Source organism: Alteromonas sp. S005 (genome assembly GCF_036864475.1).
In the GTDB taxonomy this organism is placed as follows: domain Bacteria; phylum Pseudomonadota; class Gammaproteobacteria; order Enterobacterales; family Alteromonadaceae; genus Alteromonas.
In genome coordinates, this window is the sequence record NZ_JAZETN010000019.1 from 1 (window position 1) to 57,671 (window position 57,671).

The window sequence follows — 57,671 nt, forward strand, 5'->3', positions numbered from 1 at the left end:
ACATTGATGTACCTGATTAGATTCCTTGTTGGAAACACATATGGAATATTCCTTTTGACATTGTTTATCTACTACAGAGCAGATGAGCTGTTCGGTATTTCCCCTTACACCCTTGACCAATTAGCGCTCTGGCTAGTTTCTCAAAGTGAATCAACTAAAACGGCGCTGCTCAGTTCATTCATTACTGTTATAGGATTTATGCTCGCCTACGCTACAGCAACAGCCAACTGGAAAGGGCAGCTTCTAGCTAACCTCAAGCTACAGGCCGCGGGTGAGCTTGATGTATTCTTTTCAGAATATTCTAAATTGGCAACAGACTGTGAAATTTACGCATCGTCTCTAACAGAAGCTGTCGATAAAATACAAAAAAATTGCACTTTAGATAAAGCAGTTTTCCTTGCTAGCTATAATCGAGATCAAGGGCAAATTTTCATACAAAAAAGGCAGAGACTAATAGCAATGGGTGTAGATGTTCATAGTTTCCAGGGGCGTTATAGTACGCTTCTCTTATCTGCACCCAACCTGAAATCTAGTCTAGATGCCGCGATTACAGCAGTTACAAACATCAATGATAAACTCTGGATCAATGTTCCATTCCACATCAAAGGCGATGAGAATGTTGTCCAAACTTTCGTTAATCAGGTAAATGTTGCTGATTGCTTTGCTCTTAAGTCGGCGGTTGACGCTCACCACGACGAGCTTAATTTCTCTTCTGGGGTTGTGAGAGGCAACCTAATGTCAACTGTTATCGGGTTCAATATTTGGACGATGTACAACTTGTATCGTCAAGGTGGTGATTTCTATAAAACAATTAAAGAGCGCTATACTAAGCTGCAAAAATAACCGTAATAAAGACGGGCACATACCATGACCGCAGAGATTAATATCCCGCAAAACTAACTAAAGAAAACTAAAGAAGACAGGCACTATATATTCCGGCACTTTATATTCCGTGAGCTCCCGTCATCTCGTTTCTTATTTTAGTCTACGTGTTATTGCCCCTGCTTTGAGGTGTTAGCTATTTTGGTAAACATGCTATTTTCATTCGCTATTTTCTTACTCTATTTGTCACCAATTGCCTTTGTATTCTTATACTCTAAATATGAATATCAGCATTCATTAGCAGACAGTTTTAAGAGATGGAGAAATTCCAAAATAATCGGCATTGTATATTTCGCTGTGTTGACTTTTTTCATAGTTACGACTGAAGATAGAAGCTGGAGACTATCAACTTATTGGTATTTGCTATGGGAACCGGGTTTAAGTGTCAGCCTTATAGTGTTCTCAAAACCTGCCAGTGAGATTATAGAAGGCTTCTCCTCACTAGATCATTTCGGTGAGGACTTTGGACATATTTTAGGTTGGTTCGGCTTGTTGTACGTATCATATATACTCGGTGTTGAAGTTTTAAGCCATAGCTAACACTCGCTCCGCGGGCTGAGACGCTAATATTTAAGCGACTCGCTTAGTTCGTGGGAGCAAAAAATACGTAGGCGCCTAGCGGTTCACTTGTTATGGTAGTTAATGTATCTCTGCCCGTCCTTTGGGTAAGGCGAGCACTCAGTAAAATTAACCACAAAAAGGGAAATTTATGAAAAACGGAATTCTCACAGCACTTATTTTTATGATATTCAGTTGCTCTGCAAACGCGACTATTTCTCCTCATCTCTCCTCAGAGCCTATTGAAGTTACAAATGACGAGCTTGTTCAATATTGGACAATGAAATTTAATTCGTTTTCTTTTAATTCTGAACCCAAGGGCAAAGTTGCTTCTATGCCAAAAGGCTATGTAAAAATCCGCTATTTGATTGATTCAGATGGAAATACATTCAACGCTAGTGTAGTGGAGTCAAAGCCGGTAGGTGTGTGGGACGAGCAAGGTTTGCTTGCTATTAAGCAAATGCAATTTGCTCCAACCACCGATAACGATGCCCGTGTACCTGTTTATGTGACTACTTTTTTTAAATTTGAGCAGGGCAACTGATGCAAGTTAACTCTATAAGCGCCTAAAAAATTACGATTGTCATTGGTAGGCGCTCACCGGAGTGCAAACACGCGGGCTAAAATATGAGTAGCAGACTAGGTTGTTCAGTTAACTGTAATTCCCCTATTATTTGTGTGTTCGCTATACGGAATCATTATGAAAACTACTGTGTCACTTGCACAATATGTTAAAAAACGAAATGGGGTTCCATTAGGGGCAAGTGGCTCCATGAGAAACATGCTTTTCCGTGCTTTCGGAGCAAGGTCCTTTCAGGTGTTTTGGCGGCACTGGAATCCTATTTGGGGTTACTATTTATCGCGCGATATCATGCGACCGCTTGCGAATTTTCTACCCATTTCTTTAGCTACACTTGTTACATTCCTTGTCAGCGGTGCTCTTCACGATATCGCAGTATCAATTATAAAGTGGAAAATCGTTTTATTTTTCACGCCGTGGTTTGGACTAATGGGCTTGCTAGTTATAGTTTCAAAAGCGGTCGGGATATCGTTCGGCCAGTTTAGTTGGATTGCTCGTGCAATAATTAATGCATCGCTAGTATTTGTCTCGTTAGGTGTAACGTACTTCTTGGAGTCATTGTATGCTTAGCAACATACAACTGATAAGACATAAACAGTGATATGTGGTTTAAAGACCTAGAATTAGAATCTGAAAATATAACGCTTACTCCCTTAACAATGGCACATGCTGACGCCTTAGTGAATGCAGCGACGGACGGTGAGCTGTGGAAGCTATGGTTCACATCAGTACCAAACGCTGAAACTATTAGTGAATATATTGCGACGGCACTAGAGCAGAAAAGCAAAGGGCTATCGTTACCCTTTGTCTTGATACAAAAAGCGAGTGGAAAGGTTATTGGCTCAACGCGCTTTTGTAATGCTGACTTTATTAATCAGAGAGTGGAAATTGGCTATGCGGTAGGCTTTTGTAATCCTGGGTGTAGCAGCGATTTTGCTCAAAACTTCCAAGCAAGCCCGAACGATACCCAGTATTTTGATGTGCTAATAAAAGAAAAGTTTGGGAAATAAACACTTGCTAACTTACTTCTATCAAGTGTTAAAGTGCTTTAAGAAGGGACAAAGATTTGACTAAAATTTTAATATTTGGAAATTCCGGTTCTGGCAAATCTACGCTAGCGCGCCGTTTATGTGAAACACACGGTTTAGCACATTTGGATCTCGATACTCTGGCATGGAAACCCACTAGCCCGCCCGAAAGAAAGCCCATTGAAGAGTCGGACCAAGAGATAAAGGCGTTTACCGCTTCAAATGAAACCTGGGTTATCGAAGGGTGTTACACAGATCTGCTTAAGCTTGTAGAGGCGCAGTCTACAGAAATAGTATTTATGAATTTACCCATTGAGTTGTGTATTGCTAACGCGAAAGCAAGACCGTGGGAGCCCCATAAGTACAAGACCAAACAAGCGCAAGATGATAATTTATCCATGTTGATAGACTGGATTGGCCAATATACAAAAAGAGACGATACGTTCTCTTATACTGCTCATCAGCAGTTTTATGAAAACTATAGCGGTAGTAAAAGAATGATAACGAAAAATATTCCGTACTAAGCTAAGTGCGTTGTCATTTTTGCCTATTAATTACGAATTCAGACTTAAACTTAGAGGTTTTCATGAAATGCGTTTTTCTTACATCGCTTATTTATTTATGGTCGATACAAGCATTTGCACAAACTGATTTAAAGGAACTTGGCAGGCAATACTTTACGGCGTGGTCAGCAACGCAATCTCCAAATGCTACAGAGCATGATTTAGATAAATATCTATTGCTTCTTAGTAGTGATGTTGCTCATCAGCATTTACCGTACGATTCTGACGATTCCCGCATGCCCGATGGTAAAGCGCGCATTCGCGAGGGGATGCTTTATTACTTAGGTGCACACGTCTTTTATACCGCCCAACTTAATCACATTATACCTGCGCACAATGCGGTAGCTATTTCATACACTACAACGAGTAAGGGCATTCATCCACAAACTAAAGAACTTATTGAACTAGAGTATCAAACATTAGAAGTGCTAGAGATTGAAGATGGTAAAGTAGCTGTGATAAGAAAATACGAAGAGTAATGGTAAGGCATCAATCATAGTGTTATTTTTTACTTTATCGAGATGTTGGCCTAGTAAGCATTCATGCGGAGGTTAGGCTTTGCGCTAATCCTCGCAACTTTGTTGGTTAATTGCGAACCTTTGATGTTTAGGCTATTCAATACAGTGCTTTATACGGAAAATTATGTTTAAGAAAATTTTAAAGGGATTTGGAATCGCGATACTCTCCTTTGTCGTTTTGTTTACCCTAGTCGCTGTATGGTCAGGCTATAAATCCTCTCAGTATGAAGAAACTGCAATTCCCTTTATGAATACTGCAATAGTAGATATTTCCACGTGGGAATTAGAAACGTTTAAAAGATATCTTACTGAATCTGAGCTTGAAAATATTAATGAAAGCGATCTAGAGAGGCTCATAAGGGCTTTATCAAAAATGGGTAAGTTAGTTGAAATTGGTGAGTATCAGTTCAACACGGTGACATCACGAGCGCTTGTAGGCGGAGGTTCGGGCACGTTTGTTACCTATACAGTACCTGCTGTGTATGAGAATGGAGACGCTATGCTAACTATTACTCTAAAAGAAGAAGATACTTCCTTTTCTGTTTATCACTTTAAATTAGATTCGTTGGCGCTGTTTGACTAACGAATATGTGTAGCGCATTAATATGTCAAGTTTAATACTTCCACTATTTACGCATGTACTTCTTTGTACTGCACTTTACGCATTACTCACTTTAGCTCGCGCACCGGTTGTGTGGGGAGTGGGGCAGACCAAAGATGGTTCAAATCCCTTCGGCAGTATTCAGCCTAAAATCAGCGCGAACCTAAGCAATCAATTTGAGTGGCCACTATTTTTTTACATTGCCATTGTATTGCTTATCGCAAAGGATGAGCCAATAGACATTGAGCAAATCTACTTGGCTTGGGTATTTGTGATTGGCAGAGTGCTACACAGCATTGTTCAAATATTTACCGACAATATCAGATTGCGTGGTATGGTTTTTACCGTCAATTTTGTTGCTGTTTTGGCAATGTGGGTTTTGCTTGTTATCGAGCATATATAAGAATCAAGAGCATTAAAGTTATGGAAGACGTTTTAGAACCGCTGGGCCGTTTTGTACTTCGAATACTTAAGTGGATAGTGGTAGAAGCTATCATTGAACTAGTTATAAAAGGTACAGGCCATGTGGTGCTTAAGCTTTTAACCTTTGGCAAATACCCGCGAGCGGGTAGAGACGAAGGAAGGACCTTTGCGGTTGGTGTAGTTAGCCTAATCATTGTTTTTGTTTGCCTTGTACTTATTGCTTAATATCTAAAAAGGATATTTTCATGAATATGAATAAGTGGGCGAAAATACGAGAAAAAGGCAAACAGCGCTTCGTTTTAGTAAACGGTGTTTTGGGGTGGGGCCTACCCACCGCCATCCTCTGGGTCTTTTTGATGGAATTTCTTGAACCATCGGAAAATATTTGGGTACGCCCAATTATCGCTTTAATCATCTTCCCCATTGCAGGTATCGCTTTCGGCCACTTAATGTGGAACAAATCTGAGAAGGCTTACGAAAAAGCGACGAGTAATACTCTGTAACTTCTCTAGGCTGGCTTTTTACTTATAACCCAGTAAAGTAAAAGTTCTAATTTCTACAAGCTAATTCAGAGAAGTACATGGAAGTATCCAAAACAAGTATTCAAAAAGCAGTCGCGAAGAATATTATCTCTGAACAGCAGGGCGTTGACCTCTACAACTTCTTTCAGGCAGAAAGCCAGCATGCTCCCGCTTTCACCTTTACCCATATTCTTTATTATCTGGGCGGCCTTATCGCTATTGGCGCCATGACTTTGTTTATGAATTTAGGGTGGGAACAGTTTGGGGGGCTGGGGATAATTTTCATAACATTGCTCTACGCTGGTGTAGGGTTAAAGATGGCGAACTCTTTAGCAAATAAAAATCTTATTATCCCAGCTGGTATTTGCGCAACCTTTGTCGTATGTCTAACGCCGCTTGCTATTTATGGTTTTCAGCAATGGCTTGGCCTTTGGCCCGAGAGCGATACAGTCTATCGTCAGTTTCATAAACGCGTTAAATGGCTGTGGTTGTACATGGAACTAGGCACATTGGTGACCGGCATGATAGTAGCTTGGCGCTACAAGTATCCGTTTTTGATAATGCCTATAGCAATAACACTGTGGTACATCAGTATGGATGCTGTCATGCTTCTCATCGACCAAGACGATATGTGGAATTCCTACACATGGGAATTTCGCGCACAAGTATCTATGTACTTCGGCATACTTTTGACCTCATTAGCGTTTTGGGTTGATTTACGGTCAAGGCACACTGCCGACTACGCATTTTGGTTATATTTATTCGGCGTTATTGCGTTTTGGGGTGGGCTTACCAGCCAAAGCTCAGAGAGCGAACTTTCAAAGTTTTTCTATTTCTGTATAAACCTAGTCCTAGTAGGGCTAGGCGCATTATTGGTTCGAAAAGTATTTGTGATATTTGGCGCGTTAGGCTGCTGTTTCTATTTAGGGCACTTGGCCTCAAATGTGTTTAGAGACAGTTGGCTTTTTCCTGTTGCCTTAACGGCTATTGGTTTAGGCGTGGTATATGCGGGAATATTATGGCAAAAAAATGAAGTTAGGATCACTGGTAAAGCCCGTAAAGTTCTGCCAAAGCCCTTTCAAGAACTCCTAGAGAGCAAACTAAAATGAAAAACTGTATTAAACGCTAGAGAGTAAATAAACGCTCTTAAGTTCTGATAGCAGTAGGTATCGAATAATAAACATAAACAATAGCCTCGGCGAAAGCAGATAAATTATCTTAGAAAAGTGGCAAAGACGAAAGGTAGCAAACAGAAATGTCAGATAAAAAAGAAGAATTCAAAGACCCTACAAACCTTATAGCGTGGATTAAATACTTTCTATGCTTTCAAGTTGTTCTCGCTTTTGTAGCTATCGGCTCAAATTTAATGGAGTACCAGCTTTTAACAGACTTCCAAAACGGCGTTTATTTTAGCCAAGAAATGGCGGTTGCCGATGCAGAAGCTAATGACAAGAGGCAAGCCGTTATTGCTTTTTCTTACCTTGGCGTGTTTATCGTTTCTGGCGTTTTAATTTTAAGATGGATTTATCAAGCAAATCAAAATGCACGTCAATTTGGTGCGAAAGATATGGCGTTTTCGCCAGGCTGGTCGATAGGTTTTTATTTCATTCCCATTGTTTCTCTTTGGAAGCCCTATCAAGCGATGAAAGAAATCTGGCAGGCAAGTCAAAACCCAGCTAATTGGCCAGTAGAAAAAGTAAGCTCTATCTTGGGAATCTGGTGGTTTTTCTGGATTGCTAACAGCATAGTGGGACAGGCAGTATTTCGATTGTCTAGAAGAGCGGAAGAAATCTCTGAAATTATGAATGTGAACTTGGTGTCACAGACCTCAGAAGTTATTTCAATTCCTTTAGCATTAGTTACTTGGTTAATGGTTAAAAACGTTTCTAATGCTCAGTTAGCAATGCAGGAGCGAAGTAATGAACAGCCAGAAATTGACGACGTATCAAACCTAGAACCAGCAAAGTGAAGTTGACCAGCTTTTAATTTCGTTAGAATAACGCAATGCCCGCAGACAACGGGTGTTTTCTCATTAAGGTGTTTTAAAATACTTTTTATTGATTAAGTTGAAACGTTCTTGCCTACTAGTGCGTTATTTTCCAATGAGTTTCTATATATGTCGTTTAAGAAGAAAGCGTTAGCCAGTGTTCTTGTTTCCCTCTGTTCTGCGTTAAGCCTTAATGCTAACGCAAATGAACCTTATGAATTGATGGGCGTGACTACCCAAACGGGTGAGAAAGCGTCCTATCTTGCTAATGAGAAAAATATAACCCTGCCGGTAACGGTTATTAACGGAAAAGAAGACGGTCCCATACTGCTACTTACAGCCGGTATTCATGGTGACGAGTTCCCGTCAATGTATGCCTTGCAACAACTTCAACAAAACCTTAATCCTAATGAGATGAGCGGTGTGTTGGTTGTGCTGCACTTGGCAAACTTAGACGGGTTTCATGGAAATAGAATAGCGTTAAACCCTAAAGATGAGAAAAACCTCAATAGGGAGTTTCCAGGGAGCGCAGACGGCACACCAACAGAGCAAATTGCGGAATTGCTAACCAGAGAGTTTATTGGCAAAGCTGACTTTTTAATAGACATGCATTCTGGCAGTGCAAACCAAACGTTACTGAATCATGTGTATTCTCCTTTTGTGGGCGACGAAGAACTTGACGCTTTAACATTTGAATTCGCGAAAGCAACCGGCATGCAGCATATTGTTATGTATGGTGACCGCCCAAGAGATCCTAACAATTCAATTTCATACCCTAACACAGCGATGACGAGGGGGAAGCCTGGCCTTACTACCGAAATAGGGCACTTAGCGCAGACAGATGAAGAGTCTGTAGCAGAAGCGCTAGAGGTGGCTAAAAACGCTATGTACTTTCTAAAAATGTTGCCAGAAAAACCAAAGCCGCACCCCGAGCCAATTATTTACGAAACCATTAAATACCCTAAAAGCTCGAAAACCGGGTTTTTTAAGGCCTCAGTGGTGATAGGGGATAAAGTGGTAACTGGGCAGGACATAGGTGCGGTCACCGACTATTTTGGTAATCTTGTTGAAACCCTCAAATCGCCTGTTGACGGCACGGTTATGATGGTTAATCAAATGCCAGCCATTAAAGATGGTCAGTCTGTAATGGCGATTGGTGTAGTAAAATCTGAATAATATTGTTTATGAAGTAAATAGGCTGGGTGATCTAATTCGCCTACTCAATCAAATAAATGATAAGGTTGAATCACAAAACTGTGATTAGGGAATAAGATGGACTTTCTTTTTAACGTATTGATTTGGGTAGGCGTGGTTATCTTCGCCATTTTTATTATCGGCTTTATGGCAGCAGCGAAGCTAAATAAGCGCCAAGATGAAAATAATGATTAAAGGTCTGCCAAGCTTGCTTTAAAAGCTGTAAGGCCAATTTCAGGAAAGTAATAAATATTTTCACCCCTTTTCTTTAGTTCCTCCGTTTAGTGAAAAAAGGGGGAACAATATGCAAACAACAATTCTACCACGCGCTAATTCACAAGATCTGGTACAACCTAGCCTAGTATCTTTCGCAAAAGCGTCTTTCCACAAGCGGGCTATCAACGCAACCACTATTGCTCTTGCAGGGGGAGTGGTTACTGCCGGTCTATTTGTTTTAATGGCAGAGCTGATAAGGCAAGATAAGGTGCATATAAGTGAAGCGCCGCCGGTGTTTTTTGAACCCATCATCTATCAGCCTGAAGATGAACGAACTATTACCAAAAAGCCCATTGCGCCTATTGAGCAAGTCATCAAAACGCCGCCGCAAAAAAAGGTCGAGATCGATCCTGAGCCAAATGACGGCCCAGGTAATTTCGAAATAAACACACAGGTTCCTAATACGGCGTTAGATTTATCAATAAATCTGAATAGTGTTCAAAGTGATATGCAGGCTACGCCTCAGTTCAGGGTTGATCCTACGTACCCGCCAGAGGCGAGTCGAGACGGTGTTGAGGGTTGGGTAAAGCTTGGGTTTACGGTAAGTGCTAGCGGTGCTGTATCTGATATAAAGGTATTAGATTCCGAGCCCAAGCGTATGTTCGATAGAGCAGCACGCCGCGCGCTTAAAAAGTGGAAGTACAAGCCCAAGTTGAACGGCGGTAAACCTGTTAGTCAACCAGGTATGGTTGTAGTATTAGATTTCAAACTAGAACAATAAGGATAGCCTATGAGTATAGGCGCAAGTTTGCAAAGCCTGTTTCAAGGTAAGCGCGAAAGAGCGCTGGGAGTGAGTGAAAGGCTAATGCTGCAATATAGCGCAAAAGGTGATGAAGCATCGTTAGCCGCACTTTTTGATTTACACAGTACCAAGCTATTTTATTTTCTTAAGGTATTAAGCGACAGCTCCATAGCTGAAGATATATGTCAGCGTACATGGATAAAAGTTATTGAGCACCGCCATTTATTTAAAAGCGGCGATAATTTTCAAGCTTGGCTGTTCACCATTGGAAGGCGAGCCCTTATTGATGAATTCCGTAAAAACGCCAAGCTTGAATATAGTAACGAAGCTGTAGAGGAATTTACTCTTTCTGAGCTGGTTAAGCACGCTCAGTCTTCGGTAGAAGATGATGTAGCTAAAGGATTAGAAAAAGACGTGTTTAAAGCTTGTTTAGCACAATTACCTTACAAGCAGAAAGAGGCGCTTTCACTGCAGTTTGAAGGTTTTAGTTTATCGCAAATAGCTGATATGTGCGGCGCTGAAAAAGAAACGGTTAAAACACGAATTCGATATGCCAAAGAAAGTCTTAAATCTATGCTGGAGAAATTGTAATCATGTCTATCTCAGATAAAGAGCTACAAGAAGCGTTCAGACGCAGCCAGCAGGTACAAAAGCAAAGCGATTTAACAACTCAAAAGACAAATGCGCGAGTACGTGCCAAAGTGCTTGGACATAACAAAGCTAGAGCAAACGGAAGTGACACAGAACGTATGTTCGCTGCGGCGTTTTCGCATCTTCGCGCCTATTTCGCGTCATCAACTCTTCGATTTACCGCTGTGGCTTTCGCTATTGTTGCCATGCTAGGGGTGTACAACATTGGAGTATTCCAAAGTCGTCACTCGCCGAATATGCAAACCGCAGCACACCGTGTAGATATTGTGCATTACCACGGTTTTGCAGGTGAAGATAAAATAATGGCTAATAATTTCAATGACGACTATCAAGCCCGCTTTAATGCCTATACCCGCCAATATGTCGAGAGTAGTTTGGTTGCTAGAGCTGTTTCCCAGCAGCCAGCTACATTGAAATCGCAAGATGGTTATTGGCTATTGGTGAATTGTAAAAATCAACAAGTTATCGTTTCTGAGAGTCTTATTGCATCGTTGAATATTAATGGCCGTATAGAAGGGGATATCAACGTAGGGACTCAGGTTGCGCTAGCATTCGATGATCAGGGAAGAATATTGTCTATTAAACAGTCCACCAAGCCGTTAATGTGCTGATATATAAGTGCGTCATACTGACAAATAGAAACGCAAAAACGAGGCTGGCTGGTTTGGAAACGGCCTGAGCCTCGTTAATTGCAGAATATGATTATTTAAAATTACTTGTCTAAATCGTGCGCCCTAAAGGCATTGGGAAGCAATTCGCCGATGGTGGTTTCAAACTTCTCTCCACTTTGACTAACCATGGTTACCGGAGTTTCATCTGGCGCGAACTCTGCAATTTTTTGTCTGCAACCGCCGCATGGAAAACAAAATTCCTCGTTCGGGCTGGCAATAACGATGTGTGAAATGCGCTTTTGGCCTTGCGCAACCATATTGCCAATAGCAGTGGCTTCTGCACATTGCCCTAAAGGGAAGGCCGCGCTTTCTACGTTACACCCAGCAAAGGTTTCCCCACTCGGGGTAAGCACTGCAGCACCAACTTTAAAATTGGAATAGGGTGAATGAGAGTTTTTCTGTGCGTTAAAAGCAAGTTGTGATAGTTGTTCTAAATTATTTTTCTTCATAGCTACCTGTGTTAACCACCCAATACGCTTTACTTTTATCATCAAATGCGAGAAGGTTGGCGGCATTAGCGCCGCAGACATGCGTATATTAAATACTCAGGCGGTTTTTTCTTTTTTTATAGAATGCTTTTTTACCATGTGCAGAAACGTTAGTCTCATCTTTTTTTCTCTATTCGCTGCTATTTTAACCGGTTGTGCGCAAACAGCCTCAGTTTCAGAAAGGCCACAGATGGGAAATCTGCTTTTAGCTGAGCCTGCTCCTATAAATCCGCGTTCTGAGATGGCAATTGCACGCTACAATCAGGTATTAACTAGCCCGGCGCTTTCAGATGAAGACAAAGCCGAACTGCATTTTCAACGAGGCATGCTTTACGACAGTGTAGGTCTTGCAGGTCTAGCTCAGTTCGATTACACACAAGCAATTAACTTAAAGCCCGATTTAGCTGAAGCTTATAACTCTATGGGTATTCATTACATTCAACAGAGTGACTTCCTTCAAGCTTATGATGCATTTGACTCTACGTTAGAAATTAACCCAGAGTATGATTTCGCGTTCTTAAACCGTGGTATCGCGCTTTATTATGGCGGTAGAGCAGTGCTTGCCATTGAAGATTTAAATCGCTTTTTTAACAAAGATGACAGCGATCCGTTTCGTGCGCTGTGGGCTTACTTTGCGCATCACGATGTGTCAGAACTTGAAGGGCAAGCTTACTTAGCGTCGATTCGTCCTACGCTCGACAATGAACATTGGGCAACCACGCTGGTGGATTTATTCCTAGGTAGTGTCGGTGAAAATGATGTGCTTAACTCACTGCTAGACGGTGTTAAAAGCCAAAAAGCACTCACTGATCGATTATGTGAAGCGTATTTCTACTTAGGTAAATTTCATTCTCTGCGCGGAAATAGTGGAATCGCATCGAATTACTTTAAGCTTGCGTTAAGTACAAACGTATTCGATTACGTAGAGCATCGTTACGCAAGAATGGAGCTTAACCGTTTGCGTGATAAAGCTAGCAACAAAGTAGTTAGCGAAGAGTAAGCGAAAAGCATTATGCGAGGCTTATTTTTAGCAGTCTTCGCACTGCTCATCGTTGCGGGCGATAGCGGGCGTTACGCCCCTCAACTTATCTCGAACGCGATTAGTGTGCTATCACCCTCACATCAAAATGTAGGTGGAACTTCGTTAGAAAGTGAGGAAACAGTCGAGTCCGATAGCGCTCAGCCTGATGCTATTGCCCCAGATAGCACTGATACTACCCTTGAAAATAATCCACGAGATAACGCGCTAGCGCTGCTATGGCTGGCTGCAAAGCAGGGGAGTGACACTGCCCAAGTCCACATGCTCGAAATATTTGAGAGCGCATATAACGATGGCTTTTCTTCTACGGTTTCTGTTGACCAAGAGACAGCCACTTATTTTCTGGAAAAGCTTGTTAACCTAGAAAATGCGGATGCTGCGTGGTTGTTGTACCAAATCTTAGGTGAAGAGGGTGCTTCAGAGCGTTTTATGCGCCTAGCAGCACTCGGCGATGTAGCTGAAGCACAACTCGCCTTTGCAATGTCTACCGATTCGCCAGAAAAGCGAGAAAAGTGGCTGATACGCGCAGCGTCACAAGAATATTTGCCTGCACAGGCTGCACTGGCCGATTGGTACCTACTTCATGGGCAACAGCAGTTAGCCAAACCACTGCTGGAAGCTACAGCAACGCTAGATATGCAAAGTGCGTTCAAGTACGCAATGCTTTTATGGGACGAGGGCAAATTTTCACAAGCTAAGCCGCATTTTAAATTCGCGGCGCAAAAAGGCCATCAACAAGCGAAAAAAGCCCTAAACGTTATTAAGCTTTATTCTCCGTATTCAGTAGCGCAAGCAATAAAGCAATCTGGTGCGCTTCATTGGGACGATAAAGCAAATTGCCTGCAGCGTGTTCAACCTTTTGCTACAAGCTTAGCGACCATCATGCGAGCGCATGAACATTATCAATCATTTAACAATGATACGCGTCTTAAAGAACTTTCTATTTGCTTAGCGCCGCCTATTTGGCTTAATTCCGATGTGTTGGAGTGCGATGCCAACTACAGAAGGGCTGGCATCTTGGGTTGTGATATTTCTCCGTTAGCAAGTATTGCCAAAAAGCGTAAGTTTAGTCATGCAGTTGTAGTGGCCGAGCAGGGAAAAGCGAATGTTCAAAATGGTGTAATGTATTTAGATATTAGTGACGCTTATACAGTTTTCGTGCACGAACTAGCGCATTTTGCTGGCTTCGCTGACGAATACCCTATTGGCAAGGGTATGGCAAACAAACTGTGTGATGAAGATGGAATTGAAGACTTCAGACCGCCCAACGTTGTTGTAGATACTGAGTATTGGTATGCACCGCATGAAACGGTAGAGAATTGGCTGGCGATAGACCCCGCAACGATTATCGCTCGCGCTAAGACATGTACAGTGTTGGGGCTTAATAGCTACAAACCTAGCCGACGAATCACCTTTATGGAACACCACGATAGTGGCGTGATCCCGCCTTTATATATGGTACTTTGGCAGCAACAGCTAGAAAAGCAAAATTCGCAGCGGCCCATCTCAATGAACTTCTTCCAAGCTTTTCACAATAGCGGTAATCGAAAAGAGGCGGCCCACTGGCTAGCTGAGTACGAAGCATTTACCGGCACTAAATAAGCAGCCGCACACTCTTTTTCGATACCGCCATAGTCCTATTCAACAACCACCTTCACAGGTACTGCAACGGGTTATTTCTCGCTACCCTCGAAGCGTAGGCTTTAGCTCTCTTACCCACATAGATGTTGCACCACAAATTGCTACCGGCATAACAATGAAGTTCACCACGGGAATGAGCGAGAACACGTTTACCATCATACCAAAGGTCATTGCTTTTCCTTTGTGTTCGCCCAGGTGCAAGCGCATTCTAGTGAAATCCACCTTGTGGTTATCATAAGGGTAGTCACAATACTGGATAGCCATCATCCAGGCGTTAAATAAGAACCAAAGTACTTGCCCGATAATAGGTAAGAAAAAGAACAGCAATAAAAAACCGATAGCGCGAGGTAAATACCAAATAAGTTTAGTCAGTTCGCGACCTACAGTGCGTGGAATGTCTTTTACCAACGACATAACGCCTTCATCACCCAGGTCTTGACCCGTTAAATGACGCTCAACCTTTTCTGATAACACGCCGTTGAAAGGCGCTGCAATCCAGTTAGCTAGGGTGCCAAAAATAAGTGCGAAAATAAGTAACACACTGATTACCGCTAAAGGCCATAAGAAGAAGCTGATAGCCGTTTTTATCCAGCCTAACCATTCAGGTACAAGGTCGATAACATAGGCTATACCCATTTCTATTTGACCGAACAAGAAATAAAAAGCAACGGAAAACAGAACAAGGTTTATAGTCAGGGGCACAAACACGAAACGCTTTAGCCCTTTCGTTTTGATAAGCGAAAAGCCTTCAAAGAAATAATGCACACCACCTGAACTCATTCGTACTCCTTCGCGTTATTTTAAACGCTTTGTTTATTAACTATATTCTCTATCATACGCCCTTGGCGCGTTCTGTTCCCAACTCACTGAAATGGTAATTGTTACAAGCTGTTAGTTTTGGTAGAGTCAAAACATAATAACAAAAGAACCTTCTGTGTGATTACATCATTTCCATATCATCCGCTAATTCAGCATCCCGCCAAGGGATATTGGGCTGAAGCTATGACGATTTCGTCAGTCCACTCTGCATATCAGAGGGATGATGCGTGAGGCTTAAGAAGATAAAGCTAGCGGGCTTCAAGTCCTTTGTTGAGCCTACTTCTATTCCATTTCCTGGGGAAATGACTGCCATTGTTGGCCCAAACGGCTGTGGTAAATCCAATGTTATTGATGCTGTTCGCTGGGTATTAGGTGAAAGTTCAGCGAAGAATCTACGCGGCGATGCGATGACAGACGTGATCTTCAATGGTTCATCTTCACGAAAACCCGTGGGGCAGTGTAGCGTTGAACTTGTTTTCGATAACAGTGCAGGGCGGATCGCGGGCGAATTTGCCAACTACAACGAACTGTCTGTTAAACGATTAGTCACCCGAGATGCCACGTCGACTTACTTCCTCAACGGTACCAAATGTCGCAGGCGAGACGTTACCGATCTGTTTTTAGGAACAGGGCTAGGGCCACGCTCTTACGCCATTATCGAGCAAGGTATGATCTCAAGGCTTATCGAATCTAAGCCACAAGAGCTGCGCGTGTTTATTGAAGAAGCTGCGGGAATATCAAAGTACAAGGAGCGTCGCAGAGAAACAGAAAATCGCATAAGGCATACGCAAGACAACCTTGAACGCTTAAGCGATGTGCGCGATGAACTTGGCAAGCAGTTAGAAAAATTACAGCGACAAGCCGCGGCAGCAACCCGCTATAAAACTTTACGCGCGCAGGCCAGAGAGTTAAAAGGCCAGCTTGCGGCGATTAGATTTCTTAAAAATAGCGAACATATTGAGGCGCTGCAAAAGCAGCAGCAAACACTGCAACTAGAAGTCGACGATTTAAATGCTAGGTTACAAGGTGACGAAGCCGGGCTTGAGTCGTATAAAACTAGGCAAGTCGAAACCAAGCAAGCCATCGATGATCTGCAGCAGCAATTATTCACCACAAGCAATGCAATAACGCGTTTAGAGCAAAACGCTCTGCATGCGAAACAGCGAAAAGGGCAAATAGAGCAAGAGCTTGCGCGAATAGCAGAACAGCATGGGTTGCTCAACCACTCAATTGATGAGGCACAGGAAGCACTTGCCGTGTCAAATGAAGCGCTTGAAAACATTGAGCCAGAGCTTGCACTTAAAGAAGCTGAACTAGAACATGCAAAAACACGTTTTGAAGACGTTGAGCAGGCATTAAGAGAATTTAACGCGAAAGCACGTGAACAAGAGCAAACGTACAACCAGCTTCGACAAAACGTGCAGCAGTGCCATAGCCAAATACAGTCCACAATGAGCATGCAGCTTCGCACATCTCAGCGCATTAGCGAACTGCAAGACGAGTTAAAACAACTCGATGACGAAGATTATTCAAGTCAAATTGCACTTTTAAATGAGCAGGGTAACGAGTTAGATTTCGATATTGATGAAGGTAAACAGGCGGTTCAAGCAGCTAGCGAGACAGTACAAAAGCAACATGCTGAAGTGCAAGTCATTGAAGCGAAACGTCGTCAGGCGCTGGGTCAGCTGCAAACCGCGCAATCAACAAAATCTGCCCTAGAAGCTCTTCAGCAAGATGCCTCTAACTCCGAAAATGTGCAGCTAGAAGGAATTGAAAAGCTTTGGCAGCAATTTAGTTCAAGCCAAGCGTTAGCACCCTGTATTGAGGCCATTTTGCAGCACGCTAAGGACCCTGTGGTTGCCAAAAGCTACCCCGTAAAAGAGCTTCTTAAAAACAAATCGCGTCTACCCACAGGCATAAAGGTATACACCGAAAGCGTGTTAACAGGTTCGGCAAACGTCGGCTCTTTAGCCCATGCCTTATTAACCGAGCTTGGCGGAAGTAACACCTCACCGGCACAGGTTCCCGCATTTTTTGATGATATATACCTTTGCGAAGACGATGAGGACTTGGCAAGTAGGGTGAAACGCTTAAGTGATACCGAAACGAAAAGAAATGGTAAAGACTTTTCTAGCGTAATCTCACCCTCAGGTTTATGGGCCAGCTCCCATTGGGTCGTTAAACCGGGTGAGGTGAATGACGGTGCTTTACAGCGTGCCAACAAAATTAAAGTGCTTACAGACGATATCGTAGCCATTGAAAGTCTCATAGAAGAAGTTGAATATTCGATTGAGGAAGCGAAGCAGAGCCTTGAAGTAAGCGAAGCCCATAAGCATTCGGCTCAAAACGCCTTGGCTGAAAAAGAAAACCAACGAGCTCAAATCAAAAACAAGCTTTCTCTTCTCGAAATGCAGCAAGAACAGCAGTCTAGTCGCAGCGCCAAACTTAATGATGAATTAGCAAAACAAGAGTTAATGCTTGCTAAAGAAGAAGAGCAATTAGCGCAACTTTCCGAAAAATTAGAACTTCAAGAAGCGCAGATTCTTGAATACGAAGTGCATATTGATGAGGTTAATGCGAAACGTGAAGAAAATGAACGAACTACATCAGAATTACGCGCCTCAGTGGATTCATTAACGTCTCAAAATCATGAGCTTGCACTAAAAAAACAGCAGCTTGAAAATCATCAAAACTTATATAGTCAACAGGTTACGCGTAACCTTGAGCAGCGTGAAGAATACATAAAAAATAAAGAAAGACTGCAAAAAGAGCTAGCGCACCTAACGTCTCCTGAAGAAATTCAGGAAGCAGAGCTTCAGTCTCTGCTAGAGAACAAAGCTGAGTTAGAGCAACTGAAAAGTGCTAAGCAACGTAGCCTTGAAGATATTGAACAATGGCTGCAAGAAGCCGAAAAAGGACATCAGGCTCTTGGTAAAGACATTCAAACCCGACAGACAAACATCGATAAACTTAATATTGATATTGAAGGGTATCGAGTTCGCGCGAATACGATTTTAGAGCAGCTTGACGAAACACAGCAGTCACTGAAGAGCATTCTAGAAACCTTACCAGAAAATGCTGAAGAGAAGCGCTGGCAAGAAGACCTTGAAAAAACGCAAGCCAGTCTTCAGCGTTTGGGAGCGGTTAATTTAGCTGCGGTTGAAGAGTATGAAGCTCAGTCACAAAGAAAGTCTCATTTAGATACACAGCACAACGATCTTACCGACGCGTTGGAAACTCTGCAGTCTGCCATTCGAAAAATCGATAAAGAGACACGCACGCGCTTTTCAAATACATTTGAGCAGGTTAACGAAGACCTTAAAATGTTATTTCCCAAGGTTTTCGGCGGTGGGTCAGCATACCTTGCGCTTACCGACGACGACCTACTGGAAACTGGGGTAACGATAATGGCTCGCCCTCCTGGAAAGAAAAATAGTACGATTCACCTCTTAAGCGGTGGAGAAAAAGCACTAACCGCTTTATCATTGGTGTTTGCTATTTTCAGATTAAATCCAGCACCATTTTGTTTGCTGGATGAAGTAGATGCACCATTGGATGATGCAAATGTAGGGCGCTTTTGTAACTTAGTGTCAGAAATGTCACAAACAGTGCAGTTTATTTATATCACCCACAATAAAATAGCGATGGAAATGGCGAGTCACTTAACCGGTGTTACTATGGCGGAACCTGGGGTTTCACGTATGGTAGCGGTAGACGTTGACGAAGCTGTAGCCTTCGCAGAAGCATAACAAAGGGCGAAAGAAATTAAATGGAAGATCAATTACGTCTATTTTTACTCCTTGGAGGCACAGTTTTTATTCTTGCAGTGCTTGCCCACGGTATTTGGAAAATTCGTAAAAACGGTAAGCCTTCGGAAAAAGAGCGCTTAGAGCCCCGACAGTGGCAAGACGACGATAGCGATATAGAAGCTGAACAACAGGAAGGCTTTGACGAACTCGGCATTGGTGCGGTTCGAGTGGTTAGCAATTCGCAAAACTCACCTAATAGAACAGACGAGAGCAGCACAGCAGAAGCCGCAGCTTTGAGCCAGTCGTTTGATGATAGCCCGAACAACCCGCTAAGCGACAGCGAACCTCAACAATTCGGTGGTGGCGAGAGCAATCCCTCTCGTCAATCTACTCCATCTAGTCACATCCATAGCAGTAAAGACGACGCTGCCAAAGAGCACAATGGTGGTAGCAGCAATGATGATTCTTCGGTGTCACCAGTCGTAAAAGAGGGTGGAAGCGACGGCGAAAAAGAAGACGCTCAAGAAGCGCCTAAGCTGTATGGTTCTGTGGTAACGAACCCCAAACCACACATGAAAGGTCAGGCTCGTTCGTTTGATACCGCAGCAAATAAAAGCGATGACAACGTTGCAGCTTTCCCTGAGCCTCCAGGTTTTCTACTTCGGGAAGGCGATGAAGAGGCTCAATCGGCGCCACAAACGCAGAGCGAAGAAAACGCACAAGGCGCGTCTTATTCAGCGCTATCCAACGCTAATGACGCAGATGACGGGTACTCCGATAATCAAACCACGGCGCAACCCCAACAGGCGCCCGCAGCACCGGTTCGCCCTGCACAAAAGTTTTATGTGGACCCTACGCTTGAAGAAGAACCAGTACCAAGTAAAGCGCCAGCTAAGAACGAGCGAGAAGTGGCTACCTTTAGTTTAGACGCGCAAGAGGAAGTAACTTCTTCACGGGGTACTCAGGAAGAGAATGAACAGCCGCGACGTTTTGCACGTAGTAAGCGAAACAAAACACCAGTTAGAAAGCGGGAAGAGCCTAATTTTGGTGATGACCAAATGCGTATCGACTTCGACACCAGTGAGCAGAGTAACCCTAATTTAGGTGAAGAGAGCTTCAGCGCTAATGACACACACAGTGACGGTGCGACCAGCTCATCTGAGCGTGCAAAACCGTCAAGTGTTGAACCTGAAGTATTGGTGTTGAACGTAAGAACGCCAGAAGGTGAGCCCATTTCTGGTGCTGCGCTTTTGCCTATGCTTCTTACGCTAGGGTTGAAGTTCGGTGACCAAGACATCTTCCACCGTCACGTTAACTCCAATGGCAAGGGGCCAGTACTGTTTAGCCTAGCTAACATGTTTAAGCCGGGTGTTTTTGATATTGATAACTTGGAAAATTTTGAGACCCAAGGTGTATCTTTGTTTATGATATTGCCCATTGAAGGCGATCCTCACCAAGTATTTAATATGATGCACAACGCTGCACGTAAGCTGGCAGACGAGTTCGGCGCTCAGGTACTAGATGGTCGTCGCAGCGTGTTAACTAAACAGGGCTTACAGCAATACGTTGAAAAAATTCGTGAATTTGAACGCAAGCGTATGATTGCTCGCAGCTAATGCACGTTATTTAACTGTCGATATCGCACGCTTTATAAGTGTTTGCGTGATAGCGTAATAAAAAGGACTTGGCTTATACCCAGGTCCTTTTCTATTGAGGAGCGCTATAGCTTGGCTGCATAGTATACCAGCCGATGAAAAGCGACGCTTAGCAGCTCCATTTAAAACATAAGCCAGTTTGGGTTAAGTAGCCTAAGCAACAAATTGTAAAACTTTTTAATTATTTATACGGCGTGAAAACAACTCCATGTCAGACTCTTTAGAACAAGCAAAGCAACAAGTTGCACAACTTCGCAACACGTTAAATGAGTACAACTATCAGTACTATGTACTAGACGATCCATCGGTTCCCGACGCCGTTTATGATAGAGATATGCAGGCGCTAATAGCGCTTGAAAAACAATATCCTGAATTGCATAGCCCCAATTCTCCAAGCCAGAAGGTGGGAGGCGCAGCGCTGTCGGCATTTGAGCAAGTTACTCACGATGTGCCTATGCTGTCGCTAGATAACGCCTTCGATGAAGAGTCTCTACTAGCGTTTGAGAAGCGCTTAAAAGACAGGCTTAAAGATACTGCTACTTTGGAATTTAGCTGTGAGCCTAAGTTAGATGGCTTAGCGGTGAGTATTTTGTACGAAAACGGTGAGTTAGTTCGCGCTGCAACGCGGGGCGATGGTCAAGTAGGCGAAAACATCACCGCTAACGTGCGGACTATTTCAAACGTACCTTTAACCCTTCGAGGGGATCACTATCCAGACCGCGTCGAGGTACGTGGTGAAGTGTTTATGCCACGAGATGGCTTTGCAAAATTAAACGAATATCAAAAAGAAACAGGCGGTAAGGTCTTTGCTAATCCGCGCAATGCCGCAGCCGGAAGTTTGCGTCAGTTAGACTCGAAAATTACCGCTAAACGCCCGCTGATGTTTTATGCCTATTCCCTAGGCGTAGTACAACCAGACAGCTTTGATTTACCTTCTACCCACAGCGCGCGCCTTGCACAATTGGGTAAATGGGGGCTGCCGTTGTGCCCAGATATCGACACAGCTGAAGGCGGTAAAGGTTGTCTAAATTATTACAACCACATCTTGGAAAAGCGTGATGACTTGCCTTATGACATTGATGGCGTTGTCTTTAAGGTAGACCGTATTGAATTGCAGACCACCCTTGGTTTTGTAGCCCGAGCACCACGTTGGGCGATTGCGCAGAAGTTTCCCGCGCAAGAGGAAGTGACTAAGTTGGTTGACGTTGAGTTTCAAGTGGGCAGAACTGGGGCAATCACACCGGTAGCGCGTTTAGAGCCTGTTTTTGTTGGTGGCGTAACCGTATCTAATGCCACATTACATAATCAGGATGAAATTTCCCGATTGGGCGTTAAAGTTGGCGATACTGTTGTTATTCGTCGCGCCGGTGATGTTATCCCTCAGGTAGTTTCTGTAGTTGAAGCAAATCGCACGGGTAGTGAGACTGACATTAGCTTCCCAAGTCAGTGCCCAGTGTGTGACTCACACGTTGAGAAGCTTGAAGATGAAGCAGTCGCTCGCTGTACCGGAGGGTTAATTTGTGCAGCGCAACGTAAACAGGCGCTTAAACACTTCGCCTCGCGTAAAGCGTTTGATATAGATGGTCTGGGCGATAAGCTCGTTGACCAACTAGTAGATGCCGATCTCGTGCACAGCCCCGCAGATTTCTTTACCCTGTCTTTGGGTGATGTTGTTGGCTTAGAGCGTATGGCTGAAAAGTCAGCAAGCAAGCTTTTGGCATCTCTTGAAGCATCAAAGCAAACTACCTTAGCCAAGTTCCTATACGCGTTAGGGATCCGCGAGGTTGGTGAAGCAACGGCGGCAAACTTGGCTTCGTACTTTGAAACCTTGGAAGCCATTCGTGAAGCTTCATTAGAGGCTTTAGTGGAAGTGCAGGATGTGGGCGAAGTGGTCGCTACCCATATATTTAACTTTTTTAACGAGTCGCATAACACCGATGTGATTGATGCACTTCTTAAAGAAGGAATCAATTGGCCTGCCATTGAAAAACCAGATTCGGATAACTTGCCTCTTGAAGGTAAGACTTGCGTTATCACAGGTACGCTAAGTGAAATGGGCCGTTCTGATGCTAAAGCGCGGCTTCAGTTACTTGGTGCTAAGGTGGCGGGTTCGGTGAGTAAGAACACTGACTTTTTAGTGGCCGGAGAGAAAGCAGGTTCTAAACTGACCAAAGCGCAAGAACTTGATGTAGATGTGTGGGATGAAGCTGCATTGGTTGCCTTCCTCGCTGAGCATGAAAAATAGTCCTGTGAAATAAACGCTAAAAATGCAATTAGGCCGACGTCTCTTTGATAGCACTTTTCGGTCTAACGCAGTTCAACTGCGAAACACAGGCACTGTCAATTCTCACCTCCGATAAAAACAAAAAACGCCACTTCGAAATGTGGCGTTTTTTAGATCGTATCGAAAGCAAATGCTGCTATTTACTCTTGCTGCTAATTACTCTTCGGAGCTTTGTTATTGAGCTGTCTGGTTACGCATTTGTCTACGTCTTTCCCACGCTTTTTTCACTTGAAAGCGCCATACCCAGTTTAACGAAAAGTAACCCGCCAACCCGAAGACCACAGAACAAATACCACAACCAACCAGAAAAGCGGGCCCAATGGTGTTAATGCTTTCTACCACCCACTGCCAGCTGAATTGGAATTCAAAATGCTCAGGTTTGGTCCCAAGTACAGTAGTACCGACTTTGTAAGCCCCATAAAATATGGGGGGAATGGTAAATGGATTTGTCACCCAGACTGTTGCGACAGACAAGGGAAGGTTTGCTCGAAAGGGGATAGCTAAACCTGCGGAAAGCCACATTTGAAACGGCACAGGCCAAAACGCAAAAAATAAGCCTATGCCAAACGCGCCAGATGCAGAGCGACGGTTCAGGTGCCATAAATTAGGTTCGTGCAATACGCTACCAAATATTTTTAACGCTTTGTTTTGCTTGATGCTTTGGTGATCTGGCAAAAAACGTCGAATAAATTTCTTAGGCATAAATATCAATGCATCTCGAAAATAAAATCAAAAAAGACAGAAAAAATAACAGCAAATGGGATTGCGCAGCACGGTTTTTCACTAGCAACGTTCACTTACTGTCAATTGCTACGTGAAAACATGGTCAATCGTATCACAATTTGCCTAAGCTGTTTTTGCGTTGGCGCAACTAGTGCGGTTTTATGGCAAAAACTTCCAAGTACCGACACCATGGCGTTGATGATTGCCATATTGGTGATAGCTATTGTTGTCATCTTACTGTTTTCTCTGCAAAAACCTAGGTCCAATAAGACCATTTTTGATGTACAGCTATGTTGTGCAGTGAGTGGCTTGTTACTCGGCTTACTGTGGGTGGCGAGTGTAGGGCATTTTTACTACGCTTGGCAACTGCCCAAGGGTAAAATTCAACAAGATGTCACAATATCGGGGCGAGTTTTATCGGGGGGATGTGTTCCTGGAAAATATAACAATGAAGGCGCTGGGTTTCATTATGTGGTTAGCATTGCGACGGTAAACGATGAAAGCACCGCGACATTTTTAAATAAAGGCATAGCACCGACCCCCTTGGCTGCTGTTTTGCCTTACGCTTTCAACCTTAGTGCTCGCCTTGCTCACAAGCAATACAAGTTTTCGATTAACAGTGTTGAATTAGTAAAAAGTTCACAGCGTAGTTTAGGTAGTGTAATGCAGCTCATAAGATCCCAAGCGTCAGAAAAGCCTGCTGGACTTCAATGTTTGCACAATGGCGACATGTTTACAGCGGTTGTTAAACTTAAACCTGCATACGGTACAGCCAACCCCGTTGGCGCAAGCCGCCAGCAGCAGCTGGTCAGTCAGTTTATTCATGCCACTGGATATATAAAATCTATAGAGCACGATAAAACCGCGCATGAGCATTCATTGCGCTATGACCTTGCGACAACGCTAGAAGCGCAGAATCTCAATAATCTCAACTGGTGGCGGGCGCTACTGCTTGGCGATAAGGCTGGGTTTGCGAAAGACAACTGGGTACTGTTACAACGCACAGGTACTGGGCACATATTTAGTATATCGGGTATGCACTTATCACTTATTGCCGGAATATGCCTACTAGCTTTTACCCCGATAATTTTCATACTCAGACAGGTTTTCGATATATTCGGCAGTGTGCAGTACTTCTTAGCCAGCATAATTAGCCTAAGATTAAAGACAGGTGATGGTAAGAGCAAAACTACTCGACGTTCAAAGCTATTAACTATTAAAGCGCCGATTAGAACCATAGTGCTCTGCTTGCTTGTGGTTATTTGTTTTTTTTACGCGCTGTTAAGCGGAAGTGCCTTGCCCGTTGTGCGAGCGTGGGTTCTTATAGCTATTGGTTGCGCGTTGTCGCTTTCACGTAATGCATGGAGGCCAATAAATATTGCGTTAGCTATGCTGGCGCTAAGCTTGCTGCTTTTCCCGCTTTCAATGTTAAGTGCAAGCTTTTACTTAAGCGTAGGTGCGGTGGTCTGTATTTGGTTCTTGGTAACCACATGGGGGCTACAGCGCTCACCTTGGTATGCGTCGCTAATAAAATTGCAAATAGCGTTAACGCTGATAATGATGCCGCTAACACTCATTTGGTTTGATAGTGCAAGTATTATCGCGCTAGTAGCAAACTTAATTACCTTACCTGTTATAACTTTGCTGCTGCCTGTTTGTTTACTCTCTCTATTGCTGCTTCATTTTATTCATTTCGGGCCAGTCCAAGAATTGGCAAGCGCACTATTTCAAACAAGTGATACCTGTTTGGGATATTTATTGTCATTCTTGAACCAGCTTAGTGGTTTTTCAATAAGCGCATTTGATGCTCACCTAGGTAATGGTGCTACGCTCTGTTTGATTGCTGCTTTTGTTATATTTCTTTTGCCTGCATGGCGCTACAAGAAAGTATGTGTCCTAATTCTGTCCATACCGTTTTTTAGTTTCATTCAAAAATGGTTACCCGTTAATAACGAGCAATGGACGCTTCACGTTTTTGATGCCGGTCAGGCTAGCGCGATTGCTGTAACGAAAGGGAGTAGAGTAATCATTATAGATTCCGGTGCTCAGTTTAACGGTATTGCCCATACAGCGACCGCACATTTGCTGCCTTTTCTTGAAAGTACATATGTCTCAAGCATTGATGTTGTTATTCATACACACGGTGATAATGATCACGCGGGAGGTTTATCTGCGGTTAAGCAGCACAGATTGGCAACACAAGCCAGCTTTCATTCGCCTACCGCGGGATGCGAACGAGGAAAGCGCATCCAATGGCAGAATTTGACCATTGAGTTTTTATGGCCTCCAAAGGGTAATAAACAGGACAATAATGCCATGTCCTGTGTGGTAAAAATTTCTAGTCAGTCTGGCAGCGTATTAATACCTGGTGATATTGAAAAGGCGAGTGAGTACGCCCTGCTCACACGTGAAATAAACACCACTCGCAAAATAACTGGTAATCGTGAAAAAGAAAATAATTCGGCAACAGCAAGAGTGTCATTACCGAACTTTTCACATTTGCGTGCTGACATTCTTATCGCGCCCCATCATGGTAGCAAGACTTCATCTACAGATATCTTTATTGAGCATGTTGCACCTGAGGCTGTGATCTTTACCCAAGGTTTCGAGAATCGCTGGCAGTTTCCGGCAAGTGAAGTGGTTACGCGATACAAGCATCATAAAGTAAAGCAGTATTTAACCAGTTATCACGGCTATGTAAGGGCAACGTTTACTCGAGGCGGTTATCATATAGATACCCATCGAGAAACCTTGCATAAGCGCTGGTATTTACGAGGGATAAGCCCGCGACATTTAGAAGCGCAACCTTTGCTCATCGATAACTAGCACATCAAAAGCCGGCACCTTAAAAGCTAGCTCCGAGCCTCCGAGAATACTAAGCAACAAAGCTAATTGGCTAAAACACGTATATTCAGCAAAACCTTTAAATAATCGTTAAGTGGCCACACATTGTTCAGTTAGTTGGCAGACTAACCAATTTTGCCTCTATATTAGTGAATTAGAGTGAGAACGAGTACAATACTCTTAACGCGTTTTCGTAAACGTTTTAAACAGGTTAAAAAAACTACATGCAACAAGCCGACAACTCGGATTATCAAATTAAGCGCTTTTTACAGTATTTGAAAGCGTATAAAGTGCCTTTCGTATTTGCCATTATCGGTATGATTGGTTATTCCGCGGTAGATACTTTTGTATTTTCTCAGCTTCAGCCAATGATTGATGAATCACTAGGTAATAACGATAAAGACTATCTTCGGATGGCTGCATATGCCATCGTTCCATTGTTTTTATTGCGCGGGGTCTTTAATTTCTTAGGCAGCTACACATTAAACTGGATTGGTGCCCAGGTTGTTATGCGCATGCGCCAACAGCTGTTTGATAAATACATCCATTTACCCGTGTCATTCCACGACAATCACGCGGTTGGCGGGCTTATCAGTAAGGTCACTTATGATACAGAGCAAGTAGCTAACGCATCTGGAAAGGCGTTGTTAACGCTTGTCAGAGAAGGCGCGCTGGTTATTGGTTTGCTGTGCGTCATGTTCTATTACTCTTGGCAGCTTTCGCTTATTTTTCTCTTGATTGGTCCTATCGTGGCGGTCATTGTATCTATTGTCAGTAAACGTTTTCGCATCGTAAGCAAAAGCATACAAAAATCAATGGGCAACCTTACGTCTTCAGTAGAACAGGCGGTTAAAGGTCACAAAGTTGTGATCATGTTTGGCGGCCAAGAAATAGAACAAAAGCGCTTCAAACAAAAAAACAACCACAATCGCCAGCAGTCGATGAAGCTTCATGTGACCTCTATATTAAGCGTATCGTCCATTCAAGTTATTGCGTCAATAGCACTTGCTGTTGTTCTGTTTATAGCCAGTACGCCGGGCATGCTAGAAAAGCTTACGGCTGGTGTATTTATCAACGTGGTATTTTGTATGGTAATGCTGTTAAAACCTCTAAAACAGCTCACTACCATTAACAACCAATTCCAAAAAGGCATGGCAGCGTGTGCCAGTATATTTGAGATTCTTGATGAAGATGATGAAGAAGACAAAGGTAAAGCAAAGGTTGAACGGGCCACAGGTAAGATTGAATTCGACGATGTAACCTTTTCTTACCCGGGCAAACAGACACCTGCATTGTCAAACGTGAGTTTTAAAGCTAACCCCGGCCAATCAATTGCTCTAGTAGGGCGTTCGGGAAGTGGTAAATCGACAATCTCATCGTTACTTACGCGTTTTTATGTACCGCAAGAAGGTGAAATACGCCTAGACGACAAGCCGCTTAACGATATTGACCTAAAAAATCTGCGAGCCCAGTTTGCCGTCGTTTCACAAAATGTAACGCTATTTAACGATTCTATTGCGAACAACATTGCTTATGGTGCGCGAGAGAACGTAACGCGAAAAGATATTGAGAATGCCGCTAAGATGGCCCATGTTGAAGAGTTCTTATCGAACCTACCAGATGGTTTAGACACGGTTATCGGTGAAAATGGCCTTATGCTTTCGGGTGGGCAGCGACAGCGTATTGCTATTGCTCGGGCCATCCTTGCCGAAGCGCCCATTCTGATTTTGGACGAGGCGACTTCTGCCCTTGATACTGAGTCTGAGCGCTTAATTCAAGATGCGCTGGAAACGCTGCAAAAACGTTGTACCAGTATTGTTGTGGCGCACCGCTTATCTACCATCGAAAATGCAGACTGCATTATGGTGGTTGAGCAGGGCCGAATCCTGGAGAAAGGTAAACATAATGAGCTGCTTGAAAAGGGCGGCCATTACGCACAACTACACGCACTGCAATTTGGTGAAGCTAAGTGAGTCAAGTGCAAAGTAAAACCAAGCACGATCAGTGGTATTTTGGCCATCCGTTAGTGTGGCTTCTCTCACCGCTTGCGCTAATGTTTTACTTTGTCTCAGCAACCCGACGTTTATTATTCAAAGTAGGCCTTAAAAAAGCTTACAAAGCGAGTGCGCCTGTCATCGTAGTTGGCAACATTTCGGTAGGTGGAAACGGTAAAACTCCGGTTGTGTTGGCGTTAGCCGATTACTATCAAAAACAAGGTGTAAAGGTTGGTATTTTAAGTCGAGGATATGGCGCTAAGTCGCCGTTTTATCCGCGATTAGTTAACGGCGAGGACGATGCTTCTGAGGTAGGTGATGAGCCCCGCTTGTTAGCTATAAGGAGCCAATGTGACGTAGTTATTGACCCTGTACGCGCACGCGGAGCCGCTTACTTAAGTGACGAGCTGCAGTGTGATTTAATTATCTGTGATGACGGTCTTCAGCATTATGCACTTCATCGAGATGTTGAAGTTGTGGTAATGGATGACAGAAAAGTGGGCAGCGGTTTTTTGTTACCAATGGGGCCATTACGTGAAGGACAATGGCGTTTAAATACTGTTGATGCGTTAATCCATAACAGCCGTTCAATGCCAACATTCAATAATGCCGTAGCGCCTCAATATTTGGTGACGTTAGTCGCAGGGGATTTTACCTGTGTTGCTAACAGAGTGAAAACCACAACGCTTGAAGAGATTAAAAAAGTGCCGTGCAGCGCAATTGCTGGAATCGGTTCTCCGCAACGCTTTTTCTCTCAGCTTAAAGAAATTGGTATTCAACTTTCTTCTGCCACTCCATTGGCTGATCATCATGCTATAACGCCTTCAGATATACCCAATGGCAGAGTGTTAATGACGGAAAAAGATGCGGTAAAAGCGGCACCTTTCGCTCACGACGATTGCTGGTTTTTACCCGTTACCGCTCATTTGGCGCCAGATTTTTTTAATTTAGTAAACGTAAAACTTGCCAAAGCAGGTTTAAAGATTCACCAAAACGGACAGGAATAATAACAATGGCCTTTGATAAGAAGCTTTTAGAAGTTTTGGCTTGCCCAGTGTGTAAGGGAAAATTAGTACTTAGTGAAGACAACACCCAGTTAATTTGCCGATTCGACCGGTTGGCTTTTGATATAAAAGATGGCATCCCTGTACTTATTGAAAGTAAAGCAACTGCAATGTCGTTAGACGAAGTAGACGCAACGCGCTAACAAAACGTTTAATTAAGTGGTAAGTAGGGGGCAAATAAAAGTTATGTCATTTACAGTTGTGATACCCGCTCGGTATGGCTCAAGCCGGTTTCCAGGCAAACCTTTAGCGTTAATTGGCAAAAAGCCAATGATTCAACACGTCGTTGAGCGTGCTAAGGAGGCTGGCGCCGATAACATCATAGTGGCAACCGACGATGAGCGTATTCAAAACGTTGTGGCCGGTTTTGCCAAGGTCTGTATGACGTCTGTTAATCATCAGTCAGGAACTGAGCGTATTGCCGAGGTAGTGGAAAAAGAAGGCATTGACAGCGCTACTATTGTGGTTAATGTTCAGGGCGATGAACCTTTTATACCTGCAGAAAATATCAGACAGGTTGCCGACAACCTTGCTAATGCGCCTCAGTGTCAAATGGCTACACTGTCTACGCCAATCGAAAGTGTTGAAGACGTCTTTAATCCTAATATCGTAAAGGTATTGGTGAATGAAAAGGGTGAGTCAATCTACTTCTCGCGTTCTCCCATTCCCTTTGAGCGGGATCACATGATGGCGAACCCACAATCTGCAAACACGTCGTTGTACAAACGCCACATAGGTATTTATGCCTACCGCGCTCAATACATTAAGCAATATGTGGCGTATGCACCTAGTTCGCTAGAACAAATAGAGTCATTAGAGCAGCTACGTGCTATATGGTATGGCGATAAAATTCACTGTGAAGTTGCGATAGCGCCGCCTCCCGTTGGAATTGATACTCCAGAAGATCTAGAACGCCTTTTGAAGACTATAAAATAGCAAGAAATGAGTGCTGAAATAGGGCTTGGTGCTTAACTTTACTAAGCGATAGGTCTTAACGAATCAGCCACTTCTTGTAAAAGGTTAGTGAAACCTTTTTAGAGCATATACATTATAACAAGGGAACCGTTATGAACGTAGTAATTACCGGTGGCAATAGAGGCATAGGCCTTGCGCTTACCAAGCAATATAAAGCACGCGGCGCTAAGGTTTATGCCACATGTCGTAATAGCTGTGATGAGCTAAACAGTGCAGGTGTGAACATCATTAAAGGTGTAGATGTATCTCAACCTGAGACATTGGCTGAAAAGCTTACCCCTTTGATGGACATCGACATTGATTTGCTTATTAACAATGCTGGTGTACTTGGACGTGAAAGCCTTGATGACTGGGACCCAAACACTATCGACTACCAGTTTCGTGTTAACGCGATGGGGCCACTTCTAGTTACGCAAACACTGCTGCCTGCAATGGCGCAGGAAAGCAAAATCGCGTTAATCACCAGCCGCATGGGGTCAATGGCTGACAATGGTTCAGGCGGTTATTACGGCTATCGAATGTCCAAAGCTGCGCTAAATGCAGCGGGTGTTTCTATGGCCAATGACTTAAAGCCTCAAGGAATTGCCGTAGGTATCTTCCACCCTGGGTTCGTGCAGACTGAAATGGTAAATGGAGCAGGGGATATCGACGCTGATACGTGCGCCGAACGCTTATCGCAAAGAATAGATGAGCTAAATGTATCTAACGCCGGTCGCTTTATTCATTCAAATGGTGAAGTATTGCCTTGGTAAGCTCATTGCTAGCTTGCCACGAACTTAAACGTAAACGAACTATAATAAAAGAGTGCTTATAACTAAGTGCTCTTTTACCTTTCAACTACGTCTTCGTATTGAGTCTTAGATCGCTAGCGCGTTAGATTATATCTGTCAATAATCTGCTCAATAGACCCGTCCTTTAAACGAGCGCTAAGGGCATCATTAAACTCTGGGAATAGCGACGCACATTTTGATTTGGCAGAGATAGCGAAATGCACTTTGTTTGATGATATAGCCGACTGACTTAATTGCATGCCATCGTTCTCTCGCGCGTTCAAGTGGCTGAGTGCTGCGCTTTGTGGTGAAACAGCGTAGTCAGCACGATGTCGACGTATCATTTCATACATCTTATCGTGGTCTTTAACTTCGATAATTTTCAAGTTTAATCTAATGCTATCGAACTTTTCACCTAAGCTTATACCTCGTGGCACTACACCAATATATTGCGTAAGTGCGTTAAGCGAAATCTCAGTACCTCGTGTTTGCACCAATGAGGGCGAGAGCACAAGGTATACCTCATCTGTTGCGAACGATGAGGTGATAAGCCACTTTCGACTTCGGGTTTCGTTCCAATAGTTGCCCGCCAGAATATCAAGTTCACCCGCGTCGAGTTTAGATTCAATGCGTTTCCAAGGTAATCCGGTTTCTATTTTTAGTGTGACGCCCAAATCCTGCGATAATAGCGTTAAGACGTCAAAGGCTATCCCCGTGGCTTTTAATTTTCCATCAAACTCGTTAAAGGCGTATGGAAACCACTGCTGTGCTCCCGCGGTTCGTAAAGCTTTACACTCTGTGCTGGCAAGTGCATGAAGACTGAACACACTAGTTAAAATGAGTAATATGCCAAACGACAAGATGTAGTGAGATAAATGCTTCGGTTTGGAGTAGGGGAACATTGCCATATTTTATTTGCGTCCACAGAAGACGGCGTTGATTGTGCTACTTCTTTAGTTATGTATAGGGTCTGTTATACATAAAACCCTATCGACTGGCAATTAGCCGATAGGGTAACAAAAGTAACGAATAAATGAGTTGTTAGTAGAGACCGCTTTTAATTCGAAAGTTACAGTGCGGGATCTGCGTCTTCTTCTTCATCCTGATCTTCAGACAGTACGGCCCATACATCGTGTTCGTTGGCGTGAATAACTTCAGCCCATACACGATCGCCCGGTTTTACGTCATAAACGCCGTTTAAATGAACTAGGCCGTCAACTTCTGGCGCATCTGCGTAAGTACGACCAACTGCACCTTCTGCATCAACACTGTCAATGACTACTTGATATTCGTTGCCAATTCTAGCTTGTAAACGAGCTTTGCTGATTTCGCCCTGAACTTCCATAAAGCGCGCAAGGCGTGCTTGTTTGATATCTTCTGGTACTGGGTCAGGTAAGTCGTTTGCTTTTGCACCTTCAACGGGGGAATAGGCAAAAGCGCCAACGCGATCAAGCTGGGCCTCACGAAGGAAATCCAATAGTTCTTCAAACTCTTCTTCTGTTTCGCCCGGAAAGCCAACAATAAATGTTGAGCGAATGACAAGCGACGGGCACTGCTCGCGCCATTTCTTAACGCGTTCAAGCACGCGCTCGGCACTGCCTGGGCGCTTCATTAATTTAAGGATGCGTTTATTGGCGTGTTGGAAGGGGATATCTAAGTACGGAAGAATTTTACCTTCGTTCATTAGCGGAATAAGATCATCAACGTGTGGGTAGGGATATACATAATGTAAACGGACCCAAATACCCATTTCACCAAGCTTCTCACACAGTTGCTGCATATGTGCTTTAACTGGCATGCCGTTCCAGAAACCCGTTCTGTGCTTAACATCAACACCATAGGCGCTGGTATCTTGTGAAATAACCAATAGCTCTTTCACGCCGGCTTCTTTTAGACGCTTGGCTTCATCAAGCACGTTGCCCACTGGGCGGCTGACTAAGTCACCGCGCATAGAAGGTATGATGCAGAACGTACAACGGTGGTTACAACCTTCTGAAATCTTCAGATAAGCATAGTGACGCGGCGTTAATTTTACGCCGTGGTCAGGAATAAGGTCTTCAAATGGATTATGCTGTGGCTTTGGAAGATGATCGTGTACTTGTTCAACTACCGTTTCGTAGGCGTGAGGACCAGTGATCGCTAACACGTTCGGGTGTAGCTCTCTTATTTCGTCTTCTTTAACACCTAAGCAGCCAGTTACGATGACTTTACCGTTTTCTTTAAGCGCTTCACCAATGGTATCTAGCGACTCTTCAACCGCAGCATCAATAAAGCCACAGGTGTTAACGATAACCAAATCGGCATCGTTGTAGGTAGGCACCACGTCATAACCCTCGGTGCGAAGTTGAGTAAGAATACGCTCAGAATCAACTAAGTTCTTAGGGCAACCTAAGCTAACAAAACCAATTCTGCTGCCACTGCTCTGTTGCGAAGGTTTGTTGTCACTTAATACCTTCACTGGCGTTTCTAGCGTGGTGGTTTTATTTACTACTTTGTTTGGATTAAACGTTTCTACTGTCATCTAAAATATCACCTGGAAAATGACTGAGCTTAAAATGGCCGCGGATTATACAGGAAAACATGCGTTTTCGCAGTATATATGTTTAGCGTTGACGATATAAGTCGTTAGCGCATGCTTAAAATAGCGCTTTGAAAAAAGTTCTAAGAGAGCAAGAAACGCAAAAGGGATAGGTAAAAGCGTTAAAGCGACAATTATAAGGTTTAAAAAAGCGTTGTTTACCCCCACGTTAGACACGTCTCGGAAATTAACACCATCAGAACTCACTCTTTTTTGAAGATTTAAAGTTGAAAACATAAAAGTGAAAATATGCTTAAATTACCGCTAGCTTTTTATGATGAGTCAGGGAGAATTCTGCCGCCCCGTTGGCTCTATAGCGTGCTAATCCTCCTTTGCATCGATTGGTTAGCGTTTATATTTTCGCTTGCTTCACGTACCCAAACCAGTGAATTACTCGCATTTTTTTACCCGCAAAAAGAAACATTAGGGTTAGGGCTTGCAGCTAGTCTACCTGTGTTAATTGCTTTATCTCTAGTTAGTCAGCGGGATCGCTTGTGGAAAAAAGGGTACCTTGCATGGCGTAAATGGGTTGTTCCATTGGCACAATTAGGTGTGCTGGCACTCTTGAGCGTGCAACTATACTACGCTATGCATCACCACTGGGGTTTTGAATTTATTACAGGTGTGAAAATTGTTTATTACAGTATTGCTTTATACGCTATTTCCAAGAGTCGCCATTTGAAGTGGATGGTTGAGGATTGGGAAACGCCCAATCCTTGAAAGTATGGTTTCTAAGAGCCAATAACCGATAGCAACAACCTAGAGAGGAGCTAATCGAGAGAGCCACCAACCATGTAGCTCAATCACGCTGGGGTTAAATTAAGTACAAGGCCAATAAATATTTAGTGGCTACCTAAGTGATTACCCAGCGCTTGTTCATAATAAGAATTAACGCTTATTTGACTATCGTTGACCAGCCTTTCGTAGCAAATACCTGCTAATGCATAGGTATTTTCACCAACCTTCAGAAATACGGATGGCGCTTTTGGATTAGATTGGTCGTAAATCCACTGTCCATCTAGCTGCGCCTTTAAAATTTCACCGACATAAGCGCCGAAAATATTGCAAATGGTGAAGACAGCTTCGTCTTCTAACGCTAAATCATGATATTTATCCACAAAGCTAAGTAAAATATCATCTACCAATGTGACGCTATCAGGTGAGTTGTCGAGTACAATTTCGAACTCATCAGCTGCAGTAGCTACAGCGTCCTTCGCGCAATCGGCCATTAATTTATTGAGTTCATCAGGTGACATTTTGTTCTCCTTCTCACCAGTGCTTTTAATACACCAAGTTAACGCTTAAAAAGCCCTTAGGACAAGGTGTTATATGTTTTTAACTATTGTGCGTAAGTTATCGGCTAAAGTCTATTTTTGTCCAGTTAATCTATTAATTACACTTGCAGCAGCGAACATACCAAATGTGGCGGTTACCGTCACTACAGCACCAAATCCGCCAGCACAGTCAAGTCGTGTGCCGCCTTCCATCGCAGATTTGTTGTAGCAAACCGAACCGTCTGGCTGTGGATAGCGCAATTGCTCTGTAGAATAAATACACTCGACCCCGAAGCGGCGTTTTGGATTTTTACTGAAATTATAGTTACGCCGAAGTTCGCTGCGCAGCTTTGCAGCCAGTGGATCTTGCGTTGTTTTAGCTAAGTCGCCCTTAGTCACTTGTGTGGGATCGATCTGACCGCCAGCACCGCCAACGGTAACAATGGGAATTTTATTTCGTTTACAGTGCGCAATCATCGCCGCTTTAGCACGAATACTGTCGGTAGCATCGACCACAGCGTGCATTTCTTTCGTTAGCAGGGTAGCTGTATTTTCAGGCGTAACGAAATCTTCAACACATATCACCTTACAAGCTGGGTTTATCAAGCTAATCCGAGCTGCAATTGCGTCGACTTTTGCTTCTCCGATGGTGTCTGAAAGCGCATGTATTTGTCGGTTAGTGTTCGTCACGCACACATCGTCCAAATCAATGAGCGTAATAGTGCCAACGCCTGAACGGGCAAGTGCTTCGGCAGTCCAACTTCCTACACCGCCAATACCAACTACGGCCACGTGACTATTGGCTAAATTATTAGTTTGCTGCGCGCCATACAAGCGCACGATACCACCTAAACGAGGGTCATCAGACATGCTTCACTTCACTTAAAAATAAACTAACACAGGCGTGTGCTAACGTAAGAAATATGCAAACACGCTAGCAGGGCGCGCATCATCTCAAAAATGAACACTAAAGATCAATACACTCCAGTTTTTTCGAATAATAAATCCGATTTTAAGCAACATACGTTCTACCCTTTACATGTTTAAATGAATTCACCGTTGAGTGATAAATTGAAAAGGCAGAAGCATATGGGCTTACTCGTTGATGGAAAATGGCAAGACAAGTGGTACGACACCAGTAAGAACGGTGGCAAATTTGAGCGTCAGGCATCTAAGTTTCGTGACTCTATTAGCAATAGCGAAGACGCAACCTTTCCCGTTGAGTCAGGCCGCTATCACCTTTACGTTTCTCTTGCCTGTCCATGGGCGCACAGAGCGCTTATATTTAGAAAGCTAAAGGAATTAGAGGCGCATATTGATGTTTCCGTAGTTCATCCTGAAATGCTGAATGAAGGGTGGGAGTTTAAAGATTATCCGGGGTCGACGGGAGATAAGCTTTACGGTTTTGATTACGCGCACCAAATTTATACTAAAGCAAAGCCCGAAATAACAACTCGCGTTACGGTTCCAATTCTGTGGGATAAACAAACTGAAACCATCGTCAATAACGAATCAGCTGAGATTATTCGTATTTTTAATAGTGGGTTTAACTCACTAACTAATAATGACGACGATTACTATCCCGAGGCACTACGCGAAGAAATTGATACCATCAATAACATGGTGTATCACGACATTAACAACGGTGTGTATAAAGCCGGGTTTGCAACAACGCAAGAGGCTTATGAAGAGGCAGTCACTGTATTGTTTGACTCGCTGGACCGAGTCGAAGAAAGGTTAAGTAAACAACGCTATTTAGTTGGTGAACAAATTACGGAAGCTGACTGGCGATTATTTACTACGCTCATTCGGTTTGACGCTGTCTACCACGGTCACTTTAAATGCAATAAAAAGCAAATTTCAGACTATCCAAATATTTACGGGTACATGAGAGAGCTTTATCAAGTTTCGGGTATTGCTGAGACAGTCAACTTTGACCATATCAAACGACACTATTACTACAGCCATACAATGATTAACCCTACGCAAGTCATTCCTGTTGGGCCAGAGCAAGATCTTATGGCGCCTCATGGACGCGATAAAATGAAAAGTTAAAAGACCAAAACGCGAAACTCGAAGTAGAGATTGAAGGTCGAAGATTAAGGTATATACACATAATGTCAGTTGAAGTGAACGAACAAAAGACGATAGAAAAAGTGGTAACAGGTATGCCAACCAGTGATGGAGCGGGCGTGTCTCTAACCCGTATTATTGGGCAACCTGATCTACCTCGGCTCGACCCCTTTCTCATGTTAGATTTTTTTGGTTCAGATAATCCGGGTGAATACATTGCTGGTTTTCCTCCACATCCTCACCGAGGCTTCCAGACAGTAACCTACATGCTCGCAGGTAAAATGCGTCATAAAGACTCTGTTGGCAATGAAGGGGTCATTGAAGCTGGTGGAATACAATGGATGAATGCAGGGCGTGGCATCATTCACGAAGAAATGCCCGAACAGGAAAAGGGTTTGTTACAAGGCTTCCAGCTTTGGGTAAACCTTCCGGCTTCAGAAAAGATGTCGGCGCCAAACTACCAAGACATACAGCCAGATAATGTCCCTACTGTCCGCGTACAAGACGCCGAAGTGAAAGTGTTAGCCGGTGAAGTTAATGGCGTTGAAGGGCCAGTTAGGACGACAGCGGTTGCGCCCACCTTTTTAGACGTTTCGATAAAAAGCGGAAGTGCAGATATTGCCATGAGCCCGGATGAAGCTGCTTTCATCTATGTATATGAGGGTAGAGTGGTCGTTAACGAAGGCACTCAAAGCACAGGAACTATTGTTTCACAGGGAGAACTAGGCGTGTTGTCACATCATGGTGAGCAGCTTTTCGTATCTTCTGAAGCGAAATGCAAGTTTATAGTGGTCTCAGGTAAACCTATTAACGAGCCTGTGGTCCAATATGGACCTTTTGTAATGAATACTCAGCAGGAAATTATTCAGGCATTTAATGATTACCAAAGCGGTTCATTAGCGAAGTAGATACAGGGTTTGTCTGTCTTAATTCGACTATCGGTGATTGTCTGCGCAAACTGGTATTGCGCTGATATTTTAACCAATGCCGCTATATTAGTTTCAGCAAGGAGCTGCACTGCCAATGCACTTTGAAAGCGTCGCTGAAAAAACAACCCCGCTTCTGAAAAAGTCCTTATCAAGAGTGGTTTTAATCCTACGCTGTGCTTTCGCCAAAAGTATCAACATCAAGGCACTCTTCATAACAGTATCTACTTCGAACTCGCGCTATAAGCTCATTGATGCTACACCGGGATAGCCAAATCCTGGGCTATTTAAATTGAAATAGTAATTCACTCCCTCAAGTGATTTAATATCAGTAATTCTAATACCAGTCCGCGCCTTCTGAGTGGGGAATGATATATACGGGTTGGTATAATCACATATTTTTCTCTCTTACGGCAAAAACAAAGGTGCGATGTGCGCTTTTAAGTCGTAAAAGAAGGTAATGTAATCATAAATAGTTAAAACACAGGGAATTTCGATCTAGATGGCAACCCCAATTACCTGCTTTAAAGCATACGATATTCGTGGCGAATTAAACTCACAGCTAACCGAAGATGTAGCGTATCGAATTGGCTATGCTTTTGCGCAAGAATTAAATGCAAAGACTGTTGTTGTTGGTAGTGATGTGCGTCTTACGTCAACACCATTAAAATTAGCGCTAAGCGCGGGCCTTATCGATGCCGGTGCAACCGTGACTGATATTGGCATGGCAGGGACAGAAGAAATTTACTTCGCTACCAAACACCTTGGCGTTGATGGTGGTATTGAAGTAACGGCAAGTCATAACCCCATTAATTACAATGGCATGAAACTGGTGAAGTCAGGCTCTGTGCCAATTAGCGGTGACACAGGGCTCAACGCAATCAAAGAAAAAGCGGAAGCCTTAGAAGAGAGTTTTGTGTCAGAGCGATTAGCACACTACACGGAGGGGGCGATAATCGACGCTGACGCGTTCTTTAATGGTACGGCTCACGTAAAAGAAAACAAGCTTACTGAAACCGAACAATATGCGGTTAAGTCGTGCATGTCTGACTACGTGTCTCACATGCTATCTTATGTCAATCTAAGCAATTTCACGCCGCTAAAAGTGGTGGTTAATGCTGGTAACGGCGCGGCAGGCCCTGCGCTTGACGCCATTGAAAAAGCAATGAAAGTGCAGGGTGTACCGATTGAGTTTGTAAAAGTGCATCACAATGCAGATGGTACATTTCCAAACGGCATACCTAACCCGTTGCTACCTGAAAACCGTGCTGACACCGCTGACGCTGTTAAAGCGTCAGGTGCTGACTTCGGTATTGCTTGGGATGGTGATTTTGATCGCTGCTTCTTGTTTGACGCAGACGGAGAATTTATTGAAGGGTATTACATTGTTGGCTTGTTAGCTGAAGCCTTTATCGAGAAAAATACCGACAGCAAAATCATTTATGACCCACGCGTGTACTGGAATACTGAAGATATCGTAACGAATGCAGGCGGTACACCTATCAAATCTAAAACAGGCCATGCGTTCATTAAAGAACGTATGCGTAAAGAAGATGCTGTTTATGGTGGAGAAATGAGCGCACATCACTATTTTAGAGATTTTGCTTACTGTGATTCAGGTATGATCCCCTGGTTATTGATTGCCGAATTGGTATGCGTGAAAAAGCAAACACTCGCAAGCATGGTTAAAGAGCGTATTCAGGCTTTCCCTTCGTCAGGCGAAATTAACAGCAAACTAAAAGATGCTGACGCTGCACTTGAGCGCGTTACGAGTAAGTACCAGCCCCTCGCTAGCGTCATCGATACAACTGATGGGTTAGGGTTAGAATTCGACACATGGCGCTTTAACTTGCGTAAATCGAATACCGAACCAGTAATTCGATTAAATGTTGAAAGTAAAGGCAACATTGCGCTAATGGAGCAGAAAACAGAAGAGTTACTTTCGCTTATTCGCGCTGAATAGTAGTTACATTGTTCTTAACAAGAAACTTAATAAGTGAAGGCGGTAATGTTAAAAGTTACCGCCTTTCTTATTTTTATTAGAGGTGCGCTAAAAAACAATTAGATCAATAGCTTGGTGTGGTTATGCGTAACTTTAAAGTGGGCGCACAGACAACCTGCTACCCAATGCACCTGATACACAATTGGTTTTTAGCACTTCACTAGAGCTGAGATAAGAGTTGTAAGCGACATACACTTCTAGCTAGGTTTAGTGCTAAACGAGCAAATAAATCATCCATGCGTGACAGATAACGACTACGCTAGTCAATCCCATTCGCAGACTGACATAGCTCACAATCTGCTCTTTAGGAAGGCTGAGGGTAAACTTGTCATAAATGAGTACAGCGACATAGCTTAGTGATAAAACACCAAACACCTTAACATCGTGTGAGAACACCAAACATAGCCACCCAATAATGGTAGGCAACATTGCTATAAGCATTTGCTTATCATATCGCTGGCTGCTTACAGAGTCCCACCAATGAATACCGCCAAAGAAAGATAACAGCACAGCAGAGTATTGAACAAAGTAAACAGCACTTTGTGTTAGTGATAACAAGTTAAGCTGATAAGCCAGTGGCATAGCAACAAAAGGAATAAGACCGGCGATACCTAAAAAAACCGCAGAGTAGGGCATGGTTGTTCCTTAACGGTGGTTTGTATAAACAAAAATAGCGCCATGAAGGCGCTATTTTTACTATTAAGCGTAATACTTAGTTCAGTGTTACCTGAATTATTACTTAATTGGCGTGTACTTACGCTGATTGTGACCAGTGTATAGCTGACGAGGACGACCAATCTTTTGTTTAGGGTCGCTCATCATTTCATGCCAGTGTGAAATCCAGCCTACTGTACGAGATAGGGCAAAGATACACGTAAACATGTTGGTAGGAATACCAATTGCCTTAAGCACGATACCTGAGTAGAAGTCTACGTTCGGGAACAGTTTCTTCTCTGCAAAGTATGGGTCGCTCAACGCAATCTTTTCAAGTTCCATTGCTACTTCTAGTAGTGGATCTTTAACGTTAAGCTCGCTTAGTACTTCGTGACAGCTTTCACGCATTACCGTAGCACGAGGGTCGTGATTTTTGTAAACGCGGTGACCAAAGCCCATAAGACGGAACGGGTCGCTCTTGTCTTTTGCACGAGCAATAAACTCTGGAATGCGGTCTACAGTACCGATTTCTTCTAGCATGTTAAGACATGCTTCGTTCGCGCCGCCGTGAGCAGGGCCCCAAAGTGATGCAACACCTGCAGAAATACATGCATATGGGTTTGCACCAGAAGAACCAGCTAGACGTACGGTAGACGTTGACGCATTCTGTTCGTGGTCAGCGTGAAGCGTAAAGATACGGTCCATTGCGCGCTCAACAGCTGGGCTGATTTGATATTCTTCTGCTGGTACAGAGAACATCATGTTCAGGAAGTTAGCTGCGTAGCTTAGGTCATTGCGTGGATAAACGAATGGCTGGCCAATATTGTACTTGTAACACATCGCCACAAGCGTTGGCATCTTAGCGATTAGACGATGCGCGCTGCGAATGCGCTGCTCTTCATTAGAAACGTCTAAATCACTGTGGTAGAACGAAGACATAGCGCCTACGGTACCGCATAGCATTGCCATTGGGTGTGCGTCGTTGCGGAAACCGTGGAAGAACATGTTAATTTGTTCGTGTACCATGGTGTGACGAGTAATCGTCTCTTTAAACTCTTCGTACTGTTCTTTTGTTGGTGCATCACCGTGAAGAAGCATGTGACAAACTTCTAAGTAGTCTGCATCACGCGCTAATTCTTCGATAGGGAAACCGCGGTGTAATAAAACACCTTGAGCGCCATCAATGTAGGTAATTGAAGACTCGCAAGATCCTGTCGCCATAAAACCTGGGTCGTACGTGAAGTAACCGTGTTGGCCTAACGTACGGACATCGATTACATCTTGTCCTTCGGTGCCAGACAAGATAGGAAGCTCGATTTCCTTACCGCCGGCTTTAAGAATGGCTTTCTGATCTGCCATAAAATGCTCTCCTCAGAATGGTTCTGTTTGCAGCGAAAACGGACGAAAATGTCCGCTTCGTTGGGAAAAGTGGGCGTATTTGTACTTTATTATGTACCAACAAGTCAATTTAATTGCATATTTGAACAATAAATATTCTGAATTGCGTAAAAAAATACTAGCAATAAAGTCACATTCGATTAACTCGTTGGGAAATCACTTTGCCCGATACAGTGCAATTATCGATGGCTTTTAGCTAAAGGTAAACCACCGATTAATAAATATATTAACAGGTCAGATTAAAAAGTAACCTTTTCATGGGGAATAATTACGCATACAGATTAAAAGTGCTTAATTTCTTATTGATATGCATAGTTATTCCAATTAGCTACTGATAAACTTTTAAAAACTGTAATTGCACTCGTCATAACGGGTTGCGCCCAATTTTGATCTTTTTTTTAGCAAAATAATTATCATTAAAGTGCATATAGCGACTAAAGTCTTACTACGGCACAAAAAATTGTAATTATATACTACGCTGGATATACTCAGCGGTGCTTGAGAAACAGAATATTTATTCTGTTACAGGCATTAAAGAATAATTCACAAATTGTTAACAACTCAGTGGATGAGGCAATTAACAGGTTAAAAATCGAATTTACTTACTCAGGACATAATAAAGGTGAGGAATTCATTATCCCCTACGGATTAAACAGGCATACATTGTGAAAAAGCAAAGACCAGTAAATTTAGAACTCAATACTATTAAATTTCCGCCCTCTGCTATTTCGTCAATTCTCCACCGTGTAACCGGTGTTGCAATGTTCTTCGCGCTACTTTTCGTTATTTGGGCGTGGGCAGTATCTGTTCACTCGCCAGAAGGTTTCGCGAACGTACAAGCAATCATGGACGGTTTCCTTGGAAAATTTGTCGCAATTGGCACAGCTTCAGCGCTGACATATCACATTCTAGGCGGCCTAAGACACGTTGTTATGGATTTAGGTCACTGGGAAGAATTAGAGTCGGGTAACACAAGTGCAAAAGCAGTAATCGCACTTTGGGTTGTACTGACCGTAGTATTGGGAGTTGCATTATGGTAACCAACCAAGCAAGCATTAAGCGTGACGGCGTACAAGATTACGTTTCACTTCGCGCTACAGCAGCAATTATTTTCGCGTACTCGGTTTTCATGGCGTGGTTTTTCATCACCACAGATAACCTGACGTTTATCGAATGGCGAGGTTTGTTCTCTGGCCTAGCTATGAAAGTTTTCACATTGGCAGCACTAGTAGCAGTGATGATCCACGTGCGCATCGGCCTATGGCAGGTGCTAACAGACTATGTTAAAGCAACAGGTCTGCGCGCAGGACTACAATATATACTAAATATCATCGCGTTCGGCTATGTAGCTGTTGGCCTATTCGTACTGTGGGGAGTGTAAAATGAGTTTACCCGTTCACGAGTTTGATGCAGTTGTAATTGGTGCAGGCGGTGCAGGTATGCGCGCGGCGCTACAGATTTCAGAATCTGGTAAATCATGCGCACTGTTGTCTAAAGTATTTCCAACCCGTTCTCATACTGTGTCTGCACAGGGTGGTATTACCGTAGCATTAGGTAATTCACACGAAGATAACTGGGAATGGCACATGTATGACACCGTAAAGGGGTCAGATTACATCGGTGACCAAGACGCTATCGAGTACATGTGTAAAACTGGCCCAGAAGCCATCATTGAGATGGAGAATATGGGCCTACCTTTCTCTCGCTTTGAGAATGGCAAAATCTATCAACGTCCTTTTGGTGGTCAGTCAAAGAACTTTGGCGGCGAGCAGGGCGCACGTACAGCAGCAGCAGCTGACCGTACCGGTCATGCGCTACTTCACCTTCTTTACCAACAAAACGTAAAGAATAAGACTAAAGTATTCTCTGAGTGGTATGCACTAGACTTAGTTAAAAACCAAGACGGTGACGTAGTTGGTTGTACGGCAATCGACATTGAAACCGGTGAAGTAGTTTACTTTAAGTCTCGCGCTGTTGTTTTAGCAACAGGCGGTGCTGGCCGAATCTACGCATCTACTACAAACGCACACATCAATACCGGTGACGGTGTTGGTATGGCACTACGTGCAGGCGTTGCGGTTCAAGATATGGAAATGTGGCAGTTCCACCCAACGGGTATCGCTGGCGCAGGCACATTGGTAACAGAAGGTTGTCGTGGTGAAGGTGGTTACCTTCTAAACAAAGACGGCGAGCGCTTCATGGAACGTTATGCACCTAACGCGAAAGACCTAGCTGGTCGTGATGTTGTTGCACGTTCAATGATGACAGAAATCCGTGAAGGTCGTGGTTGTGAAGGCCCGTGGGGTACACACATTAAGCTTAAGCTTGACCACCTTGGTAAGGACGTTCTTGAATCTCGTCTACCAGGTATCCTCGAACTTTCACGTACATTCGCACACGTCGACCCAGTGAAAGAGCCGATTCCGGTAATTCCTACCTGTCACTACATGATGGGTGGTATTCCTACAAACGTAGACGGCCAGTGCTTAACAGTTGACGAAAATGGCAACGACAAAGTGGTAAACGGTTTATTTGCTTGTGGTGAAATTGCCTGTGTATCAGTACACGGTGCGAACCGTCTTGGCGGTAACTCACTACTTGACCTTGTTGTATTCGGTCGTGCAACTGGTTTACACCTTGGTAAGACATTATCTGAAATGGCACCAACACGCGATGCGTCTGAGTCTGACCTAGAAGCCTCAATGACACGTTTCAACCGTTGGGAAAATTCAGAGAAAGGAAAGGGCGAAGACCCTGTTCAAATTAAGAAAGACTTGCAAGAATGCATGCAGCTTAACTTCTCAGTATTCCGTGAAGGTGAAGCCATGGCGGAAGGTCTTAAGGAACTTGGCGAAATTCGCGAGCGTCTTAAGCATGCACGCCTTGACGATAAGAGCTCAGACTTCAATACTCAACGTATTGAGTGCCTAGAGCTTGATAACCTAATGGAAACCGCGTACAGCACTGCAGTGGCAGCGAACTTCAGAACGGAAAGCCGTGGTGCACACAGCCGCTTCGACTTCCCGGACCGTGACGATGACAACTGGTTATGCCACAGCATCTACGATCCGAATACTGATAAAATGATTAAACGTGAAGTGAATATGGCGCCTAAGCTTAGGGAAGCATTCCCGCCTAAAGTGCGTTCATATTAAGAGAGGCAACGATCATGCAATTAACTTTTTCGATTTATCGTTACAACCCTGAAGTAGATGCGAAGCCTCGCATGCAAGACTACACTCTAGAAGTAGAGGAAGGTCAAGACATGATGGTGCTAGACGCGCTACTTGCACTTAAAGAGCAGGATCCGACGCTTTCTTTCCGTCGTTCTTGTCGTGAAGGTGTATGTGGTTCAGACGGTGTAAACATGAATGGCAAGAATGGCCTTGCATGTATTACTCCGTTATCAGCCCTAGGCAAAGGTAAAATTGTTGTACGTCCACTTCCTGGTCTACCAGTAGTACGTGACCTTGTAGTAGACATGACTCAGTTCTACACTCAATACGAGAAGATTAAGCCATTCTTAATCAACGACAGCAAGCAGCCGCCTGCGCGCGAGCACTTACAGTCGCCTGAAGAGCGTGCGAAGCTTGATGGTCTATACGAGTGTATTCTTTGTGCTTGTTGTTCAACATCATGCCCATCATTCTGGTGGAATCCAGATAAGTTCATTGGTCCTGCGGGTCTTCTTCACGCATATCGCTTCCTTATTGATAGTCGCGATACTGCAACTGAAGAACGTCTTAACGACCTTGATGATGCATTCAGCGTATTCCGCTGTCACGGTATCATGAACTGTGTGAGTGTATGTCCTAAAGGCTTAAACCCAACAAAAGCAATAGGCCAAATCAAGTCTATGCTTTTACAACGGGCTGTTTAGTACTATATTCTGATAACTTCTTTTAGTTACAGAAAGTGATGCTCTAAATAGCCATCCCAAAAGGATGGCTATTTTTTTATATATTAGCTGTTATAACACTTGGTTATGCCGAGAATAACCTTATAATACTCATTGATTGTTAACTAGATTTTATAAAACGTAGCAAGGCAAATTAAATGCAAGAAAGCGTGATGAAAGCGTGGTGGGATTCCTCGCACATGGCAGGTGCCAACGCTGCCTATGTTGAAGAGTTGTATGAAACCTATTTAGAAGACCCTCAAAGCGTCTCTGAAAATTGGCGACAAATCTTCGATAACCTCCCCAAAGTCGATGGCGTAGAGTTAGAAACCAATCATACAACTATCAAAAATCAGTTTAGGCAACTTGCTGCGTTAGGGCCCACAGCCCGCATGTCTAGCCCGTCTGTGCCTTCGGCGAATGTTTCAGACGATAGGCAAGTTAAAGTTCTCCAGTTAATCAACGCATATCGTTTCCGCGGTCATCAGCACGCTAATTTAGACCCACTTGGTCTTTGGAAGCAGGCTCGTGTACGCGACTTAGAATTGTCTCACCACAGCCTTTCTGAACAGGATTTTGATTCAGTATTCAATGTAGGTTCTTATGCCATTGGTAAAGAGTCTATGCCGCTAGGTGAGCTGTTTAAATCTCTTAACCGCACATACTGTGGTTCTATCGGTGCAGAGTACATGCACATCACCGATACCGAACAGAAGCGTTGGTTACAGCAAAAGATTGAATCAGTTCAAGCCAAACCAGAAATCTCACGCGATGAAAAATTAGGCATTCTTAAAGGTCTAACCGCAGCTGATGGTATGGAAAAATACTTGGGCTCTAAATTCCCAGGTGCGAAGCGTTTCTCGCTAGAAGGTGGTGACGCGCTTATTCCTATGCTGAAAGGTCTTATCACTAAAGCCGGTACAGCAGGTACTAAAGAAGTTGTTATCGGTATGGCCCACCGCGGTCGTTTGAACGTGTTGGTTAACGTTCTTGGTAAAAACCCGTCTGTTCTGTTTGATGAATTCTCAGGTAAGCACGATGACTCGCTAGGTGCGGGTGATGTTAAATATCACGCAGGTTTCTCTTCAGACTTTGCGACTCCAGGCGGCAATGTTCACTTAGCACTAGCGTTTAACCCATCTCACCTTGAGATTGTAAATCCTGTAGTTATGGGTTCTGTACGTGCACGTCTTGCGCGTCGCAATGATGACACGAATACAGTACTGCCTATCACTATTCACGGTGACTCAGCAATTGCTGGTCAGGGTGTAGTACAAGAAACCTTCAACATGTCGCAAACTCGCGGCTTTGCTGTAGGCGGTACGGTTCGTATTGTGGTAAATAACCAAGTTGGTTTCACCACCTCTAAGACTGAAGATACACGCTCTACGCAATACTGTACTGATATCGCGAAGATGGTACAGGCACCGATTTTCCACGTGAACTCAGACGATCCAGAAGCGGTTGCCTTTGTTACACAGCTTGCGCTTGAATATCGCAATAAGTTTAAGAAAGACGTAGTAATTGACCTAGTTTGTTACCGTCGTCATGGACACAACGAAGCGGACGAGCCAAATGCTACGCAGCCGTTGATGTACCAAAAAATTAAAAAGCACCCAGTTCCACGAGCGCTTTATGCTGATCAGCTAATTGCTGAAGGCGTTATTGAGCAACGTGATGCTGATCGCTACCTTGAAGAATATCGCGAAGCGCTAGATCACGGTGCATGCGTTGTTGAAGAATGGCGTCCGATGACAGAGCACAGTGTAGACTGGTCTCCGTATCTAGGTCACGACTGGGATACACCATACGACGGCGCGCTTTCAGTTGAGAAGCTTAAAGAGTTGGGTGAATCAATCACCACTATTCCTGAAGATCACAAGCTTCAGTCTCGTGTTAACAAGCTTTACCAAGACCGTAAAGCTATGGTAGCGGGTGAGAAAAAGCTTGATTGGGGTATGGCTGAAAACTTAGCTTACGCTACTCTTGTTGATGCAGGCGAAGATATTCGTATTACAGGTCAAGATTCTGGCCGTGGTACTTTCTTCCACCGCCACGCGGTATTACACAATCAAAAAGACGCATCTACGTACATGCCTCTACAACATATTCGCGAAGGTCAGGGTGAGATTGAAATTTACGACTCTGTGCTTTCGGAAGAAGCAGTAATGGCATTTGAGTATGGTTATGCGACAGCAGAGCCTACATGTCTGACTATTTGGGAAGCCCAGTTTGGTGACTTCGCTAACGGTGCGCAGGTTGTTTTTGATCAGTTCTTAAGTTCAGGTGAAGCTAAGTGGGGTCGCCTATGCGGCTTAACAGTGTTACTTCCACACGGCTATGAAGGTCAAGGCCCTGAGCATAGTTCTGCACGTCTTGAGCGTTTTCTTCAAATGTGTGCTGACCATAACTGGCAGGTGTGCGTACCATCGACACCAGCACAGGTATACAACATGCTTCGTCGTCAAGTTGTTCGCCCAATGCGTAAACCTCTTATTGTTATGTCGCCTAAGTCATTGTTGCGTCATCCAATGGCGGTATCATCGTTAGAGGAATTAGCAGAAGGTAAATTCCATAACGTCATCGGTGAAATTGACGATATCGATCCCAAGAACGTCAAGCGCGTTGTTATGTGCTCTGGCAAGGTTTACTACGATTTGTTAGACCAGCGCCGTAAAAATGAGCAAACAGACGTTGCAATCATTCGTTTGGAGCAACTTTATCCATTCCCACAAGAAGAATGCGCTAAAGTTGTGGCACAATACAGCCATGTAAAAGATTGGGTTTGGTGTCAAGAAGAGCCTCAAAACCAAGGCGCTTGGTACTGTAGCCAACACCACTTCTGGCAAGCAATTCCAGATGGTGCAAAATTAACATATGCAGGTCGTGATGCATCCTCGTCACCTGCAGTAGGTTATGTATCCGTTCACAACCAGCAACAGAAAGCCCTGGTTGAAAACGCACTCACAATTAAATAAGGAACAGTAATGACAATTGAGATAAAAGTTCCGGTTCTACCTGAGTCAGTTGCCGATGCCACCATTGCAACCTGGCACGTAAAGGCCGGTGACGCAGTTAAACGAGACCAGAACCTGGTTGATATTGAAACTGATAAAGTGGTTTTAGAAGTTGTGGCGCCAGCGGACGGTACAATTGGTGAGATCCTAAACGAAGAGGGTGCAACTGTTTTAGGCGAGCAAGTTATTGCTAAACTAGAAAAGGGTGGTGCTGCTGCACCAGCTGAAGCTAAAACAGAAAGTAAAGCGAAAGACGATTCTAAATCAGATGCGGCTCCAGCGGCCTCTGGAAAAACATCTGATGTTAAAGTACCAGTACTTCCAGAGTCTGTAGCTGACGCGACAATCGCAACGTGGCATGTGGCTGTGGGCGAGTCTGTTTCTCGTGACCAAAACTTGGTTGATATCGAAACTGACAAAGTAGTACTTGAAGTTGTGGCTCCTGCAGACGGTTCACTTGCTGAAATCATCGCAGAAGAAGGTGCGACTGTTACAGCTGAAGAAGTTATTGCGAAGTTTGTAGAAGGTGCGGCAAGCGGTGCTTCTGCTCCAGCAGCATCTAGCGAAAGCGATGACAGTGAAGACAGCAGCGATGCGCTTAGTCCGTCTGTACGTCGTCTACTTGCTGAAAAAGGCGTAGACGCGGCTAAAGTGAAGGGCACGGGTAAAAATGGCCGTATCACTAAAGAAGACGTAGAAAAGTATCTTAAAGGTGGTGATAGTTCAGCTAAGGCAGCGCCTGCGGCAGCTGAAGCACCAGTGGCAGATTTACCAACGGGTAACCGTACTGAGAAACGTGTTCCAATGACACGTCTTCGTAAGACTATTGCGAATCGCCTACTTGAAGCGAAGAACTCTACAGCAATGCTAACTACGTTTAACGAAGTTAACATGAAGCCTATCATGGACCTTCGTAAACAGTATCAAGAGAGCTTCGAAAAACGTCACGGCATTCGTTTAGGCTTTATGTCGTTCTACGTTAAAGCAGTTACTGAAGCACTTAAGCGCTTCCCAGAAGTTAACGCGTCAATCGACGGTGATGACATTGTTTATCACAACTATTTCGATGTATCGATTGCCGTATCTACACCTCGTGGCCTTGTAACGCCAGTACTTAAAGATACTGACACACTAGGTATGGCTGGTGTTGAGAAAGGAATTAAGGAACTAGCACTTAAAGGTCGTGACGGAAAGCTGTCATTGGATGAACTACAAGGTGGTAACTTCACAATCACCAACGGTGGTGTGTTTGGTTCACTAATGTCTACACCAATCATTAACCCGCCGCAAAGCGCAATCTTGGGCATGCACAAAATCCAAGACCGCCCAATGGCAGTTAATGGCAAAGTAGAAATTCTACCAATGATGTACCTAGCACTTTCTTATGACCACCGTATCATCGATGGTAAAGAATCAGTTGGGTTCTTGGTAACAGTTAAAGAGATGCTAGAAGATCCAACGCGTCTACTTCTAGACGTATAAGACTTTCGTCTCACTTAATTGTGGTTGGGCGCTTTGCTTGTGTTATCTTGCTTAGCGCCTAACGCAACGCTGATATTTACCCTATAATATCAGTCTAAATAATCAAGTCGCATATGCGGCTTTTGTCTTACTAAAAATCGGATAGAAACACCATGAATTTGCATGAATACCAAGGTAAGCAGCTATTCAAAGAATACGGTTTGCCTGTTTCTGAAGGATACGCAGCAGACACTGCTCAAGGTGCTGTAGAAGCCGCTGACCGAATTGGCGGAGAAGAGTGGGTAGTTAAGTGTCAGGTACACGCGGGCGGTCGCGGTAAAGCTGGCGGTGTAAAGCTAGTTAAAAACAAAGACGACATTCGCGCTTTCGCTGAAAACTGGCTTGGCAAAAATTTGGTGACTTTCCAGACTGACGAAAATGGTCAGCCTGTGAGCAAAATCCTAGTTGAATCTTGCACAGATATCGCTAACGAGCTTTACCTTGGTGCAGTAGTTGACCGTACAACCCGTCGCGTTGTATTTATGGCATCTACTGAAGGTGGCGTTGAGATTGAAACTGTTGCAGAAGAGACTCCAGAGAAAATCCTTAAAGCTGAAATCGACCCAATTGTAGGTCCTCAGCCTTACCAAGCACGTGAAATGGCGTTTGCTCTTGGTCTTTCTGGCGTTCAAATTAAGCAATTCACTCAAATCTTCCTTGGCCTAGCTAAGATGTTTGAAGAGCTTGACGTTGCACTTATCGAGATTAACCCGCTAGTTATCAAAACTGACGGTAACCTACACTGCCTTGACGCAAAAGTAGGTATCGACGGTAACGCACTATATCGTCAGCCTAAGCTTAAAGACATGCAAGATCCTTCACAAGAAGACGCGCGTGAAGCTCACGCGGCTCAGTGGGAACTTAACTATGTTGCACTAGACGGTAACGTAGGTTGTATGGTTAACGGTGCAGGCCTAGCAATGGGTACCATGGACATCGTAAACCTACACGGCGGCAAGCCAGCTAACTTCCTAGATGTTGGTGGCGGCGCGACTAAAGAGCGTGTAGCTGAAGCATTTAAAATCATCCTTTCTGATGACAATGTTAAAGCGGTATTGGTTAACATCTTCGGTGGTATCGTACGCTGTGACATGATTGCAGAAGGTATTATCGGTGCGGTTAAAGAAGTTGGCGTAGAAGTACCAGTAGTTGTACGTCTTGAAGGTACCAATGCAGAGCTTGGCCGTGACGTTCTAGCGAACTCTGGTCTTGATATCATTGCTGCTGAATCGCTAACTGATGCAGCGCAGAAAGTTGTTGCTGCAGCGGAGGGCAAATAATGTCTGTATTAATTAATAAAGATACTAAAGTAATTTGTCAGGGTTTCACTGGCGGTCAGGGTACATTCCACTCTGAACAAGCAATTGCTTACGGTACGCAAATGGTTGGTGGTGTAACACCAGGCAAAGGCGGTACTGAGCACCTAGGTCTTCCAGTATTTAATACTGTTCGCGAAGCGGTAGAAGCAACTGGCGCAACTGCGACAGTTATCTACGTACCAGCGCCATTCTGTAAAGATTCAATCGTTGAAGCTGCAGATGCGGGTATCGAGCTAATCGTATGTATTACTGAAGGTATTCCAACGCTAGATATGCTTTACGTTAAAGAATACGTAGAAGCAAAAGGCGTTCGCATGATTGGTCCAAACTGCCCAGGTGTTATCACTCCTGGAGAGTGTAAAATTGGTATCATGCCTGGTCACATCCACAAGCCTGGTAAAGTAGGTATTGTTTCTCGCTCTGGTACGCTTACGTACGAAGCGGTTAAGCAAACTACTGACGAAGGTTTCGGCCAGTCTACTTGTGTTGGTATCGGTGGCGACCCAATCCCTGGTTCAAACTTCATCGACATCCTTCAGATGTTCCAAGACGACCCACAAACTGAAGCTATCGTAATGATCGGTGAGATCGGCGGTACGGCAGAAGAAGAAGCGGCTGCGTTCATTAAAGAGAACGTAACTAAGCCAGTTGTTTCTTACATTGCTGGTGTTACTGCTCCTCCGGGTAAGCGTATGGGTCACGCTGGTGCAATCATCGCAGGCGGTAAAGGTACTGCTGATGAGAAATTTAAAGCACTAGAAGACGCAGGCGTTAAGACAGTACGCTCACTTGCTGAAATCGGCAAGGCGCTTCGCGAGACTACTGGTTGGTAAGCTAACGCTTAACAGTCGAATTGAAAGCCCGCTTTAAGCGGGCTTTTTTGTGCGCGCTTATTAACAACTCTGCAGAAATGAATGTAACAAAATTACAACTATCTGCCGTAAAAGCCCCGTATAACCCATATTGTGTTGTTAAATTACATAAAGGTCTGCGTATCCTTTGTTAACGGCGTGTTGCATAAATTTTATTGAATACGTATGCAGACAATTGTGCAAAACCTAGGGCATCTATAGCATTGTCCCCGTGAGATGTATTGTCATTTATTTGTCATAAGAACAACAAAAAGACAACAACTATAACCGTATGGGACACCCGTTTTATGAAACAATTTAAACCCAACCTAATCAAAGCTGCGCTTATTTCAGGCGGTATGGCATTTGGTAGTGCACCTGCACTAGCACAAGAAGCAAACACTGATGCTGTTGATGAAGCTAATCTAGAAGTTATTCAAGTAAGCGGTATTCGCGGCAGTCTACAGCGTGCACAAGCCATTAAAATGGACAACACGTCAATTGTTGAAGCGTTATCTGCTGAAGATATCGGTAAACTTCCAGACACCAGTATTGCAGAGTCAATTGCACGTCTTCCTGGCTTAGCGGGTGAACGCCGCAACGGTCGTACTAGCGGTATATCTGTTCGTGGTTTTAACGAGAACTACGTAGGTACTACGCTTAACGGTCGTGAACTTCTAGGTATGGGCGATAACCGTGGGGTAGAGTTCGATCTTTACCCAACAGAAATTGTTTCAAATATCCTTGTTTACAAAACGCCTGAAGCTGGGCTAATGACACAAGGTATTGGTGGTACAGTCGATATTCAGACTGTAAGGCCATTAAGTGCTGAACGAACTTTTGCGTTTAACGGTACTTATGAAGCGAACGAATATGACGCTGGTAACCCTGACTTCGATAACGATGGGCATCGCTTGTCGTTTAACTATGTTGACCAGTTTGCTGATGACAAGTTAGGTGTAGCGTTAGCCGTAGCTGATATGGAATCGCCTCGTCAGGAGGAGTACTTCAGAGGCTGGGGTTACGCAACAGCAAATGCTGAGAACGCGGTTGAGGGTGTTGATGTTCCAGAAGGCACAGTAATTCTTGGTGGCCACGATTCTTTCACGCGTTCAGCGATGCTTGAACGTACCTCAATAGCTGGTGTTATTGAATACGCTCCTACAGACGACCTTAGAATTCAATTCGATGCGCTTTACATTGATTTTGAAGAGAATGATGCCCGTCGCGGTGTTGAGGAAGGCGGTGCCGAATGGGGTACCAGTGCGTACACTATTACTGGCGTAGAAGATGGTTTGGTTACATCGGGTTTTTATGACGGCTTCCTTTCGGTAATTCGTAATGATTCGCGTCAACAGAAAGCTGAGCTAACTACATTTGGCTTGAACGTAGAATATGCGTTAAACGATAACTGGACAGCTACGCTTGATCTTTCAATGGGTGAAGTTGATAAGACGATCACTGATGTTGAGAGTTATTCGGGTGTTGGTCGAGCAGGCGTGGACGGTAGACCCGTTACACCACGTTCATGGCAGATGACTTCTTCAGGCGCAGTATACAGCGCGCATCCAACGCTAGATAGCGTAGACCTTACTGATCCAAATGCAATCTTCCTTGCAGGCCCACAGGCTTGGGGGGGCTCGTTAGCGCCAGTGGAGCGTTTCCAAGGGGTTGAAGGTTTCGGACCTGAAACGGCACAGGATGGTTTTGTTAACGAACCTGATTTTGATGAGACGCTTGATGCAGTTCGTATTGATATCGAAGGTTTTGTTGAGTGGGGCATTTTTTCGAAGTTCAGTGCAGGTGTGAACTACCAAGATCGTGAAAAGACGAAAGATAATAATGGTGCGTTCTTAACAGCGCCAACATGGCCTAATGCAGAGTTAGTACCAGATCCAATTGGTGTAGCCGATCTAAGCCACATTGGCATAGATGGTGTTCTTGCCTACGATTCACTGGGTTTATACCGTAGCGGCTTCTATATCGAAACAGAAGCTGAACTATTTGAAAATGGCCGTTTCGGTGATTCATACACAATCAGTGAAGAGCTATTAACCATTTACACCAAGCTTGATATTGATACAGAAATTAACGGCGTTTACATTTTAGGTAATGTTGGTGTTCAGGTTGTTGACGTTGACCAGCAAGGCAGTGGGTTTAATACGGTTACTGGACCAACCGGCTTTACAGAAATCGCGCCTGTTTCTGACGGTACTTCATATCACGATATTTTGCCAACAATCAATTTAAGCTTTGAGTTTGCAGAAAATCAGTTTATCCGTACTGCAATGGGTAAGGTAATCAGCCGCCCACGTATGGATGACATGAGACCTAATAACACAGTTAGTTTCACATTTAACGACCAGCAGATTATTTCTACAAATCCAAATAATGGTCCTTGGTCAGCAGGTGCGGGTAATGCGCGTCTTAAACCGCTAGAAGCTAATCAATTTGATATCGCGTACGAGAATTACTTTGCTGATACCGGATATTTCGCAGCAAGTTTCTTCTACAAAGATCTAACTAACTGGCATGTTGCGGGTCGCTCGTTCAATGACTTCTCTAACGTATATATCGAAGGTTTCCACCAAACATCTGGAAATACTGATATTAATGGTGACGGTCTTACTAACGATGCTGATATTGTCGCACCAGGTACTTTTATCGGGCCAGTAGATTTTAGAGAAGATGGTCTAGAAGGTTTTGTTCGTGGATGGGAGCTTCAGGGTAGCTTACCTCTTGAATTGGTTCATGATTCATTAGAAGGTTTTGGCTTGTTTGCAAGCGCGACTTTCTTAGATGGTGAGCTTGATAATGGCGATCAAGTACCAGGTTTGTCTGATGAAACATACTCATTAACTGCTTTCTATGAAAGCAACGGTTTTGAAGTACGTGTTTCGGCAACCAAGCGCGATGAGTTTGCAACCGAGACCCGTGCGCAGAGCTTGTCACTTGCTCAAATTCAGGACAATGGTGTTAAACAAGTTGACGCGCAGATTGGTTATGATTTCAGCGAGTCAGGTATTGAATATCTGCAAGGTCTTCGCGTTACGCTTCAGGGTCAGAACTTGACAGATGAACCAACAGTACGTGTTAATCCTGGAGATAGCCGCCAGATTATTGAACACCAAAGCTTTGGTCGTAACTTCCTACTTGGCTTCAACTACACATTCTAAGTGGTTGTTGAAACAGCGCTTGTTATATGCGAGCGCTTAAACAAGTAACATTAAACAAGCCCCAATTCACGTAATGTATTGGGGCTTTTTGTTGTATAGCACTAGATGTCATGATATTTAGACATGATAGTAATGTGGCCACAAAAAAATGCTGACGGCAGAAACATGATGAAAAAAGCGGTAAAAAATGTAGTTATTGTAGGTGGTGGCACGGCAGGTTGGATTTCAGCAGCGGTAATTAAGCGTCTTATCGGTGCGGGCGTAAACGTCACCTTAGTTGAGTCTGAAGAAATCGGTACCGTCGGTGTTGGCGAAGCAACTATTCCACCAATTATCACACTAAATAATGTTTTAGGAATAGATGAGAAAGAGTTCTTACGCGAAACAAACGCCACCATGAAACTGGCGATTAAGTTTGAAAACTGGCGGGTAGAAGGGGAAAGCTATTTCCACACTTTTGGCGCCCCGGGTAAAAGCTACGCTTTTTGTCATTTTCATCATTATTTCAAACGCGCTCAAGAGTTAGGGCTATCTGACTCGATATGGGAATACGATCTAAACTACCTTGCCTGTAAAGCGGGTAAATTTGCCCATATTAAATCTCCCGACCCAATTATAGAAATGCCGTATGCCTATCATTTTGATGCGTCGCTGTATGCTCGATTCCTTCGTAAGAAATGTGAGGCGATGGGCGTTACTCGCAAAGAAGGCATTATTACTGATGTTAAACAGGATGCAGACAGCGGTTTTATTACCGGGGTGACGCTTAAAGACGGTGCTCATATCGAAGGCGACTTGTTTATTGACTGTTCAGGGTTTAAAGGGCTACTTACGCAACAAACACTGAATACCGGCTACGAGGATTGGTCGCATTGGTTACCTTGCGACCGAGCAGTGGCTATGCCTTCAGAGCGCCACGAACATACCCGTCCTTATACTCGTTCGATTGCGCACTCTGCGGGTTGGCAATGGCGTATTCCGCTTCAGCACCGCAATGGTAATGGCTTAGTATACAGCAGTAATTATTATTCTGACGAGCAAGCACTAGACATACTATCAAGTAACTTAGATACCAAACCACTTGCCGATCCTAATTTTATTCGCTTTAAAACAGGGCGAAGACGTAAGCAATGGAATAAAAATGTGGTGGCTGTAGGGCTTTCTAGTGGATTTTTGGAGCCCCTTGAGTCAACCAGTATTCATCTCATTCAGTCTGCAGTAGTCAGGTTAATTCACTTATTCCCACACGAAGGGTTTAAGCAATATCAGATAGATGAGTACAACAAGCAGTCTCAGCTAGAATATGAACAAATACGTGATTTCATTATTTTGCATTATCACGTCAATGAAAGAACTGACTCGCATTTTTGGAAAGACTTACGAGAAATGGATGTACCAGATAGTTTAACCCATAAAATAGAGCTATTTAGAGAGTCAGGAAATTTGTTCAGAGAGCAAAATGATTTATTCCTTGAAAGCTCATGGCTGCAAGTACTGATGGGACAAGGGGTGATGCAGAAAGACTACCATCCACTTGCCAATGCATTGTCTGAACAAAAGCTACAAGAGTTGATGAAAAACATTAAACGCATTAAGAATGAACCTATTGGAAAAATTGCAACTCACGATGACTTCTTAAAGCAGTTCTGTGGTTAGAATCGAACTATGAATAAACCAACCCATATCGTTATAGCCGGGGGCGGTACCGCCGGGTGGATGGCAGCAAATTACTTTGCGCACAAAT

General features: G+C 43.8%; 51 protein-coding genes (1 of these 51 running past the window's edge). 42 read left to right on the forward strand and 9 right to left on the reverse strand.

Annotated elements, in window-relative coordinates; translation table 11 throughout:
- The 16 genes from V7R55_RS17290 to V7R55_RS17365 form a co-directional block, all read left to right on the forward strand.
- On the forward strand, positions 1 to 843 hold an 843-nt coding region (locus V7R55_RS17290; protein WP_334060495.1), incomplete at its 5' end, for a hypothetical protein.
- A gap of 748 nt (positions 844 to 1,591) precedes the next feature.
- Positions 1,592 to 1,984, forward strand: coding sequence for a TonB family protein (locus V7R55_RS17295; protein WP_334060496.1), 393 nt, complete (start codon positions 1,592 to 1,594; stop codon positions 1,982 to 1,984).
- A gap of 156 nt (positions 1,985 to 2,140) precedes the next feature.
- Positions 2,141 to 2,590 (forward strand): acyltransferase, encoded by a 450-nt coding sequence (locus V7R55_RS17300; RefSeq protein ID WP_334060497.1) that lies wholly within the window; start codon positions 2,141 to 2,143, stop codon positions 2,588 to 2,590.
- 32 nt (positions 2,591 to 2,622) lie between these two features.
- Positions 2,623 to 3,030, forward strand: a complete 408-nt coding sequence (locus tag V7R55_RS17305) for a GNAT family N-acetyltransferase (protein WP_334060498.1) — start codon at positions 2,623 to 2,625, stop codon at positions 3,028 to 3,030.
- 56 nt (positions 3,031 to 3,086) lie between these two features.
- Complete coding sequence (locus V7R55_RS17310; RefSeq protein WP_334060499.1) at positions 3,087 to 3,572, forward strand: AAA family ATPase; 486 nt, start codon at positions 3,087 to 3,089, stop codon at positions 3,570 to 3,572.
- A gap of 62 nt (positions 3,573 to 3,634) precedes the next feature.
- Complete coding sequence (locus V7R55_RS17315) at positions 3,635 to 4,090, forward strand: nuclear transport factor 2 family protein (protein WP_334060500.1); 456 nt, start codon at positions 3,635 to 3,637, stop codon at positions 4,088 to 4,090.
- Between the two features lie 163 nt (positions 4,091 to 4,253).
- Entirely contained in the window at positions 4,254 to 4,712 is a 459-nt protein-coding gene (locus V7R55_RS17320) for a hypothetical protein (RefSeq protein WP_334060501.1), read from the forward strand.
- Positions 4,713 to 4,734: 22 nt separating this feature from the next.
- Positions 4,735 to 5,133, forward strand: coding sequence for an MAPEG family protein (locus tag V7R55_RS17325; protein ID WP_334060502.1), 399 nt, complete (start codon positions 4,735 to 4,737; stop codon positions 5,131 to 5,133).
- Positions 5,134 to 5,153: 20 nt separating this feature from the next.
- Positions 5,154 to 5,378 (forward strand): hypothetical protein, encoded by a 225-nt coding sequence (locus V7R55_RS17330; protein WP_334060503.1) that lies wholly within the window; start codon positions 5,154 to 5,156, stop codon positions 5,376 to 5,378.
- Between the two features lie 20 nt (positions 5,379 to 5,398).
- Positions 5,399 to 5,656, forward strand: a complete 258-nt coding sequence (locus tag V7R55_RS17335; RefSeq protein ID WP_334060504.1) for a hypothetical protein — start codon at positions 5,399 to 5,401, stop codon at positions 5,654 to 5,656.
- A gap of 77 nt (positions 5,657 to 5,733) precedes the next feature.
- Complete coding sequence (locus V7R55_RS17340) at positions 5,734 to 6,783, forward strand: DUF2157 domain-containing protein (protein ID WP_334060505.1); 1,050 nt, start codon at positions 5,734 to 5,736, stop codon at positions 6,781 to 6,783.
- Between the two features lie 146 nt (positions 6,784 to 6,929).
- On the forward strand, positions 6,930 to 7,643 hold the full coding sequence (locus tag V7R55_RS17345; RefSeq protein WP_334060506.1) for a DUF4328 domain-containing protein: 714 nt from the start codon (positions 6,930 to 6,932) through the stop codon (positions 7,641 to 7,643).
- Between the two features lie 147 nt (positions 7,644 to 7,790).
- Entirely contained in the window at positions 7,791 to 8,837 is a 1,047-nt protein-coding gene (locus tag V7R55_RS17350; protein ID WP_334060507.1) for a M14 family metallopeptidase, read from the forward strand.
- 322 nt (positions 8,838 to 9,159) lie between these two features.
- Entirely contained in the window at positions 9,160 to 9,852 is a 693-nt protein-coding gene (locus tag V7R55_RS17355) for a TonB family protein (protein ID WP_334060508.1), read from the forward strand.
- Positions 9,853 to 9,861: 9 nt separating this feature from the next.
- On the forward strand, positions 9,862 to 10,464 hold the full coding sequence (locus V7R55_RS17360; RefSeq protein ID WP_334060509.1) for an RNA polymerase sigma factor: 603 nt from the start codon (positions 9,862 to 9,864) through the stop codon (positions 10,462 to 10,464).
- A 2-nt stretch (positions 10,465 to 10,466) separates the two neighbouring features.
- On the forward strand, positions 10,467 to 11,135 hold the full coding sequence (locus V7R55_RS17365) for a hypothetical protein (RefSeq protein WP_334060510.1): 669 nt from the start codon (positions 10,467 to 10,469) through the stop codon (positions 11,133 to 11,135).
- 101 nt (positions 11,136 to 11,236) lie between these two features.
- Here V7R55_RS17365 and cdd read toward each other — a convergent pair whose 3' ends face one another.
- Positions 11,237 to 11,644: a cytidine deaminase gene (cdd, locus tag V7R55_RS17370; protein WP_334060511.1), complete on the reverse strand. Its 408-nt coding sequence runs from the start codon at positions 11,642 to 11,644 to the stop codon at positions 11,237 to 11,239.
- Between the two features lie 136 nt (positions 11,645 to 11,780).
- Between cdd and nlpI the strand changes: the two genes are divergently transcribed.
- The gene (nlpI, locus tag V7R55_RS17375; protein ID WP_334060512.1) at positions 11,781 to 12,683 is read left to right on the forward strand and encodes a lipoprotein NlpI; all 903 of its coding nucleotides are present in this window, start codon (positions 11,781 to 11,783) and stop codon (positions 12,681 to 12,683) included.
- A gap of 12 nt (positions 12,684 to 12,695) precedes the next feature.
- Positions 12,696 to 14,324, forward strand: a complete 1,629-nt coding sequence (locus V7R55_RS17380; protein ID WP_334060513.1) for a sel1 repeat family protein — start codon at positions 12,696 to 12,698, stop codon at positions 14,322 to 14,324.
- A gap of 81 nt (positions 14,325 to 14,405) precedes the next feature.
- Here the strand turns inward: V7R55_RS17380 and cysZ are convergent, their stop codons facing one another.
- On the reverse strand, positions 14,406 to 15,143 hold the full coding sequence (gene cysZ / locus V7R55_RS17385) for a sulfate transporter CysZ (RefSeq protein ID WP_334060514.1): 738 nt from the start codon (positions 15,141 to 15,143) through the stop codon (positions 14,406 to 14,408).
- A 266-nt stretch (positions 15,144 to 15,409) separates the two neighbouring features.
- Between cysZ and smc the strand changes: the two genes are divergently transcribed.
- From smc to ligA, 3 genes are all read left to right on the forward strand, one after another.
- Positions 15,410 to 18,931: a chromosome segregation protein SMC gene (gene smc / locus V7R55_RS17390; protein ID WP_334060515.1), complete on the forward strand. Its 3,522-nt coding sequence runs from the start codon at positions 15,410 to 15,412 to the stop codon at positions 18,929 to 18,931.
- A gap of 20 nt (positions 18,932 to 18,951) precedes the next feature.
- The gene (gene zipA / locus V7R55_RS17395; protein ID WP_334060516.1) at positions 18,952 to 20,547 is read left to right on the forward strand and encodes a cell division protein ZipA; all 1,596 of its coding nucleotides are present in this window, start codon (positions 18,952 to 18,954) and stop codon (positions 20,545 to 20,547) included.
- A 247-nt stretch (positions 20,548 to 20,794) separates the two neighbouring features.
- Positions 20,795 to 22,831, forward strand: a complete 2,037-nt coding sequence (gene ligA, locus V7R55_RS17400) for an NAD-dependent DNA ligase LigA (RefSeq protein ID WP_334060517.1) — start codon at positions 20,795 to 20,797, stop codon at positions 22,829 to 22,831.
- 213 nt (positions 22,832 to 23,044) lie between these two features.
- Here the strand turns inward: ligA and V7R55_RS17405 are convergent, their stop codons facing one another.
- Complete coding sequence (locus V7R55_RS17405) at positions 23,045 to 23,572, reverse strand: DUF2062 domain-containing protein (protein WP_179983377.1); 528 nt, start codon at positions 23,570 to 23,572, stop codon at positions 23,045 to 23,047.
- 210 nt (positions 23,573 to 23,782) lie between these two features.
- On the opposite strand from V7R55_RS17405, the gene V7R55_RS17410 reads away from it, so the two are divergent.
- From V7R55_RS17410 to V7R55_RS17435, 6 genes are all read left to right on the forward strand, one after another.
- Positions 23,783 to 26,419, forward strand: a complete 2,637-nt coding sequence (locus V7R55_RS17410; RefSeq protein WP_438823606.1) for a ComEC/Rec2 family competence protein — start codon at positions 23,783 to 23,785, stop codon at positions 26,417 to 26,419.
- 242 nt (positions 26,420 to 26,661) lie between these two features.
- On the forward strand, positions 26,662 to 28,410 hold the full coding sequence (gene msbA / locus V7R55_RS17415) for a lipid A export permease/ATP-binding protein MsbA (protein ID WP_334060519.1): 1,749 nt from the start codon (positions 26,662 to 26,664) through the stop codon (positions 28,408 to 28,410).
- Positions 28,407 to 29,438: a tetraacyldisaccharide 4'-kinase gene (lpxK, locus tag V7R55_RS17420; protein WP_334060520.1), complete on the forward strand. Its 1,032-nt coding sequence runs from the start codon at positions 28,407 to 28,409 to the stop codon at positions 29,436 to 29,438. Before msbA ends, lpxK begins: the two co-directional genes overlap by 4 nt.
- 5 nt (positions 29,439 to 29,443) lie before the next feature.
- Positions 29,444 to 29,638, forward strand: coding sequence for a Trm112 family protein (locus V7R55_RS17425; RefSeq protein WP_334060521.1), 195 nt, complete (start codon positions 29,444 to 29,446; stop codon positions 29,636 to 29,638).
- Positions 29,639 to 29,681: 43 nt separating this feature from the next.
- On the forward strand, positions 29,682 to 30,431 hold the full coding sequence (gene kdsB / locus V7R55_RS17430) for a 3-deoxy-manno-octulosonate cytidylyltransferase (protein WP_334060522.1): 750 nt from the start codon (positions 29,682 to 29,684) through the stop codon (positions 30,429 to 30,431).
- Between the two features lie 131 nt (positions 30,432 to 30,562).
- On the forward strand, positions 30,563 to 31,222 hold the full coding sequence (locus V7R55_RS17435) for an SDR family oxidoreductase (RefSeq protein ID WP_334060523.1): 660 nt from the start codon (positions 30,563 to 30,565) through the stop codon (positions 31,220 to 31,222).
- 113 nt (positions 31,223 to 31,335) lie between these two features.
- Here V7R55_RS17435 and V7R55_RS17440 read toward each other — a convergent pair whose 3' ends face one another.
- Together V7R55_RS17440 and rimO are read right to left on the reverse strand one after the other, a co-directional pair.
- Entirely contained in the window at positions 31,336 to 32,148 is an 813-nt protein-coding gene (locus V7R55_RS17440) for a substrate-binding periplasmic protein (RefSeq protein WP_334060524.1), read from the reverse strand.
- Between the two features lie 161 nt (positions 32,149 to 32,309).
- Positions 32,310 to 33,761 (reverse strand): 30S ribosomal protein S12 methylthiotransferase RimO, encoded by a 1,452-nt coding sequence (gene rimO / locus V7R55_RS17445; RefSeq protein WP_334060525.1) that lies wholly within the window; start codon positions 33,759 to 33,761, stop codon positions 32,310 to 32,312.
- Positions 33,762 to 34,067: 306 nt separating this feature from the next.
- On the opposite strand from rimO, the gene V7R55_RS17450 reads away from it, so the two are divergent.
- Positions 34,068 to 34,538, forward strand: a complete 471-nt coding sequence (locus V7R55_RS17450; RefSeq protein WP_334060526.1) for a DUF2919 family protein — start codon at positions 34,068 to 34,070, stop codon at positions 34,536 to 34,538.
- Positions 34,539 to 34,660: 122 nt separating this feature from the next.
- On the opposite strand, the gene V7R55_RS17455 is transcribed toward V7R55_RS17450, so the two are convergent.
- Both V7R55_RS17455 and tcdA read right to left on the reverse strand, forming a co-directional pair.
- Positions 34,661 to 35,074 (reverse strand): hypothetical protein, encoded by a 414-nt coding sequence (locus V7R55_RS17455; protein ID WP_334060527.1) that lies wholly within the window; start codon positions 35,072 to 35,074, stop codon positions 34,661 to 34,663.
- A gap of 111 nt (positions 35,075 to 35,185) precedes the next feature.
- Complete coding sequence (tcdA, locus tag V7R55_RS17460) at positions 35,186 to 35,962, reverse strand: tRNA cyclic N6-threonylcarbamoyladenosine(37) synthase TcdA (protein ID WP_334060528.1); 777 nt, start codon at positions 35,960 to 35,962, stop codon at positions 35,186 to 35,188.
- 219 nt (positions 35,963 to 36,181) lie between these two features.
- Here tcdA and V7R55_RS17465 point away from each other — a divergent pair, with 219 nt between their 5' ends.
- The 3 genes from V7R55_RS17465 (at position 36,182) to V7R55_RS17475 (ending at position 40,054) form a co-directional block, all read left to right on the forward strand.
- Positions 36,182 to 37,147 (forward strand): glutathione S-transferase family protein, encoded by a 966-nt coding sequence (locus V7R55_RS17465; protein WP_334060529.1) that lies wholly within the window; start codon positions 36,182 to 36,184, stop codon positions 37,145 to 37,147.
- Positions 37,148 to 37,209: 62 nt separating this feature from the next.
- Complete coding sequence (locus tag V7R55_RS17470) at positions 37,210 to 38,073, forward strand: pirin family protein (protein ID WP_334060530.1); 864 nt, start codon at positions 37,210 to 37,212, stop codon at positions 38,071 to 38,073.
- A 520-nt stretch (positions 38,074 to 38,593) separates the two neighbouring features.
- Complete coding sequence (locus V7R55_RS17475; protein WP_334060531.1) at positions 38,594 to 40,054, forward strand: phosphomannomutase CpsG; 1,461 nt, start codon at positions 38,594 to 38,596, stop codon at positions 40,052 to 40,054.
- Positions 40,055 to 40,306: 252 nt separating this feature from the next.
- On the opposite strand, the gene V7R55_RS17480 is transcribed toward V7R55_RS17475, so the two are convergent.
- Positions 40,307 to 40,729, reverse strand: a complete 423-nt coding sequence (locus tag V7R55_RS17480; RefSeq protein WP_334060532.1) for a DUF3429 domain-containing protein — start codon at positions 40,727 to 40,729, stop codon at positions 40,307 to 40,309.
- A 99-nt stretch (positions 40,730 to 40,828) separates the two neighbouring features.
- Positions 40,829 to 42,106: a citrate synthase gene (locus V7R55_RS17485; protein WP_118494947.1), complete on the reverse strand. Its 1,278-nt coding sequence runs from the start codon at positions 42,104 to 42,106 to the stop codon at positions 40,829 to 40,831.
- Positions 42,107 to 42,810: 704 nt separating this feature from the next.
- On the opposite strand from V7R55_RS17485, the gene sdhC reads away from it, so the two are divergent.
- The 11 genes from sdhC to V7R55_RS17540 all read left to right on the forward strand — a co-directional run.
- A complete protein-coding gene (sdhC, locus tag V7R55_RS17490) occupies positions 42,811 to 43,185 on the forward strand; it encodes a succinate dehydrogenase, cytochrome b556 subunit (protein WP_071814724.1) in 375 nt (124 codons plus the stop codon).
- Positions 43,179 to 43,526 carry a succinate dehydrogenase, hydrophobic membrane anchor protein gene (sdhD, locus tag V7R55_RS17495; protein ID WP_159579156.1) on the forward strand — a complete coding sequence of 116 codons (348 nt, stop codon included), beginning with the start codon at positions 43,179 to 43,181 and terminating at the stop codon, positions 43,524 to 43,526. Before sdhC ends, sdhD begins: the two co-directional genes overlap by 7 nt.
- Before the next feature lies 1 nt (position 43,527).
- Entirely contained in the window at positions 43,528 to 45,300 is a 1,773-nt protein-coding gene (gene sdhA / locus V7R55_RS17500) for a succinate dehydrogenase flavoprotein subunit (RefSeq protein WP_334060533.1), read from the forward strand.
- Positions 45,301 to 45,314: 14 nt separating this feature from the next.
- A complete protein-coding gene (locus V7R55_RS17505) occupies positions 45,315 to 46,025 on the forward strand; it encodes a succinate dehydrogenase iron-sulfur subunit (protein ID WP_012518362.1) in 711 nt (236 codons plus the stop codon).
- 176 nt (positions 46,026 to 46,201) lie between these two features.
- A complete protein-coding gene (locus V7R55_RS17510) occupies positions 46,202 to 49,021 on the forward strand; it encodes a 2-oxoglutarate dehydrogenase E1 component (protein WP_334060534.1) in 2,820 nt (939 codons plus the stop codon).
- 9 nt (positions 49,022 to 49,030) lie between these two features.
- The gene (gene odhB, locus V7R55_RS17515; RefSeq protein WP_334060535.1) at positions 49,031 to 50,542 is read left to right on the forward strand and encodes a 2-oxoglutarate dehydrogenase complex dihydrolipoyllysine-residue succinyltransferase; all 1,512 of its coding nucleotides are present in this window, start codon (positions 49,031 to 49,033) and stop codon (positions 50,540 to 50,542) included.
- 152 nt (positions 50,543 to 50,694) lie between these two features.
- The gene (sucC, locus tag V7R55_RS17520; protein WP_025255208.1) at positions 50,695 to 51,861 is read left to right on the forward strand and encodes an ADP-forming succinate--CoA ligase subunit beta; all 1,167 of its coding nucleotides are present in this window, start codon (positions 50,695 to 50,697) and stop codon (positions 51,859 to 51,861) included.
- Complete coding sequence (gene sucD / locus V7R55_RS17525; RefSeq protein WP_025255209.1) at positions 51,861 to 52,733, forward strand: succinate--CoA ligase subunit alpha; 873 nt, start codon at positions 51,861 to 51,863, stop codon at positions 52,731 to 52,733. The genes sucC and sucD overlap by 1 nt, the downstream gene beginning before the upstream one ends.
- A gap of 326 nt (positions 52,734 to 53,059) precedes the next feature.
- Entirely contained in the window at positions 53,060 to 55,927 is a 2,868-nt protein-coding gene (locus V7R55_RS17530) for a TonB-dependent receptor (protein WP_334060536.1), read from the forward strand.
- 168 nt (positions 55,928 to 56,095) lie between these two features.
- Positions 56,096 to 57,583 carry a tryptophan halogenase family protein gene (locus tag V7R55_RS17535; protein ID WP_334060540.1) on the forward strand — a complete coding sequence of 496 codons (1,488 nt, stop codon included), beginning with the start codon at positions 56,096 to 56,098 and terminating at the stop codon, positions 57,581 to 57,583.
- A gap of 9 nt (positions 57,584 to 57,592) precedes the next feature.
- Positions 57,593 to 57,671 carry the beginning of a tryptophan halogenase family protein gene (locus V7R55_RS17540; RefSeq protein ID WP_334060537.1) on the forward strand. The gene runs 1,418 nt beyond the window's last position, so only the first 79 of its 1,497 coding nucleotides appear in the window; the start codon lies at positions 57,593 to 57,595; its stop codon lies off the right edge, out of view.

Bases quoted from the DNA above. Each gene is read 5' to 3' on its own strand.
- V7R55_RS17505 (WP_012518362.1), top strand. From the start codon at position 45,315: ATGCAATTAACTTTTTCGATTTATCGTTACAACCCTGAAGTAGATGCG.
- V7R55_RS17535 (WP_334060540.1), top strand. From the start codon at position 56,096: ATGAAAAAAGCGGTAAAAAATGTAGTTATTGTAGGTGGTGGCACGGCA.
- V7R55_RS17340 (WP_334060505.1), top strand. From the start codon at position 5,734: ATGGAAGTATCCAAAACAAGTATTCAAAAAGCAGTCGCGAAGAATATT.
- sucC (WP_025255208.1), top strand. From the start codon at position 50,695: ATGAATTTGCATGAATACCAAGGTAAGCAGCTATTCAAAGAATACGGT.
- V7R55_RS17365 (WP_334060510.1), top strand. From the start codon at position 10,467: ATGTCTATCTCAGATAAAGAGCTACAAGAAGCGTTCAGACGCAGCCAG.
- V7R55_RS17315 (WP_334060500.1), top strand. From the start codon at position 3,635: ATGAAATGCGTTTTTCTTACATCGCTTATTTATTTATGGTCGATACAA.
- V7R55_RS17425 (WP_334060521.1), top strand. From the start codon at position 29,444: ATGGCCTTTGATAAGAAGCTTTTAGAAGTTTTGGCTTGCCCAGTGTGT.
- V7R55_RS17530 (WP_334060536.1), top strand. From the start codon at position 53,060: ATGAAACAATTTAAACCCAACCTAATCAAAGCTGCGCTTATTTCAGGC.
- ligA (WP_334060517.1), top strand. From the start codon at position 20,795: ATGTCAGACTCTTTAGAACAAGCAAAGCAACAAGTTGCACAACTTCGC.
- V7R55_RS17510 (WP_334060534.1), top strand. From the start codon at position 46,202: ATGCAAGAAAGCGTGATGAAAGCGTGGTGGGATTCCTCGCACATGGCA.
- V7R55_RS17325 (WP_334060502.1), top strand. From the start codon at position 4,735: ATGTCAAGTTTAATACTTCCACTATTTACGCATGTACTTCTTTGTACT.
- V7R55_RS17360 (WP_334060509.1), top strand. From the start codon at position 9,862: ATGAGTATAGGCGCAAGTTTGCAAAGCCTGTTTCAAGGTAAGCGCGAA.
- V7R55_RS17345 (WP_334060506.1), top strand. From the start codon at position 6,930: ATGTCAGATAAAAAAGAAGAATTCAAAGACCCTACAAACCTTATAGCG.
- cysZ (WP_334060514.1), bottom strand. From the start codon at position 15,143: ATGAGTTCAGGTGGTGTGCATTATTTCTTTGAAGGCTTTTCGCTTATC.
- odhB (WP_334060535.1), top strand. From the start codon at position 49,031: ATGACAATTGAGATAAAAGTTCCGGTTCTACCTGAGTCAGTTGCCGAT.
- V7R55_RS17305 (WP_334060498.1), top strand. From the start codon at position 2,623: ATGTGGTTTAAAGACCTAGAATTAGAATCTGAAAATATAACGCTTACT.
- V7R55_RS17435 (WP_334060523.1), top strand. From the start codon at position 30,563: ATGAACGTAGTAATTACCGGTGGCAATAGAGGCATAGGCCTTGCGCTT.
- msbA (WP_334060519.1), top strand. From the start codon at position 26,662: ATGCAACAAGCCGACAACTCGGATTATCAAATTAAGCGCTTTTTACAG.
- V7R55_RS17480 (WP_334060532.1), bottom strand. From the start codon at position 40,729: ATGCCCTACTCTGCGGTTTTTTTAGGTATCGCCGGTCTTATTCCTTTT.
- V7R55_RS17295 (WP_334060496.1), top strand. From the start codon at position 1,592: ATGAAAAACGGAATTCTCACAGCACTTATTTTTATGATATTCAGTTGC.
- V7R55_RS17410 (WP_438823606.1), top strand. From the start codon at position 23,783: ATGGCGTTGATGATTGCCATATTGGTGATAGCTATTGTTGTCATCTTA.
- V7R55_RS17335 (WP_334060504.1), top strand. From the start codon at position 5,399: ATGAATATGAATAAGTGGGCGAAAATACGAGAAAAAGGCAAACAGCGC.
- V7R55_RS17465 (WP_334060529.1), top strand. From the start codon at position 36,182: ATGGGCTTACTCGTTGATGGAAAATGGCAAGACAAGTGGTACGACACC.
- V7R55_RS17485 (WP_118494947.1), bottom strand. From the start codon at position 42,106: ATGGCAGATCAGAAAGCCATTCTTAAAGCCGGCGGTAAGGAAATCGAG.
- tcdA (WP_334060528.1), bottom strand. From the start codon at position 35,962: ATGTCTGATGACCCTCGTTTAGGTGGTATCGTGCGCTTGTATGGCGCG.
- sdhD (WP_159579156.1), top strand. From the start codon at position 43,179: ATGGTAACCAACCAAGCAAGCATTAAGCGTGACGGCGTACAAGATTAC.
- V7R55_RS17405 (WP_179983377.1), bottom strand. From the start codon at position 23,572: ATGCCTAAGAAATTTATTCGACGTTTTTTGCCAGATCACCAAAGCATC.
- kdsB (WP_334060522.1), top strand. From the start codon at position 29,682: ATGTCATTTACAGTTGTGATACCCGCTCGGTATGGCTCAAGCCGGTTT.
- V7R55_RS17320 (WP_334060501.1), top strand. From the start codon at position 4,254: ATGTTTAAGAAAATTTTAAAGGGATTTGGAATCGCGATACTCTCCTTT.
- V7R55_RS17440 (WP_334060524.1), bottom strand. From the start codon at position 32,148: ATGGCAATGTTCCCCTACTCCAAACCGAAGCATTTATCTCACTACATC.
- V7R55_RS17300 (WP_334060497.1), top strand. From the start codon at position 2,141: ATGAAAACTACTGTGTCACTTGCACAATATGTTAAAAAACGAAATGGG.
- V7R55_RS17350 (WP_334060507.1), top strand. From the start codon at position 7,791: ATGTCGTTTAAGAAGAAAGCGTTAGCCAGTGTTCTTGTTTCCCTCTGT.
- sdhA (WP_334060533.1), top strand. From the start codon at position 43,528: ATGAGTTTACCCGTTCACGAGTTTGATGCAGTTGTAATTGGTGCAGGC.
- cdd (WP_334060511.1), bottom strand. From the start codon at position 11,644: ATGAAGAAAAATAATTTAGAACAACTATCACAACTTGCTTTTAACGCA.
- V7R55_RS17330 (WP_334060503.1), top strand. From the start codon at position 5,154: ATGGAAGACGTTTTAGAACCGCTGGGCCGTTTTGTACTTCGAATACTT.
- sucD (WP_025255209.1), top strand. From the start codon at position 51,861: ATGTCTGTATTAATTAATAAAGATACTAAAGTAATTTGTCAGGGTTTC.
- V7R55_RS17355 (WP_334060508.1), top strand. From the start codon at position 9,160: ATGCAAACAACAATTCTACCACGCGCTAATTCACAAGATCTGGTACAA.
- nlpI (WP_334060512.1), top strand. From the start codon at position 11,781: ATGTGCAGAAACGTTAGTCTCATCTTTTTTTCTCTATTCGCTGCTATT.
- V7R55_RS17475 (WP_334060531.1), top strand. From the start codon at position 38,594: ATGGCAACCCCAATTACCTGCTTTAAAGCATACGATATTCGTGGCGAA.
- V7R55_RS17470 (WP_334060530.1), top strand. From the start codon at position 37,210: ATGTCAGTTGAAGTGAACGAACAAAAGACGATAGAAAAAGTGGTAACA.
- zipA (WP_334060516.1), top strand. From the start codon at position 18,952: ATGGAAGATCAATTACGTCTATTTTTACTCCTTGGAGGCACAGTTTTT.
- V7R55_RS17380 (WP_334060513.1), top strand. From the start codon at position 12,696: ATGCGAGGCTTATTTTTAGCAGTCTTCGCACTGCTCATCGTTGCGGGC.
- V7R55_RS17455 (WP_334060527.1), bottom strand. From the start codon at position 35,074: ATGTCACCTGATGAACTCAATAAATTAATGGCCGATTGCGCGAAGGAC.
- rimO (WP_334060525.1), bottom strand. From the start codon at position 33,761: ATGACAGTAGAAACGTTTAATCCAAACAAAGTAGTAAATAAAACCACC.
- V7R55_RS17450 (WP_334060526.1), top strand. From the start codon at position 34,068: ATGCTTAAATTACCGCTAGCTTTTTATGATGAGTCAGGGAGAATTCTG.